The following is a 57,671-nucleotide window of genomic DNA, read 5'->3' on the forward strand; positions in this document are numbered from 1 at the left end:
CTGGTCGCAGTCCTCAACGAGTGGCTGTGACCAGCACTTTCGCAACAGGCCCTAGCGCTTGCTGTCTTCGCCGTCGTCCGTGCTCCGGAGAAGGGCTGGACGTCGACCGGCACCGTGCTGCAGCTGGCCGGCGCCGCCGCGCTGCTCGTGCTCTTCTTCGTTATCCAGAAGTCGGTGCGCGAGCCGCTGATGCCGCTCGGCATCTGGCGTGTGCCACGGCTGGGTTCGGCGAACCTCGCGATGGCCCTGCTGGGCGCAGCGTGGATCCCGATGTGGTACTTCCTGAACCTGTACCTGCAGCAGGTGCTCGGTTACGGGGCCTTCGCCTCCGGTGCCGCGCTGCTGCCGATGACCGGCCTGCTGATGATCTTCATGACCGCGATCACGGCGAAGCTGCTGGCGAAGTTCGGGGCCAAGCCGCTGATCGGCGGTGGTCTGCTGGTCCTCGCGGCCGGGCTGCTGTGGCTGTCCGCCGTGGAGCCGACCGGCACCTTCGCCGTCGACGTCCTGCCCGCGTCACTGGTCGCGGCGCTCGGCATGTCGCTGGCCTACATCCCGGCAATGCTGGCCGCGATGTCGGGCGCTCCGCAGGAGCAGGCGGGCCTGGCGTCCGGCATCGTCAACACCACCTACCAGGTGGGGTCGGCCCTGGGCCTCGCGGCCCTGACCGCGGTGGCCACCTCGCAGGGCGCCGGCCAGCTGGGCAACCTGCCCGCACTGACGGACGGCTTCAGCGCCGCGTTCGTCTGGGCAGCCGCGATCGCCGCGGTGGGCGGCCTGATCACCCTGCTGGTGATGCGGGGCGAGAAGACTGCCAACGGATCCGATGCTGACCCGGTCGGGCAGGGCGAGAGGGTCCGCGCATAGCTGCCCAGCCGGTCCGCGGACTGCGGCACAGCGCCGAGAGATCACCAGGAGCCATCCGCTGCACGGTCCCAGACCGGGCAGCGGATGGCTCTGTCCCCAAGCGGCGCAGCTGGTGACGCGGTTCCACGCGGCGCACCAGCGCAGAACCACTCGAAAGGGCGCCCGGGACTACATGGCCCCTCGTCCGCCTCCGGCCGCGGCCAGACGGTAGGTGAACTCCTTCCCGCCCCTCTGGGGTCCGGCAGAACGCTCCCGGTACAAGGCTCCGGCTTCGACCAGGCGCCTGAGTCGGTTGTTGGCATTGGGCAAGGAGATGCCGAGTGCCTCAGCCAGCTCGGCGGCCCGGAAGTCACCCAGCCGACGTGCTTCTTCGTAAGTGCCGGCGAGAATCGATGCGTCACCCAGCAGCTCGTGGGTGTCGCCGTCGACAGCGACCTGCTTACGTCGCTCCAGGCAGACAGTGACTCCCTCGCGGGTCTCCTCGTCCAGGCCGACCAGCCGGACGCCGTCTGCGCTGACGTCTCCGGCAGCCAGCAGGAGATAGAACTTGCCGAGGAACTCGTCCACGAAGCTGTTGGTCATCGCTTCCACGCCGCCGAAGTCGATGGTCAGCAGGGCGACGGGAGCTCCGGCCGTCAGTTGCTCTTCCAGAGCTCGGCGAGCATCGGCACCCTTAACCCTGGTGGCGAGAAACGTGCCGTGCTCTTTCACGGGGTAAGTGAGCAGCGTCTCGCGTTTCTGCGGTTTCATTTCATTCATTGAAGCACAGGTCGGTCAAGGGCGATACGAGACTCTCACTTGACGACCCTGCCGAGGATCCGGTCTTCCGGTACGCGGACACCGCCTCCAGCAGGGCCGGCATCGCAACCGTCTCACGCCGCCTTCAGGGCCTGCGTGTTGCCATCGTGGGGCTGGGAGGAACCGGAAGCTACATCCTCGACCTCGTCGCGAAGACTCCCGTGGCGGAGATCCATCTCTACGACGGTGACAAGTTCCTGCAGCACAACGCCTTCCGCTCGCCTGGCGCGGTCTCACGCGAAGAACTTGAGGCGACCCCGAACAAGGCGGAGCACTTCGCTGCGGTCTACAGCCGGATGCACCCCGGCGTCATCGCCCACCCCCTATACGTGGACGAGGCCAACATCGACACGCTGGGCACAGCGGATTTCGTCTTCTTGTCCCTGGACGACAACACCGCTCGACGCCGGATCGTCGAGGGACTTGAGGGGCACCAGGTGGCGTTCATCGACGTGGGGATGGGCGTATACGAGACCGACGGACAACTGTCCGGCCTGGTAAGGGTCACCACCAGCACCTCGACCAGGCGTCAGCACGTGCACGACCACCAGCGCATCCCCGTGGCAGACGGTGTCGGCCCTAACGACTACCAGCGCAACATCCAGATCGTCGATCTCAACGCGCTCAACGCAACGCTGGCTGTCATCAGGTGGAAGAAGCTGTGCGGGTTCTACCTGGACCTTGAGCAGGAGTTCCACAGTGTGTACCAGATCGATGGCAACGTCCTGACCAACGAGGACACCCCGTGAGAGCGGTACGGCTCACCCACGAGTTCGTCCACTACGTCCCCGAACAGCTCGAACCCGGCGTCCTCTACGTGTCCCCGCCCTTCACGACGGTGGTCCACCTGTGCTGCTGCGGGTGCGGCAACAAGGTCGTCACGCCGCTCAGCCCGACCGACTGGAGCCTCACGTTCGACGGCGCATCCATCAGCCTCAGCCCCTCCATCGGGAACTGGAGCTGCCCCTGCCAATCCCACTACTGGATCCGCGGTAACACCGCCCAGTGGGCCGAACGGTGGACGCCCAGACAGATCGAAGCTGCACGCACCGGCACCGGCCAGTCCGGCCAAGGACATTCCGAACCAAGGCGCCGGTCCCTCGCCGCTCGCTTTCGGCAGCGCGTGCGGCGGTGGCTACGGCAATAGTCCGGGCGCCGGCGGTTGATCCGCCGGCGCCCGGACCTTCGGTGGTCAGGCCCGTACGAGCCGGGCGATGGCCTGGGACGCCTCGCTGACCTTTGCCTGGGCTTGCTCGCCGCCCTCCACGATCGCCTCTGTGACGCAGCCGTTGAGGTGTTCCTCGAGGAGGGCCAGAGCGCAGGACTGGAGCGCGGCGTTTGCGGCGGCGACCTGGGTGAGGACGCTGATGCAGTAGGCGTCCTCCTCGACCATGCGCTGAAGCCCTCGCACCTGGCCCTCGATCCGGCGCAGCCGTCGGACGATGTCTTCCTTCTTGCCTGCGTATCCAACCACGGTGGTCTCCCTCACTCCGTCGGTGGCGGTTCAGCGGTCGGCGGGCTGAAAGCCCCGCAGGCGCAGGCTGTTGCCGACCACGAAGACCGAGGAGAAGGCCATCGCCGCGCCCGCGATCATCGGGTTGAGCAGGCCGGCGGCCGCGAGCGGCAGAGCGGCGACGTTGTAGGCGAACGCCCAGAACAGGTTCGACCTGATGGTGCCCAGCGTCTTGCGGGAAAGGCGGATGGCGTCCGCCGCCACCCTCAAGTCACCCCGCACCAGCGTCAGGTCGCCCGCCTCGATCGCGGCGTCCGTACCCGTTCCCATCGCCAGCCCCAGGTCCGCCTGAGCCAGCGCAGCCGCGTCGTTGACGCCGTCGCCGACCATGGCGACCGACCGGCCTTCGCTCTGCAGGCGCTTGACGACGTCGACCTTGTCCTGCGGCATGACCTCGGCGATCACGTGCTCGGGAGCAATGCCGACCTCCGCGGCGACGGCTTCGGCGACCGCCTTGTTGTCGCCGGTCAGCAGGATGGGTGTCAGGCCCAGGGCGCGCAGCCGCTTGATCGCCTCCGGGCTGGTCGCCTTGATCGCATCGGCGACCTCAAGGACCGCGCGAGCCTCGCCGTCCCAGGCGACCGCGATCGCCGTGCGACCGGCATCCTCGGCCCCGGCCTTGGCGCGCTCCAACTCCACCGAGAGGCCCATCGCCCACTCGGCCAGCAACTTCTCGCGGCCGACGAGGACCGCGTGGCCCTCCACGATGCCCTGGACGCCGAGCCCGGCGATGTTCGCGAAGTCCTCCGGGGCGGGCAGCGTGCCGACACGTGAGGCGGCGCCGGAAGCGACGGCCTGGGCGATGGGGTGCTCGGAGGAGTGCTCCAGGGCTCCCGCGAGGCGCAGGACCTCGTCCTCGTCGGTGCCGTCGGCGGTGTGCACGGCGAGCAGGGTCATCTTGCCGGTGGTGACGGTGCCGGTCTTGTCCAGGACGATAGTGTCCACCTTGCGGGTGGTCTCCAGTACCTCAGGACCCTTGATGAGGATGCCGAGTTGGGCGCCGCGTCCGGTGCCGACCATCAGCGCGGTCGGGGTGGCCAGTCCGAGGGCACAGGGGCAGGCAATGATCAGGACGGCGACCGCCGCGGTGAAGGCGGCGGTGAGGCCGGCGCCGTTGCCGAGCCAGAAGCCCAGGGTGCCGAGGGCGAGCGCGATCACGACGGGCACGAAGACGCCGGAGATCCGGTCCGCGAGCCGCTGGGCGGCGGCCTTGCCGTTCTGGGCGTCCTCCACCAGCTTGGCCATCCGGGCGAGCTGGGTGTCGGCGCCGACCCGCGTGGCCTCCACCACCAGGCGTCCGCCGGCGTTCAGTGTGGCCCCGGTGACCGCGTCGCCGGCGCCGACCTCGACCGGTACGGACTCGCCGGTGAGCATGGAGGCGTCCACGGCGGACGAGCCCTCCACGACCACACCGTCGGTGGCGATCTTCTCGCCGGGCCGCACGAGGAACCGGTCGCCGACCCTCAACTCGCCGACGGGGACAAGTTCCTCCCGGTCGCCGCGCAGGACAGTGACCTCCTTGGCGCCCAGCTCCAGCAATGCCTTGAGCGCCGCCCCCGCCTTCCGCTTGGAGCGGGCCTCGAAGTACCGGCCGGCGAGGATGAACGCCGTTACACCGGCCGCGGCCTCCAGGTAGATGTTCCCGGCGCCGTCAGAGCGGGCGATGGTCAGCTCGAAGGGGTGAGTCATGCCGGGCATGCCGGCGGTGCCGAAGAACAGCGCCCACAGCGACCACAGGAACGCCACCGAAGTGCCGACGGAGATAAGCGTGTCCATGGTCGCGGCACCGTGTTTGGCGTTGGCCCAAGCGGCCTTGTGGAAAGGCCAGGCGGCGTACGTCACCACCGGCGCCGCCAGCGTCAGTGAAAGCCACTGCCAGTAATCGAACTGAAGTGCCGGGACCATGGCCATCGCTATCACGGGCACGGCGAGGACCACGGCTGTCGTCAACCGCTGACGTAGCGGCCGCAGTTCATCACCCTCGGCCGAGTTGGTGCCGCTGCCGACCTCCGGTGCAGTGCGCGCGGGTTCGAACTCTCGGGCGGTGTAGCCGGTGGCCTCGACCGTGGCGATCAGGTCCCCGACGGTGATGTCCTCGCGAAAGGTGACCTTGGCCTTCTCCGTGGCGTAGTTGACGGTGGCCTCGACCCCGTCCATGCGGTTGAGCTTCTTCTCGATCCGGGCAGCGCACGAGGCACAGGTCATGCCGCCGATGGCGAGTTCGACCTCGGCGGCGCCGGGCGTGGTGGTGGTCATGTCTGCTCCTCGCAGCTCACGGACGTGATCTGGATGGGGGCGGGGCCGGCCGGGCATGCCGGCCCCGCCGAGGTCGGTGGATCAGGCGGCCACGCGGCCGGCGAAGTCGTATCCGGCCTCGTCGACGGTCTTGCCGATCAGCGCGTCGAGCGACTCGTCCGGCTCGGCGGCGGTCGTCACCGTGACCAGGCCGGTACCGACCTCGACCTCGACCGCGGCGACCTCCTCCAGGGCACCCACCGCCCTGGCGACAACGCCCTGGCAGTGGGCACTGCCGACACCGTCGACCTTGTAGGTGGTCTTGATCTCCGAGTTGGTGTGGCAGCTTCCGTCGGGGGTGCAGCAGTTCGACATGGGATCGTCCTCTTCAAATGGTGGCGGTGATACCCCCCAGGGGTATCGGCAACGGGTACATGTATACCCCCCACCCGTATCTCGCGCAAGGGTCGACGTCTGCTTGACTTTATACCCCCTGGGGGTATCTTGAGGTGCGTGGTCGCACCTACGAGCGGCCAGGGAAATGAGGAGTGGGTCATGAACACCGGACTGCGGATCACTGTCTTCGCCGCCGCGCTCGCCGCGACCTTCGGCACCGCCTTCGGCGTGGGAGGGTCCGTTGGCGAGCTCTCGCCCGCGCCGAAAAGCGCCGCCCACGACGGCCACGCGGCTGCCGGCCACGAGCAGACGAGCGGCGGGCACGAAGCGGCGGTGTCGCCAGGAGGGCTGCAGGTCTCACAGGCTGGCTACACGCTCGACCTCAAGACCCCGCTCCTGGAGGCCGGCGAGAAGTCCGAGCTGCGCTTCGCCGTCGTACACGACGGGACCGGCCACAGTCTCACGGCGTACCAGCGCGAACACGGCAAGGAACTGCATCTGATCCTGGCCTCGCGCGACCTGACCGTATACCGCCACCTGCATCCCACCCGTGCATCGGACGGCACTTGGTCCACGCCGGTGGAGCTGTCCAAGGCCGGCAGCTACCGCGTCTTCGCCGATTTCAAGCCCGAGGGCGGCGCGGCTGTCACACTCGGTACCGACCTCGCGGCAGCCGGGACGTACAAGCCCGCCGCCCTGCCGGAGCACAACGTGACCGCCGACATTGACGGCTACGAGGTGAAGCTCAAAGGCGACCTGATTCCCGGCAGGGCCCGCGAGCTGACGCTCACGGTGACGAAGGACGGCAAGCCGGTCCAGGACCTTCAGCCGTACCTGGGCGCCTACGGTCACCTGGTCGCCCTGCGCTCAGGTGACCTCGCCTATCTGCACGTCCATCCCAACGGTGAGCCCGGCGACGGCAAGACCCAGTCCGGCCCCGAGGTCTCCTTCACGGCCACGGCGCCCAGCGTCGGCGCGTACCGCCTGTTCCTGGACTTCCAGCACCAGGGCAAGGTGCGTACGGCAGCCTTCACGGTGCACGCGAGCGCCGCTGTGGGCGAGTCCGGCAAGCCTTCGCCTGCCCAGTCCGACACGGAAGAGGCCGGGCACGCGCACTGAGGCTTGCGGGCCTCACCGATCACCGACTGAGGTCGCGCCGCCATCCGCGACCGGGCGCCGATGCTGGTCTGAGCGTGATCGCTGCATCGGCTCGCGCTCTGCTCTGGCTGAATCGAACGTTCTTGACACCCGACCTGTGTCACCGCCAAGAGCCACCGGACGAGCTATTCCATGGTCATGAGAATCGCCGGTTTGGCTAACCGGCGATTCGCTGCTATGTTGCCGCGCCCGTTCGGCACTCGGGATCTTTGATAAACCTTGGCTGCCTGCACCTGCGGGGCGGTATGGAGGCGCTCGGGCCAGCTGACCTAGGGCGGTGCGTGGTCCGGGTCCCGGTCCAGCGCCGCTGGCTCTGGCTGCCGTCCAGACCGCCCGAGTGACGGTCATCACGGATGCCCCTGAGAGGGTGCTGCGTAGGCTCGTGCCGTCGTCGCGGTGGGGGACGGGGAGCGTGCGAAACCCTCGTCCATTCGCCTGACGGTGTGTCAGGAAAGTCAGCAAGTGGTCAGCATGAGTCCTGAAAAACCTGGGGAAAGCTGCCCGAACGTGCGACTCGTTGTAGGGTGTGGAAACAGCCCTTGACCTGCAAAAACGCAGGCAGGGAGCCTACTTGTGGGAGTGCCCCAATGTTGCGTACTATGTTCAAGTCCAAGATCCATCGTGCCACTGTCACCCAGGCCGACCTGCACTACGTGGGATCGGTGACCATCGACGCAGACCTCCTCGACGCCGCCGACCTGCTGCCCGGCGAGCTGGTCCACATCGTCGACATCACCAACGGCGCCCGCCTGGAGACGTACGTCATCGAGGGTGAACGCGGCTCCGGAGTCGTGGGGATCAACGGGGCGGCGGCCCACCTCGTCCACCCGGGCGACCTGGTGATCATCATCAGCTATGCCCAGGTCACCGACGCGGAGGCGCGTGAGCTGCGGCCCCGGGTCGTGCACGTCGACGCCGGCAACAGGATCGTCTCCCTCGGGGCCGACCCGTCGGAGCCGGTGCCCGGCTCGGACCAGCAGCGCAGTCCGCAGGCCGCAGGGGCCTGACCGGGGGACCGGCACCAGGACCAGGAGCGTGCGTGCCCATGACCGAGATCGAGATCCGCGACGACCGGGCGGCGGGCCGGCTGGAGGCTGTCAGCGCCGGTGAAGTCGTCGGCCGCATCGAGTACTTCGTCCTGGAGTCGCCCGCGCGCGCCCTGGTCCCCGTCCACACGATCGTCGAGCCCGCCCACGAGGGGAAGGGCATCGCCGGATCACTCGCCCGCGAGCTGTACGCCATCGCCGAGCGCGAGGGCGTCCCGGTGGCTCCCCTGTGCCCGTACGTCGTCAACTGGGCCGAACGTCACCCCGAGGTCGCCCCTCCGGCCGACCCTGAGCTGCTGTCGGCCGCCGAGGACTGGCTGCGCGCCCACCCGGACCGGTTCTGAGCGGGCCTCGGTTCCGGGTACCGCCGGCCACCCGCCCGGATGCGTCCGGTGACGCCGTCGGGTGAGTGGCCGCGCGGCCGTCGGGTAGGCGGGGCAATAGTCCAGTGGTGACGCCCCGTGACAGCCCGGAGGGCATGATGACGAACCCGTACCCCGACCCGGTCCCGCCCGGTCCGCAACCCGGTCCGGGCCCGACCCCGCCGGATCCCTATCCCAGCCCGGTCCCACCGCCGGAGCCGGCCCCGCAGCCGACTCCGCCCGCCCCGGGACCCGACCCGACCCCGCAACCGGCGCCCCCCGCCCCGGGCCCACCGGAACCGTCCCCGTCCCCGATCCCCCCGGGCCCGGAACCCGTTCCGAACCCGGAGCCGGGCCCGCCCCTCACCTGAGGAGCGGGGGCGCGATACGCCGTCTCCTCAGAAGCACAGGGGCACGCGCCAAGCCCCGCCCCACCGGCACCGCCCCGATCGCCGGACGCCCGACACCGGGGCTTGGCGCAGACCGCCGAGCGGCCACAGCGCGCCCAGCCACGACGCCTCGGCACCGCACGGCCCGTGATGGTGGGCGCCCGCCACCGGGGCTCGGCGGAGACCGCCGGCCGGCCAGAGCGCCCCGCCATGGCACGCGGAACCACCCCCCCCCGCTCAGGCGCGACGCCTCCGTACCCGCGCGGCACCGGGGCCTTCATGGCCGCGCGGGTACGGGGCAGTCCCTGGCCGGCGTGCCGTAACCGGCCCGCGGTCCGCGCCGATGCCGAGGCGCGGGCTCGTGCGCCTGCCGGGGCCACTTTGCCCGGCTCACGCACGAGCAGGCCCAGCCCGGCGGGCGCCCGGACCCCTGCCTCCTCACACACGAGCAAGCCCAGCGCCGCCGGCGCCCGGACTCCTGCCCCCTCACGCACGGGCAGGCCCAGCCACCGCAGCCCCACGAGCCGCAGCCTCCTCACGGACGAGGAAGCACGCCCTCGGCAGGCGTACGAGCACGCCCTCGGCAGGCGTACGAGCACGTCCTCGGCAGGCGTACGGGCCCGCCCTGGGCAGGCGCACGAGCCCCAGCCTCCTCACGGACAAGGAAGCCCGGCCTCGGGAGGCGTACGAGTCCGGCCCGGTCGGCGCGCGGGCGCCTACGCGGAGACCTCGTTCCGGTCGCCGCCCCACAGCGTGTGGAACGCGCCGTCGCGGTCCACCCGCCGGTACGTGTGCGCTCCGAAGAAGTCCCGCTGTGCCTGCGTGAGCGCCGCAGGCAACCGTTCCGCCCTCAGCGCGTCGTAGTACGCCAGCGCCGCCGCGAACCCGGGCGTCGGCACCCCCTGCCGTACCGCCGCCACCAGGACCTCCCGCCAGTCGTCCTGCGCGGCGGCGATCTCCCGGGCGAACGTCTCGTCCGACAGCAGGCTGGGCAGGTCGGGCCGGGCGCCGTACGCGGCGCGGATGCGGTCGAGGAAGGCCGCCCGGATGATGCAGCCACCGCGCCAGATCGCGGAGATCGCGCCGAGGTCGATGTCCCAGCCGTACTCCTCGCTGCCCGCCGCGATCTCGTGGAAGCCCTGCGTGTACGACACGATCTTGGACGCGTACAGCGCCTGTTCCACCCGGTCCGCGAAAGCCGCCGCCTCCGACTCGCTCAGCGCGGACGCCGTCGGCCCGGCGAGGCCGCGCGAGGCCTCGCGCAGTGCCGCGTGGCCGGACAGGGAGCGGGCGAAGACCGCCTCGGCGATGCCGGACACCGGGACACCCAGGTCGAGCGCGATCTGGACGGTCCAGCGGCCGGTGCCCTTCTGTTCGGCCTGGTCCACCACCACGTCCACGAACGGCTTGCCGGTGGCCGCGTCCACGTGGGACAGCACCTCGGCGGTGATCTCGATCAGGTAGGAGTCCAGCCGGCCGGTGTTCCAGGTGCGGAAGATGTCCGCGATCTGCGCCGGCGTGTACCCGGCGACATCGCGCAGCAGCTGGTACGCCTCGCCGATCAGCTGCATGTCGGCGTACTCGATGCCGTTGTGGACCATCTTCACGAAGTGGCCGGCGCCGTCGGGACCGCAGTGCGTGACGCAGGGGGCGCCGTCCGCCGCCTTCGCGGAGATCTTCTCCAGCATGGGGCCGAGCGACTCGTACGACTCCTTCGAGCCGCCCGGCATGATGCTCGGCCCGTGCAGCGCGCCCTCCTCGCCGCCGGAGATACCCGTGCCGACGAAGTGGACGCCGCGTTCGCGCAGGTCCCGCTCCCGGCGCCGGGTGTCCGCGAAGTGCGCGTTGCCCCCGTCGATGATCATGTCGCCGGGCTCCAGCAGCGGGGCGAACTCCTGGATCACCGCGTCGGTCGGCTCGCCCGCCTTGACCATGATGACCAGGCGGCGCGGGCGCTCCAGCGCCGCCACGAACTCCTCGGCGGTCTCGGCCGCGATGAAGTCGCCCTCGTGCCCGAACTCCTCCACCAGGGCCTTCGTCCGGGAGACCGTACGGTTGTGCACGGCGACCGTGTAGCCGTTCCGGGCGAAGTTCCGGGCGAGATTGCGGCCCATGACCGCGAGGCCCGTGACACCGATCTGCGCTGAAGTGCTCATACCGCCTGCTCCCTGGTTGCCTCGGACTACGGCTCCGTCAGTACGGGTCCCTGCCCATCCTGACGTGCCGCTACGGCGAGCGCACATCCGACCCGCCCCACGCATGGGTACGCAGCGGAGCCGCCTCCCGTCTCAGTCGCCGGCCGCTCTCCTCAAGCAGCGGCCGTTTACGGCCACTTGAGGGTGCGAGAGGCCGATTGCCGTCTTGTCATGGTCTGTTCGCGGCGCTTACTTTTGCCGCTCCTGACGCATGCCGAGGGGAATCGGACATGGCCGTACGCGGCCGGCACCGCCGGTACCAGCCGAACAGGATCAACCGCGCCTCACTCACCGTCACGGCGAGCGGCGCCGGCCTCGCGATACCGCTGGTCGCCGCCGGCACCGCGAACGCCGCCGACGCGGCCACCTGGAACAAGGTCGCCGCCTGCGAGTCCAGCGGCAACTGGAGCGTCAACAGCGGCAACGGCTTCTACGGCGGGCTCCAGTTCACCCAGTCCACCTGGGAGGCCTACGGCGGCACCCGCTACGCGCCGCGCGCCGATCTGGCGGGCCGGGCCGAGCAGATGGCCGTCGCCGAGAAGGTCCTGGACGGGCAGGGGCCGGGCGCCTGGCCCGTGTGCTCCGTGCGGGCCGGACTGACCCGGGGCGGAGGCGGCCCCGACGTGCGCACCGACTCCGCGGCCACGCGTCCGGCGCACACCGGCTCCACGAAGCCCGGCACCCGGAAGTCCGCTTCGGTCAAGGACGTACAGCCGCAGACGACCCCGCAGTCCCGTGCGGGCCGGGCCGAGATGTACACCGTGGTGCACGGCGACACCCTCTCCGGCATCGCCGGCGAACACCACGTGACCGGCGGCTGGCACGCGCTGTACGCGGGCAACCGGACCACGATCGGCCCCGATCCCGACCTGATCATGCCAGGGCAGCGGCTCGGCCTGAGCGGCACCCGCACCACGGCCCCGCCCCCCAAGCCCCCGAGGACGAAAGCCCCTTCGGAGCACCACACCGCGCACCCCACCACACACCCCACCACGCACCGTACCCCGGCCCCGACCCGGCACACGCTCGTCGCCCCGGTGACCGCCGCCATCGGCACCGGCTACCGCGTGGCGGGGTCCCACTGGTCGAAGGGCTACCACACGGGCGTCGACTTCCTCGTGGGGACCGGCACCTCCGTGAAGGCGGTTGCGGCCGGGCACGTGGTCGCCGCGGGCTGGGGCGGCTCGTACGGCTACCAGGTGGTGCTCCGGCACGCCGACGGCCGCTACACCCAGTACGCCCACCTGTCCGCCATCTCCGTGCGGGCCGGGCAGAGCGTCACCGCGGCCCAGCGCATCGGCCGCTCCGGCGCCACCGGAAACGTCACGGGTCCGCATCTGCACTTCGAGGTGCGGACGGGGCCCGCCTTCGGCTCGGACATCGACCCGCTCGCCTATCTCCGGGCCGGCGGCGTCAGGATCTGACGCCGGCACGCTGCCGGCCCACGGCCGGCAGCGGCGCGAAGATGCCCGCGCACAGCAGCGTGTACGACAGGGGGAGTGCGTGGTCGGCCGACGGTTCGCCGCCGTCGGTGTCCGCCCCGCCGCTCACCGCCGGGCCCGGCGGGAACTCCCCGCGCAGGACCGGTTCGTCCGGCCCGGCGCCGGTCCCGGCGAGCCCCGCCAGGTCCGCCAGGTCCGCCAGGTCCGCTCCGAGGCGCCCGGCCCCGCGCTGCCGCGGCACACCGGGGCACGGTTCGGCGGCGGCACGCGCCGGTTCGGCGGCGGCCGGCACCTCGTGCGCCGGGGAGCCGCCGTCGGACGCCGACGACAGGACAGCCGTCACCGGTACAGCCGCGACAGCGGCCTCGCCGACCGCCGCGACCGCCGCCTCGCCGACCGCCGCGACCGCCCCGGCCGGAGCTGTTCCCGCAGAGGCGTCCTCCGCCGCAGCACCCGTCACGGGAGCACCCGTCGCCGGAACGCCCGCCCCCACGACAGCCGCCCCCACGACAACCGTCCCCGCGACAGCCGCCCCCGCGACACCGGGTGTCGGCCCCGCCGAGGCGGTGGCCGGGGCCGGCGTGGCAGCCGCCGGGTCCGTCGTGCGCTCCAGCCGCTCCGTCGTCAGCATGATCAGGCCGCCCGCCGCCACCACCCCGCAGCCCAGGGCGAGCACGGTGCCCGTGTCGCCGTAGCGGAACGTCTCGCCGAACATCAGGATGCCGACCGCGGCGGCCAGCATCGGATTGACCACGGTCGCCGTGGCCAGCGGCGCGGCGAGGCCGCCGCCCCGGTAGGAAGCCTGGGACAGCAGGACGCCGGCGACCGTGAACAGGCCGATCACCGCGAGGGAGGGCATCTCGCCCAGGCCGAGGTCGTGGGACCAGTCCACCGCCACGGTCTTGGTGAACACCGACGACATGCCGAACGCGATGCCGGAGGCCACGGCCAGCAGCACGCTGCGCACCGCCGGGTGCCGGTGCGCGGCCAGACCCACGAACACCAGCGCCGCCACCGCCCCGCCGGTGACCAGCGCGACCGCCAGCCGCTGAGCCGGGGCCAGGGAGTGCGCGGAGGAGGAGCCGACCAGGGACAGCAGACCGGCGAGGCCCACCGTGGCCATGAGCGCACCGCGCCAGGCGGTCCGGCCGGCCCGGCGGCCGACGCACAACGCCGCCATGGGCAGCGCGAAGACTATGGTCAGCGCGCCGAGCGGCTGGACCAGGCTGAGCGGCCCGTAGGCCAGCGCCACCACGTGCAGTACGCCACCGAGACCGTTGAGCGCCAGCGCGCCCCACCAGCCCGGCCGGCGCAGCGGCAGGTACGCGCTGTCGGGGGAGGACACCGCGACCTGCTCCTGCGCGATCGCTCCGCCCGCGTAGGCGAGGGCGGAGACGACCGACAGGAGCACGGACAACGCCAGGGCGCTCATCGGTGTCTCCTCGGGGTGCGGCGGCCGTCCTGGGCCCGGCGCGGCGTACGGTCGGCTTCCATGGCCAACACTCTGCCCGGCCGGGGCCGTTCCGTCGTCGTACCTGAGCACGCAATGGGTCCTACTGCCGATGGAGTACACCGGCCGGGTGATCATCCCCAGGGCGGGTGGCCGCGGGCGGACCCCCGCCGGACCGGCGCGGGCACGCGCCTGGTACCAGTACCTGTCGTGGATCTCGACCCCGGTCTCGCCGCACTGCGCCCCCTCGGCGGCTTCTTCGTCCTGCGCACGCCGCCCGGCCCGGCCCCAGCCGCCGACGGGGCCCCTCCGCGGCGGCTGCCGACCCTCGCGCAGGGGTACGAAGGGGCGGCCTCGGACGGTCACCGGGATCCGGTGGCGCTGCGGGTCGCCGCCGTGGGGGACCGGCTGCGGACCGCCGAGGTCCGGGTCGCCGCCTCCATCGCCCAGCAGGGCCTGGCCGCCCGGCTGTGGTCGGCGGCCCTGGGCTGTGCCACGCTGTACGGCCGGGTGCCCGACCTGGACCCGCGGCTGCTGCGCTGGGACGCCCTCGCCGCCGCCCCCGACGACCTGTGGCTCACCGAGCTGCGCGCACTGCCCGGCGACGCGGCCACCCTCACCGGCGTCGTGCTGCACGGTCATCTGGAGCCGCTGGCGGCGGTGCTGCGGGCCCGCTACGGCGTCGCGGCGGGCCTGCTGTGGGGCAACGCGGGCTCCGCGCTCGCCGCGACCGCCCGGGAACTGAGCCGCTGGGCGCGCGCCCACGGCCGTACCGACGTGGCGGCCCGCACCCGCGCCCTCACCGGCGAACTGTTCGCCCACCCTCTGCTGAGCACCGCGGGAGTGCGCACCGGTACGGCGTTCCGGCGCCGCAGCTGCTGCCTGTACTACCGGGTGCCCGGCGGCGGGTTGTGCGGCGACTGCTGCTTCACCCGCCCTCCGCGCTCTTCCCCGGACACCGCATCCGGGTGACCATGGGGAGAACCTGCCGACGAGACCAGGGGGTTGACGGGTGCGAGTGGGACTGCTGACCCGGGAGTACCCCCCGGACGTGTACGGCGGCGCGGGCGTCCATGTGGAGTTCCTCGCCCGCGAGCTGACCTCCCTGGTGGACCTGGAGGTGCACTGCTGGGGCGAGGGGCGCGGCGTCGGCGTCGTACGCCACCGCCCGTGGTCCGCCCTGGACGGCTCCAACGACGCCCTGCGCACCTTCTCCGTGGACCTCGCCGTCGCCGCCGCCCTGGAAGGCCGTGAACTCGTCCACTCCCACACCTGGTACGCCAATCTCGCCGGCCATGTCGCCAAGCTGCTGTACGGCGTGCCGCACGTGGTCACCGCCCACTCGCTGGAGCCGCTGCGCCCCTGGAAGGCCGAGCAGCTCGGCGGCGGGTACGCCCTGTCGAGCTGGGCCGAGCGCACCGCGATCGAGGCCGCCGACGCGGTGATCGCCGTCTCGGGCGCCATGCGGGAGGACGTCCTCGCCTGCTACCCGGCGCTGGACCCGGCCCGCGTCCACGTCGTCCACAACGGCATCGACACCCGGCTCTACCGCCCCGCCCACGGCACCGACGCCCTCACCCGGCACGGCATCGACCCCACGCGGCCGTACGTCCTGTTCGTCGGCCGGATCACCCGGCAGAAGGGCGTGCCCCATCTGCTGCGCGCGGTACGGGACATCGACCCCGGCGCCCAGGTCGTGCTCTGCGCGGGCGCGCCCGACACCCCGGAGATCGACCGGGAGTTCCAGGAGCTGTTCGAGGAGCTGCGCCGGGTCCGGGCGGGCGTGTTCTGGATCCCGCAGATGCTCCCGCGCCCCGAGGTGGTCCAACTCCTCACGCACGCGGCCGTGTTCGTCTGCCCCTCGGTGTACGAGCCGCTCGGCATCGTCAACCTGGAGGCGATGGCCTGCGGCACGCCCGTGGTGGCGTCCCGGGTGGGCGGCATCCCCGAGGTCGTGGCGGACGGCCGTACCGGCCTCCTGGTCGACGCGGACGACGGTTTCGAGGCGGGTCTCGCCCGGGCCCTGGACACCGTCCTCGCCGACCCGGAGGCGGCCCGGCGGATGGGGGAGGCCGGACGGGCGCGTGCGGTGGGCGAGTTCGGCTGGGACGCGGTGGCCCGCCGTACCGCGGGGCTGTACCGGGAGATGCTCGGGCAGGCTTAGTCCGGCCCGCTCGGGGCATCCATGGTGGAACCAGGGGTGAGGGGAGCGGCCATGCGTCGTGGAGGGCCTTCCGTGCTCGGGATCGTGCTGGCGGGCGGGGAGGGCAAACGCCTGATGCCGCTCACCGCGGACCGCGCAAAACCCGCGGTCACCTTCGGCGGGACGTACCGGCTCGTCGACTTCGTCCTGTCCAACCTCGTCAACGCCGACGTGCTGCGCATCTGTGTGCTGACCCAGTACAAGTCGCACTCGCTGGACCGGCACATCACCACCACCTGGCGGATGTCCAGCTTGCTCGGCAACTACGTCACTCCCGTCCCGGCCCAGCAGCGCCTCGGCCCGCGCTGGTACCTGGGCAGCGCCGACGCGATCCTGCAGTCCCTGAACCTCGTGTACGACGAACAGCCCGAGTACGTCGCGGTGTTCGGCGCCGACCACGTCTACCGCATGGATCCCCGGCAGATGCTCGCGCAGCACATCGAGGGCGGCGCGGGCGTGACCGTGGCCGGCATCCGGGTGCCGCGCGCGGAGTCCTCGTCCTTCGGAGTGATCACCCCGGGTTCGGACGGCCGCACCGTCGAGCGCTTCCTGGAGAAGCCCACGCACCCGCCGGGTCTGCCGGACGACCCCGAGTGCGTGTTCGCCTCCATGGGCAACTACGTCTTCACCACGAAGGCCCTCGTGGAGGCGTTGCACCGGGATGCCGAGGACGAGCAGTCCGCGCACGACATGGGTGGCTCGATCCTGCCCCAGCTGACCGCGCGCGGCGAGGCCCAGCTGTACGACTTCAGTGACAACCACGTGCCCGGGGAGACCAGCCGCGACCAGGGCTACTGGCGGGACGTGGGGACCCTGGACGCCTACCACGAGGCACACATGGACCTGATCGCCGAGCGCCCGGCGTTCAACCTCTACAACCGCCAGTGGCCGATCTACACCCACTCGGGCCAGCTCTCCCCGGCCCGCTTCAACGCGGGCGGCATGGCGAGCGAGTCCATCATCAGCGCGGGCTGCCTGATCCGCGGTCAGGTCAGCCGGTCGGTGCTCTCCCCGGGTGTCCGGGTCGACCCGGGCGCGGTCGTCCAGGGTTCGGTCCTGCACGACAACGTCCGCATCGGCCGCGGCGCGGTGGTCCGCGGCGCGGTCCTGGACAAGAACGTGGAGGTGCCGCCGGGCGCCACGATCGGCGTCAACCCGGAGCGGGACGCCGAGCTGTACACCGTCTCCAAGGGCGGCGTGATAGCGCTGGGGAAGGGCCGGCGGGTGTCCTGACCGACGCTTCGTCAGAGGCTCTCCGGCGCGACGCGTCACGCGCCGATTTCGCGGAATGCCCGGGTTCGCGGCGTCCGGCCCTCAGGATGCAGGCAACGATGTCCAACCTGCGGAGGTCATCCGACATGAGAGGGACCCGGCGCACGCGGCTGTGTCTGGCCGGGGTGATGGCAGCGTCGGCGCTGGTCACCGCCCCCGCCGTACGGGCCGCCGAGCGGGCCGACGGCCGACTCACCGACCTGGTCAACCCGTTCATCGGGACCCAGAACGAGGGCAACACCTTCCCCGGCGCGGCCGTGCCCTTCGGCATGGTGCAGTTCTCCCCGGACACCGGGCACAGCACCGGCTACGACTACACACAGAACCGAGTCCGCGGCTTCTCCCTGGTGCATCTCTCGGGCGTCGGCTGCCGTATCGGCGGCGATCTGCCCGTGCTGCCCACCACCGGTGACGTCACCCAGACGGACTACGCCCAGTACGCGGCGGCCTTCTCGCACGACGACGAGGAGGCGAGCCCCGGCTACTACCGGGTCGGCCTCGCCTCCGGCATCCGGGCCGAACTGACCGCGACCACCCGCACCGGAGTGCAGCGCTACACCTTCCCGGCCACCGACAAGGCCAACGTCCTGCTGAACGCGGCCCAGTCGCTGCACAAGGGCGTGAGCAGCACGGTGGAGATCCTGGACGACCGCACCGTGCGCACCGAGATCACGGGCCACGGCTTCTGCCGGGACACCGGCCCCTACACCGTCTACACGATCACCCGCTTCAGCCGCCCCTTCACCGCCCACGGCACCTGGGACGGCCGGACCGTCAGCCCCGGCTCCCGCAGCGGGCCCGGCGGCGCCTACGTCCGCTTCGACACCACCCGGGACCGCACGGTCGAGGCGACCACCGCGCTGTCGTACGTGGACGCGCGCGGCGCCGCGGCCAACCTGCGCGCCGAGGGCGGCCGGTCCTTCGACGCGGTACGCGGCCGGGCCCGCGAGGAGTGGGAGCGCCGGCTCGCCGGGGTCCGGGTGCGAGGGGGCACGCCCACGCTTCGCCGGACCTTCTACTCCTCGCTGTACCGGTCGTACCTCGCGCCCAACGTCGGCGACGACGCCGACGGCCGCTACTTCGGCTGGGACCGCCGGGTCCACCGGGCCAAGGGCTTCACCTACTACCAGAACTGGTCCCTGTGGGACACCTACCGCACCCAGGTCCAGCTGCTCACGCTGCTCGCACCGCGCGAGGCCCGGGACATGGCGCGGTCGGTGGTCGCGGTCGACGAGGACGGCGGGTGGCTGCCCAAGTGGGGCTACGGCCCGGTCGAGACGAACATCATGAGCGGCGACCCGGTCACCCCCTTCCTGACCACCGCCTACCAGGCGGGGCTGCTGAAGGGCTTCGAGGAGCGGGCCTACCGGGCGCTGCGCAAGAACGCCGACGGCGTGCCCCCGGCCGAGTACCCGGGTATCGGCCGGGAGGCCAACGCCGAGTACATCGCCGACGGTTTCGCGCCCTACGTCAAGGGCAGGCCGTACGCCAAGATGGGCGACTCCGACTACCACCACGGCGGCTCCGTCACCCTGGAGTACGCGCTCGCCGACGCGATGCTCGTCCAGATGGCCCGGGGTCTCGGGCACCACGAGGACGCGGCCCGCTATGCCGCCCGCTCGCGGAACTACCGCAACGTCTTCGACCCGGCCACCGGCTTCTTCCGGGCCCGCGACGCCTCCGGTGCCTTCACCGGCCCGGCCGACCCGGCGCGCGGCACCGGCTTCCACGAGGGCACGCCCTGGCAGTACCAGTGGCTCGTCCCGCAGGACGTACCGGGCATGGTCCGTCTGATCGGCGGCGAGCGCGCGGCCGAGGACCGGCTGGACTCCTTCTTCGCCTACGACCGGCTGCTCGCCGACCCGGAGCGGACCGCCCGGGAGGCGTGGGTGCACGGCGACCCGTACGCCTACTACAACGCCGCCACGTACAACCCGATGAACGAGCCGGACCTCATCGCGCCCTACACCTACCTCTCCCTCGGCCGGCCATGGAAGACCACGGACGTGGTGCACGCGGCGCTGAGCCTGTTCACCGACGGTCCCACCGGCATGACCGGCAACGACGACCTCGGCACCATGTCCGCCTGGAACGTGCTGTCGTCGATCGGACTGTTCCCGGTCCAGCCCGGCTACGGCACCTGGGGCCTGACCACGCCGGTCTTCGACCGCGTCGAGCTGACTCTGGACCGCCGCTACTGGCCGGGCGGCCGGCTGACGGTGACCGCGCCCGGCACCTCGGCCGCCGACCGTTACGTCCAGGCGGTGCGCACGGACGGCAGGCCGCACGGCCGGACCTATCTGACGACCGGTGCGCTGCGCTCGCTGCGCTCCCTCGCCTTCACGGTCGGCCCGCGCCCGTCGGAGTGGGGTACGTCACCCGAAGCGGCGCCACCCGTTCTGAGATGACCTCGACCGTCTCCCACGTCCCGCCGCTTTCTGTGGCGGCGGGACTTAACCCGACGTTAACTGTGCGTAGCCTGATCGTACTTGACCGTAATCGCCTGCCGGGGATTGACTGCTGTGCACCCGTCGCCGACGCGTGAGGCAAGCCCTTGACTTCCGACCTGCTCGCTCCCCTCGACCTGGCCTTCTGGAACATGGAGTCCGACCGGCACCCCATGCACCTCGGCGCGCTCGGTGTCTTCGCCGCGCACTCGCCCACCGCCGGGGCGCACGCCGCCGACCTGCTCGCCGCCCGCGCCGCCGCCGTGCCCGGCCTGCGCCTGCGCATCCGCGACCTCTGGCAGCCGCTCGCCTTCGGCGGCGCCGCCCGCGAGAGCGACCCCGACTTCGACCCCCTGAACCACGTCCGGCTGCACGCCCCGACCGACGGCTTCCACGCCGCCGCCGGCCGGCTGATGGAGCGCCCGCTGGAGCGCGGCAGGCCGCCGTGGGAGGCGCATGTGCTGCCCGGCGAGGACGGGGTGTCCTTCGCCGTGCTCTTCAAGTTCCACCACGCCCTCGCCGACGGGCTGCGCGCGCTGAGGCTCGCCGCCGGCGTCCTGGACCCCGTCGACCTGCCCGAGCGCGCGCCCCGCGCCGTCGAGCCGCCGCGCGGCCTGCTGTCCGACGTGCGCCGGCTGCCCGCGCTGGTCCCCGGGCTGGTCAGGGGCGCCCTGGCCGATGCGGGCCGGGCCCTGGACATCGGCGCCTCGCTCGCCCGCTCCACCCTCGGCATGCGCCCGTGCGCCGCGCTCACCTCGGCGCCCAGCGGCACCCGGCGCACCGCCGGCGTCGTCATCGACATCGACGACGTGCACCGGGTGCGCAAGAGCGCCGGCGGCACCGTCAACGACGTCCTCATCGCCGTCGTCGCCGGCGCCCTGCGCCGCTGGCTGGACGAACGCGGCGACGGCAGCAAGGGCGTGGCGCCCCGCGCCCTGATCCCCGTCTCCCGGCGCCGCCCGGGCGCCGCCCACTCACAGGGCAACCGGCTCTCCGGCTATCTGATACGGCTCCCGGTGCACGAGCCGGACCCGCTCGGCCGCCTGCGCACCGTGCGCACCGCGATGGTCCGCAACAAGGACGCCGGCGCCGACCGGGGCGCGGGCGCGGTGGCCCTGCTCGCCGACCACGTCCCGGCCCTCGGCCACCGGCTCGGCGGACCGCTGGTCGGCCAGGCGGCCCGGCTGTGGTTCGACATCCTGGTCACCAGCGTGCCGCTGCCCGGCATCGGGCTCCGGCTCGGCGGCCACGAGCTGACCGAGGTGTTTCCGCTGGCCCCGCTCGCGCCCGGCCAGGCGCTGGCGGTCGCGATCTCGACCTATCGCGGGCACGTGCACTACGGGCTCGTGGCCGACGCCCGGGCCGTGCCGGATCTGGACCGGTTCGCGCAGGCGGTCTCGGCAGAGGTGGAGACGCTGCTGTCGGTGTGCGATCACTGAGGCGCCGCGGGGTGCCTGGCGGGCGCGGGGCTCGGGGAAGCGGTTTGGTCCCCGGGCCCGGCGCTCCGTAAAATCCGCTTTTCGAAGGCGGGCGCGAGTCGGAGCGCTGCGCGGGTGATCAGGGAAGCGGCAGCGCGATGACGGTGACAGAGGACGGCTCGGCGTCCATGGACGAAGTGGTCTACGGGCCGGGGATCGACCCCGAGCGGCTGGCCGTCTGCCTGAGCGTGCTGGAGGAACTCGACCGGATCGAGGTCGACCACCCCGACGCGATCACGGTGCGCCGGGCCACCTCGGCCATCTACCGCACGGTCAAGCAGCGCCGCCGCCAGGAGCGCCGGGCCGCCAAGACCGCGCACGACCGCACGGTCACGGAGGCCACCGCGACCGGCTCCGCCGAGCGCATCGACGACGAGACCGAGGGCATCCTGCCCTCCTCCAAGGTCGACGAGGGCCGGATCGCGGGCATACTCCAGCGCCCGCGCTCCTGCTACGTCTGCAAGCAGCGCTACGTCGAGGTCGACTACTTCTACCACCAGCTGTGCCAGAGGTGCGCCGCCGAGAACCGCGCCAAGCGGGACGCCCGGGCCGACCTCACCGGCAAGCGGGCCCTGCTCACCGGGGGCCGGGCCAAGATCGGCATGTACATCGCGCTGCGCCTGCTGCGCGACGGCGCGCACACGACCGTCACCACGCGGTTCCCCAAGGACGCCATCCGCCGCTTCAAGGCGATGGAGGACTCGGCGGACTGGATGCACCGGCTGGAGGTCGTCGGCATAGACCTGCGCGACCCGGCCCAGGCGGTCGCGCTGGCCGACCAGGTCGCCGAGGCGGGCCCGCTGGACATCCTGATCAACAACGCCACGCAGACCGTACGCCGTCTGCCCTCCGCCTACGCCGCCCTCGTCGAGGGCGAGAGCGCGCCGCTGCCCGCCGGGGAACTGCCCGCCCACCACGTCATCGGCGCCTTCAACTCCGGCGCGGTCGGTGAACTCGGCGGTCCGGCCGCGCTGGCCGTCGGCGCGAGCGGTCTGGACGCCCAGCAGGTCTCCGACCTCGCGCTGGTCGCGGGCAACGCCAGCGTCGCCCGGCACCTCGACGGCACCGCCATCGACGCGGGCGGCCTACTGCCGGACGTCGTCGACACCAACACCTGGGTGCAGACGATCGAACAGATCTCCCCGGTGGAGCTGCTCGAAACCCAGCTGTGCAACTACACCGCGCCGTTCATCCTGATCAGCAAGCTCCGCCCGGCCATGGCCGACGCCGCCGGGAAGGCGGCGAGCGGACGGGCGTACGTCGTGAACGTCTCGGCGATGGAGGGCGTCTTCAGCCGCGGTTACAAGGGCGCGGGCCACCCGAACACCAACGCCGCCAAGGCCGCGATGAACATGGTGACGCGGACCAGCGGCGAGGAGATGTTCGAGACCGACCGCATCCTCATGACCTCGGTCGACACCGGCTGGATCACCGACGAGCGCCCCCACTACGACAAGCTGCGCCTCGCCGAGGCCGGTTTCCACGCCCCCCTGGACCTGGTCGACGGCGCCGCCCGCGTCTACGACCCGATCGTGCGCGGCGAGGCGGGCGAAGACCTGTACGGCGTCTTCCTGAAGGACTACGCGCCCGGCAAGTGGTGACGCCCCGGCGGGGCAGGGCGGCGGCCGGCGCTCGCTCGACCGCGGGGCAGGGCGAGGGCCGGCGCTCAGTCGACCGCGCCGAGCCGTGCGTGGCGGGCCGCCACCAGCTCCAGCACCGTGCGCCAGTCCTCCAGCACGCCCGCGTCGACTCCGGCCGTACGGCCCTCCTCGTCGGCCTGACGCAGTCGTAGCAGATCGTCGTCCGCCGGGTCCGGCTCCCCGCGCACCAGCCGGAACACCCGCTCCCCCAGCAGGGAGCGCACCGCCTCGGCCGCGCTCCGCGCCCGGGCCGCCTCGTCGCCCGGGCGGAGCACCGGTCCGATGCCCCGCACCAGGGCCGCGACCTGCAGCTCCTTGTCAGCGGGGCGGCTTCGGCGCAGCAGCGCCGCGGTCCGCAGCGCGTGCTGGTGACGCCCCGCGTACAGCAGATCCATCAGCTCCTCGACGCTGCGCAGCTCCATGCGTCAGTCCTTCCGCGAGACAGCCGTTGCCGCGTCAGCAGATCATGGCGAGCTTGCCACCCGGCCAACGGCACCTGAACTGAGCCGGGTCCGGCCGGCGGTTGCCGACCGGCTCGAAGGGATGTTCGCTCCAGTAGGCCGAGTGGGTGATTCCGTATGTCGGCCGAGTAAGCATCTTGTTGCAAAAAGCCCCATATTGGGGGGTATTGAGGAGCCGCTCGAAGCGCAGGGCTTACGGGTTGTTTGCATTCCCTATCGAGCGGATGCCTGCTCATTTGGTTAATCTGGAGCGGACGGACAACAGTACGGGGTCCCACCCACACCCATCGTCCGTCCTGGGGCGAGCCGACCACGGCATGCTCTGACAGAGGTACCGGCGCCACCGCGTCCGAACTGGCTTTCCATCCAGACCCCAGCGGGCGTCCAGCGCCGAAGCGCAGACTGTTCGGTACGCCCCGAGGGTGACCCGACACATAAGGAGTGCGCGGTGACACCGGAGAAGACGAATCGCGAGCAGCGCCCCGCGGAATACGCGGAGCGCGTGGGCCGGCGGCCCGGGGAACTCGGCAGCCTCGACGTGTGGGCCCGGTCCGCCCCGATCCGCCTCGCGGGATACGAGGACGACCTGGCCGAGCCCCACATCCTGCCGAGCGTGGACTGACCCCCGGGCCGGATCCCCTCGCGATCGCCCCACGCATGGGCGTGGCAGACTCACGCCCATGCTGATCAGAGAAGCCGCGGCCGGGGACTGGCCGCGGATCTGGCCTTTCTGGCACCGGATCGTCGCCGCCGCCGAAACCTACGCATGGGACCCGGAGACCACCGAGGAGGCGGCCCGCGACCTGTGGATGAACCCGGCCAAGCGGGTCTACGTCGCCGAGGACGAGAGCGGAACGGTCGTCGGCTCGGCCTACCTCACCCCCAACTACGGCGGACCCGCCGCCCGCGTGGCCAACGCCGGCTTCATGGTCGACCCCGACTGCGCCGGACGCGGCATCGGCCGCGCCCTCGCCGAACACGTCCTGTCCGAGGGCAGGGCGCACGGCTACCGCGCGATGGTCTTCAACGCCGTGGTCGAGACGAACCCCGCCGTCGGCCTCTGGACAGCCCTCGGCTTCACGATCCTCGCCACCGTCCCCGAGGCGTTCGAGCACCCCCGGCACGGCCGGGTCGGGCTGCACATCATGTACCGGGCGCTGGACTGACGCCCCACCTCACCGCCAGGCGGTCGAGGACGCCGTCCGCCGCCAGGGGATCAGCTCCTCCAGCTGTGCCGCCAGCTCCAGCAGGACGGACTCCGTGCCCGGCCGGCCCACGAGCTGTACGGCGCAGGGGGCGCCCGAGGGCAGGATGCCGGCCGGGACGGACATCGCCGGCCAGCCGGTCAGGTTCCACGGCGGAGTGAAGGGCGAATAGGCGGAGTTGGCGAGGACGTTGCGCAGCCAGCCGCGTTCGTGCCATGGGCCGGCCTGCGGGGAGCGGCGGGCCAGGGCCGGGGTGAGCAGCACGTCGTGCTCGGTGAGGAACGGCGTCAGCCGGGCGCGCAGCCGGTCCCGGGCGGCGCCGGTACGGACCGCGCCGTCGAAGCGCCGGCCCAGGGCCGCGTGCACCCGGGTCCGGCGGGCCAGCCGCGCCCGGTCCAGGCCCTCGGCGTCCCTCGCCGTCCCGGCCGTCCAGTGCTGGAGCGCGGTCACCCCGAGGGAGAGCGGATACGGCGGTTCGGCCCGCCGCACCTGGTGCCCGGAGCGCGCCAGCGCCCCGGCCGCCTGTCGCACCGCGGTCGTATACGGCCGGCTCACACTCACCCCGGCGAGCGGGCTGCGCAGCGCGACGGCGATCTTCCGGGGGCCGCGCTCCGCCGGGCGTGCGAACTCCGCGTCGGCGAGGACGCCCAGCATCAGGCGCGCGTCCTCGACGGTCGTGGCCAGCGGGCCGTTCTCCGCCATGCCGAACCAGTCGCCGTTGCCGATCCCCGCCGGCACCACCGCGTGCCCCGGCTTCAGCGTGACCAGCCCGCAGTTCGCGGCCGGAATACGCAGCGAGCCCATCCCGTCGTTGCCGAGCGCCAGCGGCACCAGCCCGGCGGCCACCGCCGCCGCGCTGCCACCGGAGGAGCCGCCCGCCGTACGGGACATGTCCCACGGGTTGCGGACGATGCCGTACGGGCCCTCCGTGGTGGCGAAGACGCACAGCTCGGGCACGTTCGTCAGGCCCACGACCACCGCACCGGCCGCGCGCAGCCGGGCCACCGTCACATGGTCCTCGGCGGCCGGGGTGCGCGGGGTAGCGGCCGAGCCGTTGCGGCACGACTCGCCGCGTACCGCCAGGTTGTCCTTGACCGCCACCGGCACGCCGGCCAGCGGCAGTTCGGCCAGAGCCGCACGGGAGCCCACCTCGTCGGCCTCGGCGAGCGCCGCCTCGGTCCGGACCTTCCGGAACGCCCCGATCCGGCCGTCGAGCCGCTCGATCCGCGCGAGGTGCTCGGCCACCACCTCCCTGGGCGTCACCCGCTTCTCGCGGACGGCGGCGGCGATCTCGGCGGCACTCCGGCCGGCCCAGCTGCTCACAGGCGCTCCTCGGCTAAGTCGTCGGCTCCGCGCCCGCCGACACCGGCTACCGGCCGGTACGAAGGCGCGTAGGGAGAACTGTGCACGGCCGCGCCGGGTACGTCGAGAGGCAGTGCGCTGCCGAGGGCCGAGTCCGTCAGCCTCCGTGCCCGCCGTGGCCGGACGGGGCCCGGTGCGTGGACCCGTCCGCGGCTTCGGCGCAGGCCCGCAGGTCCGCCGGGAGGAGGTCCAGGACCCGGTCCCGCGAGGCCTCGGCGGGGCCCGGCTCCCGGGCGAGGCGGAACAGGCCGAGGTGCGCCTCGGCGGTCGCCCGCAGGCCGAGCAGGGCTTCGGCGGCCTCGACGCGCGCCGGCCTGGGAGCGGCCCCGTCGGCGAGCGCGTCCTTCAGGGCGCGCAGGGCGATGTGCCGCACCGGGCGGTAGCGCCCCAGTGTCCTGGCGGCCCGCACCCGGTACCCGGCCGCCGTGCCGTCGGTGTCCAGGACCCGTCGGCAGGCGGCCACCACCTCGTTGCCCACGTCCAGTCGCTCCCAGGCGGCCGCCACGGCGAGGTGCGCCTCCGGGTCCGTGGTGTCCGGGTGGGAGAGGGCGCGCAGAAGGGTCCGGCCCTCCTCCCCGAGGTCCTGGGCGAGGAGCGCGGCGGCCCGGGCCCTGGCGGACGGCGGCGCGGCCGGGTCGGCGGCCAGGGCGCGGGCGAGCGGGACGCGGCTGCGGGCGCCACTGGTGGGCAGCGACCCGAAGATGCGGACGCGCAGGTCCGGCGGGGTGGCGGGGTCGGCGGCGAGCGCGGACCAGCGTTCCGTCGGCGCGATGGTTCCGGTCTCCGCTGCGGCGATCCGTTCCGCCAGAGGGGCCCGGGCGTCCTCGGCCCAGGCGAGCAGGAGGGAGTCCGCGTCACCTTGTGATCGCTCGTGGTAGGCCAGCTGATACAGGTTCCGGAGACCGGTCACGGCCGACACGTCACGCTGTCGCAGCAGTTCGATCCACTGGGCCCGGGCCGTTCCTGGATCGATGCCGGCGACAACACCGGTCGGGATCTCGACACTGTCCACCCCGTGGCCGAAGTTCATGAACTCCCAGACTCCGGGCGCGGGGACGTAAGTGCTGAAGTGGGCCTCGTCGATCTGCCTCGCGAGGCGCAGCAGGGGATCGGTGCCCTGCTCGGCCATGAGCTGCCGCCACCGTGGGTAGGGGGTCCGGCCGGCGGACCGTGAGAGGGCCCGGTACCGGGTATCAGGGGCCACACCGGGGTCGTCCGCGAGCCGGGCGAGCGCGCGACGGGACACCGGGACCATCTCCGTGCCGTACCGGGAGTGGTGGCTGTCGATGTGTATCACTGCGGCTGCCGGGACGGTCTCGTCGTCGAGCAGCGCGTGAAGGCGGCCGCGGAGCGGGGCGTCCGGCAGACAGGCGTCGGCGAGTTCCAGAAGACGCCACAGATCCTCGTCCGGGATTCCCGGCTCGTCCAGCACCCGGTGAAGGGTCTCGGAGGCCGCACGGAGATCGATCTCCGCCAGGGAGGTCAGGGCGACGATGCGGTCGTCCATGCCGGACAGGACGTCGGCGGCCAGGGTGCGCAGCGCGCCTGCGGCACCGTCCCGACGGCCTGCGGCCAGGAGATCCTGCGCGGCCTCGTGGCGTACCGAGGCCGGCAGGGCGATGTCGGAGGCCATCGCGGCGCTGCTGTTCTCGTGTTCTTCCGTGCCCTTGTGCAGAAGCCTGAGGGCTGACCGGCGGTCGGCGGGTGTCACATCGGGGTCGGCGATCAGCACCGCCAGCGTGTCGCGCACCACCGCGGCGTCCTCCGTGTCGATCAGCTGTGCGGCACACTCGAGCCGGTCGCTCACGGGCAGGTCCGGCGCGGTCAACGCCGAGAGCGTCAGTTCTCTGTGTCGGGCAGTCCGTCCCAGTTCGCGCAACACGTCGTAGACGCTGAGGACGGCGGAGTCGTCCGACGCGGCTGAGAGCAACTCGTCGACGCAGGACTCCGCGGTGTCGGGCTGGTCGAGTTCCACCAGACGACGGACGGCGTCGGTGCGCGTGTACATGTCGAGCCTGCCGTCGCGGGCGGCCTTCGCCACGAGGAGAGGATCACCGCACAGCTTGAGGACGGGCCGGACGAGTCCGTCGGCCCCTGTCGGATCAACGAGCAGTTCAGCCAGTACCGACTGTGCGGCGGGGCCGGGAGGGGAGAGGTGCCCGAGTGCCCTGATGCGGAGGTGGAGGGGCGCGGACTGGTCGTCGGCCAGGCCCTCCAGCACATCGGGGGCCGCGGTCCGGAGCAGGGAACCGAGGGCGTAGCGAAGCTGGTGCGGACTCATGCGGTCACGCGCCGGGTTGGCCGCGAGCGCTTCGCCCAGGCTGGTCGCCGTGTCCTTCTCCGCTCTGAGACCGACCACCATCAGCCCCCCGACCAGGTCGGTTTCCCCGAGGTCCGGGGCCGTCCGCAGCACCTGGGCGAGCAGCCGCGTCCCTGCGACGGTGTCGATACGCAGAGCCGCCCCGGCAGCCGCGAGCCGGTCACCGGGCCACAGCAGGGGATCGACGGCCAGGGCGGTGAGCCGGGCGCACGCGGCGGACGTCTCTCCCGCCTCGGCCATGAGGCCGGCCGCGGTGACGCGCCGGCGGACGGGGAGATCCGGCTCCTGCGCCAGCTCGGCGGCCAGGGCGGCCGCCTGGCGGCCCTCGCGCCGCACGTAGCTCTCCAGGGCGGCGAAGCGCGGCGCGTGCGGGAGGGTCCGGTCACGGACGATGTCCCGCAGGTCCGGTTCGTGCAGGACCGCGTAGAGCCGGGCCAGCACAGTGCTGTCGTGGAGGTCGCCGCCGGCCCCGATCCCCCGCCCGTCCAGCTTGATCACGGCCCGGGCGAACCAGGTCATCAGCTCCCGGTCGGTGCTCGCCTCGTCGCTCAGGACGGTCGCGCACAGCAGCAACTCCCGCCAGCCGCCCGCCCGCACGGCGGTGCGCAGGAACTCGTCCAGCGGGTGGCCCTGGGCTCGCCAGGCCGCGGCCATGAACAGGATCACGTTCGGCCGTTCGGTGGCGATCGCCTCGCGCAGGGCGTTCAGTGCCGCCGGATCGCCCGGGCTCAGCCGTTCGGCGATGGCACGGCCCGCAAGGTACTCCTGGATCGTGTGGTGGAGGAAGGACAGACCGCCCGCCCGTTGCGTGATCAGTCCGGTGAAGGTGAGCGCGCGCAGCACGGCGTCCCGCTCGGGCGGCTCGTGGCGGCCGTCGGCGGCCAGCAGGTCGAGCACCTGGTCCAGGAGGGGACGGACGTCGCCGGCCTGACGCCGTTCGGCCACGGGACTCAGCACGTCGTGCACGCGGGACAGCAGCGCGGGGGTGATCCCGTTGCCGCCGGCTCCGTCGTGCGCGAGGTGCTGGGCGCCCTTCTGCCGCAGCAGCCTGATGAAACGTGCGTACAAGTCGGCGGGGTTGCGCGGCAGTTCGTCCGTGGCGGTGACGATGCAGATCATGGTGAGGTACAGCGGGTTCTTCGCGACCTCGCTGAGCCTGCCGTGGCGGAGATCGGCGATCAGCCATTCCGCTCGCCGTGGCGCGTCGGCGACTTCCAGCGCCTCGAACCAGGCCCGTGCGACCTCCTCGATCTCCTCGTCCCCGAAGTCGAGCAGGGCGTACCGGCGCAGCGCCTTGAGCTTGTGCATCTCCGAGGTGACCAGCGAACGGCTGGCCACCACGAACCGCATGTGCGGCTCGCGCGCCGCCCAGAGCTGTATCAGCTGGATGACCTTGTTCCGCCTGCCCGAGTCCAGCACCTCGTCCAGGCTGTCGACGCAGACCAGCCAGTCGACGCCGGGCAGGGGAGCCGAACCGAACAACGCGGCGGGCAGTGACCGGCGCAGGCCCGTGAGGTCCCGGCGTACCGCCTCGGCGAGCGCCTCCGGGAGGGGGCGGTCCCCGAGCTGGTCGGCAGCCACACGCACCGGTATGTAGGAAGGTGCTCCCGCCGGGTCCTCGATCCAGGCGTCGGCGGCCGTGTACGTCAGCCGGCGCAGCAGGCTCGATTTCCCCGCCCCGGCGCCACCGGTGAACAGCACATGCCGCTCGGTGCCGAGAACGCTCTCGGCGGCGGGCGGCCGCCGCTCGCCCGGCTGCCGGTCCGTCGCGTCCTCGACGTCGGCGGCGTCCTGCTGGACGTACACCGTGGACAGCGGAATGTCCCTGGTGTCGCTCAGCAGCATCGCGTAGGGGTGCTCGTCCGCTTCGGCCCGGGCCGCCTCCAGGTAGTCCAGGAGGTCGGGGCCCGGATGGCGGAAGCCGCCCGCGCGCAGCTGGGCGTCCGTCAGGGTCCGCAGCCAGGCGACGGGCGGCTCCGGCGCCGTACACCGCGCCAGGATCTCCGCGACGGGCACCAGATGGGTGCTGCCCGCCAGGTCGGAGCGGGCGAGCATGCCGCAGACCGCGCCGGTGCGCTCGTTGACCACGGGGCTGCCGCTGTAGCCCTCGCCGACCGGTGTGCCGTAGCCGCGCGGCATGGGCATCGGGTCGTCGAAGGTGAGCCGGGAATCGCCGAGGTACTCCAACACGGCCCACTGGCCCGGCCGGTAGTGCCCCTGCGGGTGACCGTGGGTCCGCATGCGGTCACCGGGGGACAGGGCCGGTGCCGTGAGCACCACGCCGGTGCGGGAGGCCGCCGGGTCGAACCGCAGGAACGCCAGGTCCAGTCCGTTGGCCGCCCTGTGCTGTTCGTCGTCCGACAGCGTGACCGCGAGGTCGAGCCCGGACCTGACGATCCGCGCCCGCACGCCTCGCGCGCCGGCCACGACATGGGCGCAGGTCACCACCAGCCCGGGGGCGATGACGAAGCCGGTCCCGAAGCCGTCGCCGTCCGGCAGGTCCAGCGCGACGGTCGCCGCCTCCAGGTGCTCTGTCCAGCCGTGCATCCCTCAGGCTCCCGGTACCTCCGGGGCGGTCCATTCCAGGGTGACCTTCCATGTGGACCGGGACGACGCCTTGCCCACCACGGCCAGGAACTGACCCGTGTCGAAGGAGACGTCGCAGCCGAACTCGACCGTCGCCCTGGACGCCCCGGTCTGCTGCAACCGGGTACCCATGGCGCGCGCGACCGCCGTCAGGCCGTCGAGTACGGGCTCCAGCCGGGGCCTGCGCCAGCCGATCTCCTGTTCCTCGCCGAGCGCCGGAGCCGCCTTGCCGCCCGGCCCGATCGCCAGCAGCACCTTCTGGCCGTCGATCTCGACCGGGACGACCGTCTCGTCGTCCGCGCCCCGTTCCTCGTCCACGCCCGCTCCCCTCTTCCCCGGCTTCCCGCCACGCCCGTCGCAGAGCCGGCCGGAGGGCTCATCCTAGGGCCTGAGATCCGTCAAGTCGCTTGCCCGGCAACCTGATCGGCCGGTCCGGTGCCCGTGCTGCCCCGCACCGTCAGACGCGGTGTCGGCACGCGTACCGCTCGTGCCGAGCCGCCGTCCAGCAGGGCCGTCAGTTCCCGTGCCGCCGTGCGGCCGAACTCGGCGCTGTCCCGGGACAGCGCGGACAGCCACGGCTTGACCATGCGGCACAGGGCGGAGTCCTCCCAGGAGACGACGGAGACGTCCTCCGGCACGCGGCGGCCCAGTTCGGCCGCCGCGGCGGCCCCGGCCACCGCCATCACGTCGTTGTCGTAGATCACGGCGGTCGGGGGAGCGGCGGCGCCCAGGACGCGGCGGGTGACCGCGGCGCCCTCGGCGTCCGAGTAGTCGGTGGTCACCGAGCGGACCTCGGCCAGCCCCCGCCGCCCGGCCTCGGCCGCCAGGGCCCGGATGCGGCGCTGGGTGTGCGCGAGGTCGGGCAGGCCGGCGATGTGCACGATCCGGCGGTGGCCGAGGGCGGTCAGCTCGTCCACGACCGAGGCCATCGCGCCCGCGTCGTCCGCCCAGACCGTGGACAGCCCGGGGTGGCGCTCGTCCGGTGCGCCACCGATCACCACGGCGGGCAGGCCGAGTTCGTCCAGCAGGTCCGGGCGCGGGTCGTCGGCGCGCGGGTCGACGACCAGCACGCCGTCCACCCGGTGCTCGGCCCACCAGCGCCGGTACACCGCGCACTCGTCGGCCACGTCCCGCGCCATCTGGAAGAGCAGGCCCAGGTGCCGCTCGGCCAGCACCTCCTGGATACCGGAGACGAGCTGGAGGAAGAAGGAGTCGACGCCCAGCGTCTGCGCGGGGCGGGCCAGCACGAAGCCGACCGTGGCGGCACCCTCCCCGGACAGGGCGCGGGCCGCCGTGCTGGGCCGCCAGCCCAGCTGATCGGCGACCCGGCGCACCCGGGCCCGGGTGGCCTCGGAGACACCGGGGCGGTCGTTCAGAGCGAAGGACACCGCGCTCTCGGAGACTCCGGCCCGCCGCGCGATGTCCTTCATCGTGGGACGGCGGGCGGGTGACCGTCTGGTCGGCACGCTTCTTCCCCCTTCCGGGAGGCTGCTCGCTAATGCGCTTGAGTGTCAAGACCCTAAAGCGCATTAGTACTTTGGGGCAACTACTCGGCCGGACCGCCCCCACCTGCACTAATGAAATTCCTCCCGCTTTAGCTCGGGCGAACTCATTGACTTTCCCGGAAGGCCGCGGGCAAGGTCCCTGGCGTCACCGACAGCCCGACACAGCAAGGGAGCCGTGTCCGTGCCCATGTCCCGCAGAGCCCTCGCCGCCGCCGTCGTCGCCCTCGTCCTGCCGCTGAGCGCCTGCGGCTCGGGCGGTGACGGCGGCGGCACGACCGACGCCTCCGGAAAGGTCGAGGGCGACATCACCTTCCAGACCTGGAACCTGCGCGCCAACTTCAAGTCGTACTTCGAGGGTCTGATCGCCGACTTCGAGGCGAAGTACCCCGGAACGCACGTGAAGTGGGTCGACCAGCCCGCCGAGGGCTACGCCGACAAACTCAGCGCGGAAGCCGGCGGCGGCACCCTGCCCGACGTCGTCAACGTCTCCCCGGACCTGGTCGCCCCGCTCGCCCAGGCCGGCCTCGCCCTCGACCTCGACAAGGCCGCCGCTTCCTACAGGTCCGAGTACCTGCCCGGTGCCTGGGCCGGACACCGGGTGCCGGGCATGAGCGGCACGTACGCCTTCCCCTGGTACCTGAACACCGGCCCGCTCTTCTACAACAAGGCCCTGTTCGAGAAGGCCGGACTCGACCCCGACCGGCCTCCGAGGACCTACGACGAACTCTTCGCCGACGCCCGGCGGATGGCCGAGAAGACCGGCGGCAAGGTCGCCACCCTCGCCAACGTCCCCACCATCGAGGACTTCGGCCGCTACGGCGTCCCGCTCATGAACGCGCAGGGCACGGCCTTCGCCTTCAACGACGCCAAGGGCGTCGAACTCCTCACCAGGTACAAGCAGTTGTACGACGCCAAGGCCCTCGACCCGCAGGCGCTGACCGCCACCGGGGAGTCCGCCGGGAAGAAGTTCCTCACCGGTGCCGTCGCCATGAACCCCGGCAGCGCCCTGGACCTCGGCAACTTCAGGAAGAACGCGCCGAGCCTGTACGAGAACATCGGCATCACCGACCAGATCACCAGCACCGGGCACGTCAACATGTACGTGATGGGCGTCATGGTCAACTCCCGCACCAGGCACACCCCGGCCGCCGTCGCCTTCGCCCACTTCGTCACCGACGCGCGCAATCAGATGTCCTTCGCCAAGAAGGTCGCCATCTTCCCGAGCACCGCCGGCTCCCTCGACGACCCGTACTTCACCAAGGAGGACGGCACCGACGAGACCCGGGTGCGGATCGCCGCGGCCAAGTCGCTGAAGAACGCCGTCAACTACACACCCGTGCTGTTCAGCGAGCAGATGAAGACCGCCCTGCGCAACGAGGTCGCCAAGGCGCTCCAGGGCAAGGAGAGCCCCGGGGAAGCCCTCGACAACGCTGTCAAGGCCGCCGACCGGCTGCTCCAGCAGAGCTGACCCGCCATGGCCACGCCCCTGCGCATCAGGCGCCAGCTCCCCTCCAGCCCCTGGCTGTTCGCCGCCCCCGGACTGCTGATCACCGGCGCGTTCGTGCTCTACCCCTTCGTCTCCACCCTGGCGAACTCCTTCACCGACCGCCGCACCCTGGTCCCCGGCCGCTTCGTGGGCCTCGCCAACTTCCGCGAGATGGTCCACGACGAGATGTTCTGGACCGGCCTGCGCAACAGTGCCCTGTACATCCTGGGTGTCGTCCCCGCGCTGGTCGTGCTGCCGCTGCTGCTCGCCCTGCTGGTGCGGAAGAACATCCCGGGGATCACCTTCTTCCGCTCCGCCTTCTACACCCCGGTCGTCGCCTCGATCGTCGTGGTCGGACTGATCTGGGTGTGGCTGCTGGACGAGCGCGGCCTGGTCAACTCGCTGCTGGAGGCCGTGGGGATCGGCCGGATCGGGTTCCTCAGCGACCAGTGGCTGCTGCTGCTCAGCGCCATGGCGGTCACGGTGTGGAAGGGCCTCGGCTACTACATGATCATCTACCTGGCCGCCCTCGCCGACGTCCCGCGCGAACTGCACGAGGCCGCGGCCGTGGACGGCGCCGGACCGGTGCGCCGCTTCGTCTCCGTCACCGTGCCCGCCGTGCGGTCCACGATGGTCCTGGTCGCCGCGCTCTCCTCCGTCGCCGCCTTCAAGGTGTTCTCCGAGGTGTACCTGATGGCGGGCCCCGGCGGCGGACCGGCCGGCGAGGACACGACCCTCGTCATGCTCGTGCAGCGCACCGGCACCGGACTGACCGGCCGGGTCGGCTACGCCTCCGCCCTCTCCGTCGTCGTCTTCGTCGTCACGGTCGCCCTGATGCTGCTCGTCCTGCGCGCCGACCGGACGGAGGAGTCATGAGCGTCCCGCAGAAGGTACGGCCCCGTCGGCCGGACACCGCGGCACCGGAGCCGCGCGTCACCGACGAGCACGGCCGCCGCGTCCGGGCCGGCGAACTGGTCTGGCGCTACCTGCTGCTCACCGCCGTCCTCGCCCTGACCGTCGGCCCGTTCCTGTGGCAGCTGTCCACCTCCCTCAAGGGACCCACCGAGGACATCTACGGCTCGCCGCCCGTGTTCCTGCCCAGCCACCCCACCCTGCACAACTACGCACGGGTCGCCGACACCATCCCGGTCTGGGACTACGCCCTGAACTCCCTGAAGGTCGCCACCGCCGGCGTCGTGACCAACTGCGTCGGTTCGGCCCTCGCCGGATACGCCCTGGCCCGGCTGCGCTACCGCGGCCGGCGCGTGACCACGGTCGTCTTCGTCCTGGCGATGCTCGTCCCCGTGGAGGGCATCGTCATCGCCCAGTTCACCACCATGCGCGAACTGGGCCTGAACAACACGCTGACCGGGGTGGTCCTGCCCGGTGCCGTCGGCGCGATGAACGTGCTGCTGATGCGCAACGCCTTCCGCAACCTGCCCTACGAGATCGAGGAGGCGGCCTACGTCGACGGCGCCAACGTGTGGCAGCGGTTCCTGCGCGTCGCGCTGCCGTCGGTCAAGGGCACCCTCGCCGTCGTGGCGATCTTCGCCTTCATGGGGGCCTGGGACGACTTCCTGTGGCCGCTGATCGTCCTCAGCGACCCGTCCCGGTTCACCCTGACCATCGGCCTCAACTACCTGCACGGCACCTTCGCCAACGACGAACGCCTCGTCGCCGCCGGCACCGTGATCGCCGTCGCGCCGCTCATCGTCCTCTTCGCCTGCCTCCAGCGGTACTTCTTCCGCGGGGTCGGCGAAGGCGCGGTCAAGGGCTGAACGACGTCAACCCCCGAGGACAGCAAGGACACCCATGTCTCCTGCCGTGCGCTTCGGCGTCAACTACACGCCCAGCGAGGGCTGGTTCCACCACTGGCTCGACTTCGACCTCGACTCCGTGCGCGCCGACCTGGACTCGATCGCCGCGCTCGGCCTGGACCACATCCGGGTCTTCCCGCTGTGGCCGTACTTCCAGCCCAACCGCACCCTGATCCGGCCGCGTGCCCTGGACCAGCTCGTGGCCCTGGCCGACGCCGCCGCCGAGCGCGGCCTGGACGTCAACGTGGACGGGCTGCAGGGCCACTTGAGCAGCTTCGACTTCCTGCCCGCCTGGACCCGCACCTGGCACCGCCGCAACCTCTTCACCGACCCGGACGTGACCGACGGCCAGGCCGCCTACCTGCGGACCCTCGCCGCCGCCCTCGCCGGCCGCCCCAACTTCATCGGCATGACCGTCGGCAACGAGGTCAACCAGTTCGCCGCCGGCCCCCACCCCGACCCCGACCGGATCACCACCGAGGAGGCCGAACGCTGGCTCACCCGGATGCTGGCCGCCTGTGCCGAGGGAGCGCCGGGCCGCCTCCATCTGCACGCCTCCTACGACGCCGCCTGGTACCAGGACGACCAGCCCTTCACCCCCGGCCACTCGGCCCGGCTCGGCGCCGTCACCGCCGTGCACTCCTGGGTGTTCAACGGCACCGCCCAGCGCCACGGCCGCACCTCCGTCCCGGCCGAGCACCACGCCGAGTACCTGGTCGAGCTGAGCAAGGCATGGGCCGACGCGCCGCACCGGCCGGTGTGGCTCCAGGAGGTCGGCGCCCCCGCACCCCTGGTACCCGCCGAGCACGCCGCCGCCTTCGCCGAGGCGACGGTCGAGAACGTCCTGGACTGCCCCGACCTGTGGGGCGTCACCTGGTGGTGCTCCCACGACGTCTCGCGCACCCTCGGCGACTTCCCCGAACTGGAGTACTCCCTCGGCCTGTTGACCGGGGAACGGCGGCCGAAGGACATCGCCCGGGCTCTCTCCGGCGCGACTCGCCGGCCCCGCCGCACCCCGCCGGTGCGCGGCACGGCCCTCGTCGTGCCCGCGGACCCGGCCCACCGCTCCCGCTGCGCCCCCGGCGGAGAGGTCTTCGACACCTTCTTCCGGCTCGTCGCCGACGGCGCCCGCCCCACCACCGTGCTCGACACGCGCGCCGACGACAAGGAGCACCTCGCCGCGCGCGGCATCACCGACGTCGTCACTCCCGACCAGGTACTCCCCACCCCCCAAGGAGGCACCCGCTCGTGAACCCCACCAGACGCACCGTGCTGATCGCCGCCACCGCCACGGCGACCGCCGGCCTGGCCCCCTCGCCGCCGTCGGCGGCGGCCTCGCGGGCCGCCGCGGCGACCCCGCCGTACGCCTCGTACTGGTACCCGGACTCGCTTCCCGCCGGCAGCCCCGGCCCCGGCATCACCTGGCGCGCCCTGAAGAACTGGCGCGCGGCCGACGATCCCGACCTCGCCTGCAACGCCGCCTCCGTACCGCTGGCCTCCCGTTTCACCCCCACCCCGGCGAACCCCACCGCCCGCTCCGGGCAGGCCCGCATCCAGGCGCTCGTCTCCTTCGGACCGACGTCGGCCAACCCCTCCCAGGGCTCGGCCACCGCCGACTACTACGCCCTCACCCACTGGGCGTACCTCGACGAGCTGGTGTTCTGGGGCGGCTCGGCCGGCGAGGGCCTGATCCTCGCGCCCAACGCGCCCGTGGTGGACGCCGCCCACCGGCACGGTGTCCCCGTCCTCGGGAACGTCTTCCTGCCCCCGGTGGCATACGGCGGGCAGCTGCAGTGGACCCGGGACCTGGTGCAGAAGGACGCCACCGGGCACTACCCGCTCGCGGCCCGACTCGTCGCGGTGGCGGCGGCGTACGGCTTCGACGGCTGGTTCGTGAACGCCGAGACGGGCGGCGGGAACACCGCGCTCGGCACGGCCGTGCTGGGCTTCATGAAGGAGCTGAAGGCGCTCGCGGCGGCCAGGGGACAGCGGGTCACCTGGTACGACGCGATGACCGTGAACGGCACCGTCAGCTGGCAAGGGGCCCTGAACAGCCAGAACCAGCCGTTCTTCCAGGCCGCCGACGACATGTTCGTGGACTTCCGGTGGAGCGCCGCTACGCTCGCCTCGTCCGGCACGAAGGCGCAGCAACTGGGCCGCGGGCGCTACGAGCTGTGGGCCGGCGTCGACGTCGAGTCCAACGGCTCCGGTTCCTCCGTGGACTGGGACGCGATCGTGCCGGCCGGGAAGCCGCACGTCACCTCGGTCGGCCTCTACCGGCCCGAGTGGACCCGCAACCACCTGCCCCCCGACCGGCGTGCGCCCGGGGACTTCCACGCGGCGGACGACCGGTTCTGGACCGGGCGGTCACTGGACCCGTCGCGGCCCGACGCGAGCGATCCGTGGCGGGCGCCGGCGGTCTTCGTGGCGGACCGGTCGACGGTGACCTCGGTGCCGTTCGCGAGCGTGTTCAACACGGGACACGGGCTGCGGTGGTACGAGGAGGGGGCCGTCACCTCGGACGTGCCCTGGAACCACCTCGGGCTCCAGGACCGGCTGCCGTCGCGGCGGTGGGTGGTCCGCACGGCGGGGGAGCGGCCGGCGGTCTCGCTCGACTTCGCCGATGCCTGGCGGGGCGGGAGCAGTGTGCTGGTGGCGGGTGAACTGGATCAACCGGCGGTGCTGGATCTGTACGCGACCCGGCTGCCGATCGGTGTGAACACGGTTGTCGACCTGGCATGCCGGAGCGAGCCCGGGGATGTGAACGTCGAGCTGGCCGTGGCGACGGCCGAACCCGGTACGGCGGGGGCCGCACCGCCGTACACGTATCTCAGCGCCACCGCGGGTGTCCGTGTGAACTCGGTCAACGGCTGGCAGCGCGTGACCGTTCCGCTCACAGGGCTGTCCGGCACCGTCCACGCCCTCGGTGTCCGGCTCACCGCCACCGCGGGCCCGGTGCGCTGGCGGCTGGGCGGCCTCGCCGTCCGTCCCGCCGGCACCCCGACCGCCCCCGCCGCACCCTCCGGCGCCCGCGTCACCGCCGCGAACGGCGGCGACCTCCGCCTCGCCTGGAACGCCGCCCCCGGCACCGTGCGCCACTACACCCTCCACCGCCTCCTCCCCGACGGCACCCGCCGCTTCCTCGGCGCCACCGGCCAGCGCTCCTACCACCTCGCCGGCCTGCGCCCCGAGCCGGGAGAGAGCGCGGCACGGTTCGAACTGCGCGCCGTGGGGGAGCTCTACAACGCCTCGACTCCCGTGACCGTCACCCACCCCTGGTAATCACCCGGAACCCCGCAGGGAGCACCCCGCATGCATGACGACCGCACTCTGGTGGAAGCCCGCCTCAGGCGCGTCCTCGACGAACGTATCCGCCCCGCCGTGTATCCGGAGTCCGTACCGCTCCGCGTCGCGGTGTGGCACGCGCCCGGCGAGCCCGTGCCGGTCGCGCAGGGGCTCGCCGCCGAGCCCGAGCCGATCGAGGTGGGCGCCCGGTGGGGTGCTCCCTGGGGCACCAGCTGGTTCCGGGTGACCGGGACCGTGCCCGCGGCGTGGGCCGGGAAGACCGTCGAGGCCGTACTGGACCTGGGCTTCGACGAGAACATGCCGGGCTTCCAGTGCGAGGGCCTGGTCTACCGGCCCGACGGCACGCCCGTGAAGGGCCTCAACCCGCGCAACCAGTGGGTACGGATCGGCGCGCCCGTCGCGGGCGGTGAGGAGGTGCGCCTGCACATCGAGGCCGCCTCCAACCCCGTCATCCTGGACTACCACCCCTTCCGGCCCACCCGGCTCGGCGACAAGGACACCGCCGGACAGGAGCCGCAGTACACACTCGCCCGCATGGACCTCGCCGTCCTCGACGAGACCGTGTGGCAGCTGGTGCTGGACCTGGAGGTGCTCGGCGAGCTGATGGCCGAGCTGCCCGCCGACTCCCCGCGCCGCTGGGACATCCTGCGCGCGGTCGAGCGCGCCCTGGACGCCGTCGACCTGCAGGACGTGAACGGCACGGCGGACCGGGCCCGGGAGCGCCTCACCGGCGTGCTGTCGGCCCCCGCCGTGCCGTCCGCGCACCGGATCAGCGCCGTCGGGCACGCGCACATCGACTCGGCGTGGCTGTGGCCGCTGCGCGAGACCGTGCGCAAGGTGGCCCGTACGACGGCCAACATGACCGCGCTGATCGAGGACGAGCCGGAGTTCGTGTTCGCCATGTCCCAGGCGCAGCAGTGGGCGTGGGTGAAGGAGCACCGGCCCGAGGTGTGGGCCCGGGTGAAGAAGGCCGTGGCGGAGGGGCGGTTCGTGCCGGCCGGCGGGATGTGGGTGGAGTCGGACACCAACATGCCCGGCTCGGAGGCGATGGCCCGGCAGTTCGTGCACGGCAAGCGGTTCTTCCTCGACGAGTTCGGCATCGAGAACGAGGAGGCGTGGCTGCCGGACACCTTCGGTTTCGCCGCGGGTCTCCCGCAGATCATCAAGGCGGCCGGCTCGAAGTGGCTGCTGACACAGAAGATCTCCTGGTCCCGGACGAACAGGTTCCCGCACCACACCTTCCACTGGGAGGGCATCGACGGCACCCGCGTCTTCACGCACTTCCCGCCCGTCGACACCTACAACTGCTCGATGAAGGGCAGCGAGATCGCCCACGCGGTCCGCAACTTCAGGGACATGGGCAGGGCCCGGCACTCCCTCGCGCCCACCGGCTGGGGTGACGGAGGCGGTGGTACGACGCGGGAGATGGTCGGCAAGGCGGCCCGGCTGCGCGACCTGGAGGGCTCGGCCACCGTCGTGTGGGAGACCCCGCGCGCGTTCTTCGAAAGGGCCGAGGCCGAGTACGCGGCACCGCCCGTGTGGGTGGGCGAGCTGTACCTCGAACTGCACCGCGCCACCCTCACCAGCCAGGCGAAGACCAAGCAGGGCAACCGGCGCAGCGAACACCTGCTGCGGGAGGCCGAACTGTGGGCGGCCACCGCGGCCGTGCGCGCCGGGTTCCCCTACCCCTACGCGGAGTTGGACCGCATCTGGAAGACGGTCCTGCTGCACCAGTTCCACGACATCCTGCCCGGCTCGTCCATCGCCTGGGTGCACCGGGAGGCCCGGGCGACGTACGAGCGGCTGGCCGCCGAGCTGACCACGATCATCGAGGACGCCCAGCGCGCGCTCGCCGGCGAGGGCACCACCCCGCTGGTCTTCAACGCCGCCCCGCACGCCCGCCACGGCGTCCCGGCGGGCGGCGCCGCCGCCCCGGCCCCGCCTGCCCGGGCCGCGGCGGGCGGCACCCTGCTCGCGCCCCGCGAGGACGGCGGGTTCACGCTGGACAACGGCCTGTTGCGGATCGCCGTCGACGCCCGCGGCCTGGTCGTCTCGGCCTACGATCCCGCCGCCGACCGCGAGACCGTGGCCCCCGGCGAGGCCGCGAACCTGCTCCAGCTCCACCCGGACTTCCCCAACATGTGGGACGCCTGGGACGTCGACTCCTTCTACCGCAACACCGTCACCGATCTCACCGACGCCGAGTCGGTCACGGCCGGCGAGGACGGCGCCTCGGTGCGGGTCGTGCGGGCCTTCGGCGCCTCCCGGGTCACCCAGCTGCTGTCGCTGCCGCCGGACGAGCGCCGTCTCGTCATCGACACCGAGGTCGACTGGCACGAGACGGAGAAGTTCCTGAAACTGGCCTTCCCGTTCGACCTGCACGCCGAACGCTACGCCTCCGAGACCCAGTTCGGGCACGTCCACCGCCCCACCCACACCAACACCTCCTGGGAGGCCGCCAAGTTCGAGGCGTGCAACCACCGGTTCGTGCAGCTGGAGGAGCCCGGCTGGGGAGTGGCCGTCGTCAACGACTCGACGTACGGCCACGACGTGACCCGCACGGTACGCGGTGCGGGCCGCCCCGGTACGACCACCACGGTCCGGGTGTCGTTGCTGCGCGCGCCGCGCTTCCCCGACCCGGAGACGGACCAGGGCGTCCACCGCTTCCGGCACGCCCTCATCCCCGGCGCGTCGGTCGCCGACGCGGTCCGCGAGGGCTGGCGGATCAACCTGCCGGAACGGTCCGCGACCGGTGCGCGCGAGGTCGCCCCGCTGGTCACGGTGGACAACGACGCGGTGGTGGTGACGGCGGTGAAGCTCGCCGACGACGGCAGCGGTGACGTGGTCGTCCGCTTCCACGAGGCCCACGGCGGCCGGGCGCGGGCGACACTGACGGCCGGTTTCCCGGTCGCCGAGGTCACCGCCACCGACCTGCTGGAGCGGCCGGTCGAGGACGGGGAACCGCCGGCACACGAGGCCGAGCGGATCGCCCTGCGTCTGCGGCCGTTCGAGCTGATGACACTCCGGCTGCGCAGGCACTGACCCCACGCCTGCCGGGCCGGCACCCGGACGGGCTGCCCCCGGGGCCCGTCCCGTCTCCCGGCCCCGTGGGCTCCCCGGTCGACGCGCGGACACCCCCGGCTTAGGCTGGTCGGGTGAAGGGGGCGGTCGTACGGCCGCCCGACCAGGCCATTTCGCCGGCGGTTGCTTTCCCGGCCACCGCGGGAGCAGGGCCCTGGTCCGGCCGTCCCACGGGCCGGCCACGGGGCCGCTCCGGGGCGGGTGATGCCCGTCGGCAGGCTCTGCCATCCACTCTGCGACCAGGGGGTCGCCATGAACAAGCCCACTTGGGTTCGCCATCAGGCCGTGGCCGTCATAGCGGCGGGGCTGATGGGCGCAAGCGCGATGTTCGCGACGAGTGCTTCCGCGGCTGTCTCCGACATCAGCGGCGGCGATCAGCAGAACATCGTCGACGAGACCAACTCCGTGCGAAGGGACGCCGGCGCACCGCCGTTGACGTGGGACGACAGTGTCGCCAAGGACGCACAGGCCTGGGCCGACAACCCGCAGTCCACGGCGAACGGCCTCCAGCACTCCCCGTCGTTCAACGGTGCCGAGAACATTTCGTCCGCCGGGCCGACCCAGGCCACCGGGCAGTGGGCCGCCGAGAAGAGCAAGTACGACGCCGACTCCAACAAGGATCCACAGAGCCCGGGTTACCGGCAGTGGGGCCACTACTGGAACATGATCCAGAGCCGCTTCACCAAGATCGGCTGTGGCGCGCGGTCCGGCGTGACGGTCTGCTGGTACAAGCCCTGACCCGCCCTGCCGGCCGAAGACGCGGTGCTAGCCGGTGAGTTGCGCCCGCAGCCACTCCTCCACCTCGCCCACATGCGCCGCTGCCGCCGCCCGCGCCGCCTCCGGGTCGCGGGCGGTGAGGGCGCGGTGGATGGCGGTGTGCTCGCGGCGGGTGCGGGCGAAGGCGCCCTCCTCCTGGTAGCCGCGCCAGACACGGGCGCGGAAGGTGCGCGAGGACAGGCCGTCCAGGATGGCGGCCATGGTCTCGTTGCCCGCGGCCGACGCGATCTCGCGGTGGAAGGCGAGGTCGTGGGCGATGATCTCCTCGGGGTCGTCGGTGGCGTTCATCGCCGCCAAGTGCTCCCCCACGGCGGCGAGTTGCTCGTCCGTGATGCGCGCGGCGGCCAGCGCGGTCGCCGTCGACTCCAGGATCCGGCGCACCTCCAGCAGCTCCACCAGCCGCGGCCCGCGGGACAGGTCGGCGACCACCCCGAACGTCTCCAGCAGGTCGCCGGCCTCCAGGGCGGTGACGTAGATCCCGGAGCCGTGCCGGGCCTCCAGGACACCCAGGACCGTCAGCGCGCGGATCGCCTCCCGCATCGAACTGCGCGAGATGCCGAGCCGCACGGCGAGTTCCCGTTCGGTGGGCAGCCGCTGCCCCGGCTCCAGCCGGCCCTCGGCGATCATCGCCTTGACCTCCTCGATCGCGCGCTGGGTCACCGTGCCCTTCTGCGGGGCCGCCTCGTCCACGCCACTCCTCCAGTCACCGGGTGCGTCGCAGTGTAACCAGCCAAGTGGTCCGACCACTGCACTCTGGATCCCCGAATTCTCGCCGCACAAGGGTGTTGTGGGCTCTCATTGGTCTGATAAGTATGCGGGCGTCTGCTCGAACACCCTCGACGAGGAGCCACGAGATGCCCGCCAGCACAGTGAGGAAACGCAGCAGGTCCCGGATCACCGGCGTGGCGGCTCTGGCCGTCGGCGCCTCGCTCCTGCTCGCCGCCTGCGGCAGCACCGAGGACACGGCGGGCGCCGGCAGCGGCGGCACCGGCAAGGTGGGTGTGATCCTGCCGCTGCTGACCTCGCCGTTCTGGCAGTCGTACAACGACTACGTGCCCAGGATGGCCACCGCACAGGGCGTCGAGGCACTGAAGACGGTCAACTCCAACAGCGACCCCGCACAGCAGATCACCGACATCGACAACGAACTGAACCAGGGCGTGAAGGGCCTCGTCGTCGCCCCGCTCGACAGCGCCGCCATCGAGGCGGGCCTGGGCCAGGCCGAACGCAAGGGCGTACCGGTCGTCGCCGTCGACGTGGCACCGGACAAGGGCAAGGTCGCGATGGTCGTACGGGCGGACAACGCCGCGTACGGCGAGAAGGCCTGCGACTACCTCGGGCAGCACGTCACCGGCGGCAAGGTCGTGCAGATCATGGGCGACCTCGCCTCGGTCAACGGCCGCGACCGGTCGGAGGCGTTCCGGTCCTGCGTCACGAAGAAGTACCCCGGCCTGAAGATCCTGGAGATCCCCGCCAAGTGGGAGTCGGACACCGCGGCCTCCCGGCTCGACACACTCCTCAACGCCCACCCCGACATCAAGGGAATCTACCTGCAGGCCGGCGGCGTCTACCTCGCCCCCACCCTGCAGACCCTCAAGGCGAAGAACATGCTCACCACGGCGGGACACGAGGGCCACATCGTCATCGTCTCCAACGACGGCATCCCGCAGGAGCTCGACGCCATCCGCACGGGCCGCATCGACGCCACCGTCTCCCAGCCCGCCGACGCCTACGCCAAGTACGGCATGTACTACATCAAGGCCGCGATGCGGGGGAGGACGTTCAAGCCCGGCCCCACCGACCACGACTCCACGATCGTCGAGCTGCCCGGCGGAATCCTCGAGGACCAGCTCCCCGCGCCCCTCGTCACCAAGGACAACGTCGACGACCCGAAGCTGTGGGGCAACACCCTGCGATGAGCACCCCACTCGCGGAAGCACAGGGGATCGTCAAGCGGTACGGCCCCACACTCGCCCTCGCAGACGGCCGGCTGACCGTGCTGCCCGGCCAGTCCCACGCCCTCGTCGGCCGCAACGGCGCGGGCAAGTCCACCCTGGTCGACATCCTCACCGGACTGCGGGCCCCGGACGCGGGCACCGTCCGCTTCGACGGCGAGCCCGCGCCGCCGCTCGCCGACCGGGACGCCTGGCGCCGCCGAGTCGCCTGCGTCTACCAGAAGCCCACCCTCGTACCGGAACTGACGGTCGCCGAGAACCTCTTCATGTCGCAGATCCATGCCGCCGGGCCGGCCGGCCCGGGACTCCGGGGCGGCCGAGGGCCCGGGGGACGGCCCAGGGAGGAGCACGGCGTCGCCCCGCGGCCGGTGCGCCGAGGGTTCATCGCCTGGCGCCGGCTGCGCGGCCGGGCCGCCGAACTCCTCGACACCTGGGACATCCGCGTCGACCCCGAGGCCCGGACCGCCGACCTCACCGTCGAGGACCGGCAGATGGTGGAGATCGCCCGGTCACTCAGCTTCGGCGCCCGGTTCATCGTCCTGGACGAGCCGACCGCCCAGCTCGACAACCGCGAGATCGAGCGGCTGTTCGGCCGCATGCGGGCACTGCAGGACTCAGGGGTGACCTTCCTGTTCATCTCGCACCATCTGCAGGAGGTCTACGAGGTCTGCCACACCGTCACCGTGCTGCGCGACGCCCGCTGGATCATCACCGCTCCCGTCGCCGACCTGCCCAGGGCGGCTCTGGTGGAGGCCATGGCGGGAGAGGCGGTCACCGCGCACGCGCACACGCGCGACGCGGTGCCCACCGCGTCCCCCGTCGTCCTCGACGTCCGCGGGCTCACCTCCACCGCGTACCGGGACATCGGCCTCACCGTCCGCCGCGGTGAGGTCGTCGGACTCGCCGGAAGCAGCGGCAGCGGCAAGGTGGAACTCGCCGAGACCCTCGCCGGACTGCGCACCCCCACCGGCGGATCGGCCCGGATAGAAGGAAGGAGGCTCCCGTTCGGCGATGTGCGGGCCGCACTGGACGCGGGCGTCGGCTGCGTGCCCCGCGACCGGCACGAGCAGGGCCTGATCCCCGGCATGACCGTCGGCGACAACGTCACCCTGAGCGTCCTGGACCGGCTCGGCCGCTTCGGCTTCGTCGGCACCGACCGCAGACGCGGCTTCGCCGCCGAGCTGATCGACCGCCTCGACATCCACACCGAGGGCCCCGCACAGCCCGTCTCCGACCTGTCCGGCGGCAACGCGCAGAAGGTCGTCATGGCCCGCGCCCTCGCCTCCGACCCACGCCTGCTCGTCCTGATCAACCCCACCGCGGGCGTCGACGTGAAGTCCAAGGAGTCCCTGCTGGCCCGCATGGACAGCGCGGGAGAGGACGGCACCGCCGTGCTCGTCGTCTCCGACGAACTCGACGACCTGCGCCGCTGCGACCGTGTCCTCGTGCTCTTCCACGGCCGGATCGCCGCCGAGCACCCGGCGGGCTGGCGCGACCACGAGCTGATCGCCTCCATCGAAGGAGTGGACCATGGCTGACACCAAGGCCACACCGCTGACCCCGCCCCGCGTCACCGACCGGCGGCCGGCACGGGCGGTACTGGTCCGCCGGGCCCGCGAACTCGCCCTGCTGCCCGCCCTGTTGCTGCTGATGGTGCTGGGCGCGGTGGTCAACGACTCGTTCCTGACCGAGCGGAACCTCATCTCGATCCTGGGCGCCTCCGCCGCCCTGGCCATGGTCGTGCTCGCCGAGTCGCTGGTGCTCATCACCGGCAAGTTCGACCTGTCCCTGGAGTCGGTCGTCGGCATCGCACCCGCCGTCGGTGCGCTCCTCGTCCTGCCCACGGGACAGTCCGGCTGGGGCTCCGGGTTCCCGGCGCCCCTCGCCCTGCTCGCGATCCCCGCCACCGGCGCGGCCGTCGGCGCCCTCAACGGCGTCCTGGTCGTGAAGTTCCGGCTCAACGCGTTCATCGTGACGCTGGCCATGCTGATCGTGCTGCGCGGGCTGCTGGTCGGCGCGACCAAGGGCAAGACGCTGTTCGGCATGCCGGACAGCTTCTCCTCGCCGGCCACCACCACCTTCCTCGCCGTCCCGCTGTCGGTGTGGCTCGCCGCCGGTGCCTTCGCCGTCGCCGGGGGCGTGCTCCGGTACCACCGTGTCGGCCGTGCCCTGTACGCCATCGGCGGCAACCCGGACGCCGCCCGCGCCGCCGGGATCCGGGTGGAACGGGTGATGCTCGGGGTGTTCGTGGTGGCGGGTGTCCTCGCCTCCGTGGGCGGACTGATGCAGACCGGGTACGTCGGCGCGATCAGCGCCAACCAGGGCCAGAACATGATCTTCACGGTGTTCGCCGCGGCGGTGATCGGCGGCATCAGCCTGGACGGCGGCAAGGGCACCATGTCCGGTGCCCTGACCGGCGTCCTCCTCCTGGGCGTCGTACAGAACCTGCTCACCCTCGCCCAGGTGCCGTCGTTCTGGATCCAGGCGATCTACGGCGGCATCATCCTCGTCGCCCTCATGATCGCGCGGGTCACGACGGGCCGCGCCCAGGACTGACACGAGCCACCGACCGCCCCATGACGGAAAGGACTTCCGTGTCCCAGGCCACCGCCCGCATCACCGCGCTGGACACCCACGACATCCGCTTCCCCACCTCGCGCGAGCTGGACGGCTCCGACGCGATGAACCCGGACCCCGACTACTCGGCGGCTTACGCCGTGCTGCGCAGCGACGCCGCCGACGGGCTGGAGGGACACGGATTCACCTTCACCATCGGACGGGGCAACGACGTCCAGGTCGCCGCGATCGAGGCACTGCGGGGCCATGTGCTGGGCCGCGACGTCGAGGAACTCTGCGCCGACCCCGGCTCGCTCTCCCGGGACCTGGTCGCCGACAGTCAGCTGCGCTGGCTCGGCCCGGAGAAGGGCGTGATGCACATGGCGATCGGGGCCGTCGTCAACGCCGTCTGGGACCTCGCCGCCCGGCGGGCCGGCAAGCCGCTGTGGCAGCTGCTCGCCGACGCCGAACCCGAATGGCTGGTGGGGCAGATCGACTTCCGGTACCTCACCGACGCGCTCACCCCCGAGGAGGCCCTCGGCCTGCTGAGACGGGGCAGGGAAGGCGCCGGGGACCGCCGTGCCCGGCTGCTGGAGCGGGGCTTCCCCGCCTACACCACCTCCCCGGGCTGGCTCGGCTACGACGACGACAAGCTCCGCCGGCTCGCCGCCCAGGCCGTCACCGACGGCTTCCGGCAGATCAAGCTGAAGGTCGGCGCCGACCTCGCGGACGACGTCCGCCGCTGCCGGGCGGCCCGCGCGGCCGTCGGTCCCGACGTACGCCTGGCGATCGACGCCAACCAGCGCTGGAACGTGGACGAGGCGATCCGCTGGACGCGGGCCCTGGCCGAGTTCGGCCCCTACTGGATCGAGGAGCCCACCAGCCCGGACGACGTCCTCGGCCACGCCAGGATCCGCCACGCGGTCGGCCCCGTGAAGGTCGCCGCCGGCGAACACCTCCACAACCGCGTCATGTTCAAGCAGATGCTCCAGGCCGGCGCCCTCGACATCGTGCAGATCGACGCCGCCCGCGTCGGCGGGGTCAACGAGAACCTCGCCATCCTGCTGCTCGCCGCCCGGTTCGGCGTCCCTGTCTGCCCGCACGCGGGCGGAGTCGGCCTCTGCGAACTCGTCCAGCACCTGGCGATGTTCGACTACCTGGCCGTCTCCGGCAGCACCGAAGACCGGGTCATCGAGTACGTCGACCACCTCCACGAACACTTCCTCACCCCGGTCGTCATCCGCGACGGCCACTACTCGGCACCCACCGCACCCGGTTTCTCCGCGGCCATGCGCCCGGAGTCCGTCGCGCGGTACACCTTCCCCGGCGGCACCTACTGGGCCGCCTGCCCCGACCCCCGGAAAGGACGGGCGGCATGAGCGACTTCGCGGGCCTGAGGGCCCTGGTCACGGGCGGCGCCTCCGGCATCGGCCGGGCCACCGCCGGCCTTCTCGCCGCCCGCGGCGCCCACGTCGCCGTACTCGACCTGGACCCGTCCGCGGTGCGGCAGCCGCTCCTCGCGCTGCGCGCCGACGTCACCGACGACGCCTCGGTGCGCACGGCCGTACAGGAGGCCGCGGGGGCCCTCGGCGGGCTGGACATCCTGGTGAACAACGCGGGCATCGGTGCCCAGGGCACCGTCGAGGACAACGACGACGCCGAATGGCGGCACGTCTTCGACGTCAACGTCCTCGGCATGGTCCGCACGGCCCGGGCCGCCCTGCCGTACCTGCGTCGCTCCGACCACGCGGCGATCGTCAACACCTGCTCCGTCGCGGCCACCGCGGGCCTGCCGCAGCGCGCCCTGTACAGCGCCACCAAGGGCGCCGTGTACTCCCTGACCCTCGCCATGGCCGCCGACCACGTCCGCGAGGGCATCCGCGTCAACTGCGTCAACCCCGGTACGGCGGACACCCCCTGGATCGGCCGGCTGCTGGACGCGGCCCCGGACCCGGCCGCCGAACGCGCCGCCCTGGAGGCCCGCCAGCCCACCGGACGGCTCGTCTCCGCCGCCGAGGTGGCGGGCGCCATCGCCTACCTGGCCGGCCCCCTCTCCGGCGCCACCACCGGCACCGCGCTCGCCGTCGACGGCGGTATGCAGGGCCTGCGGCTGCGCCCGGCGGCGGACCGGTGAGCCCGCTGGGCCGCAGCGGCGTCGAGGTCACCCCGCTCGGCTTCGGCGCCGCGGCCCTCGGCAACCTGTACACCCCGGTGACCGACGAGCAGGCGCGGGCCGCGGTCCGGGCCGCCTGGGAGTGCGGCATCCGCTATTTCGACACCGCCCCCCACTACGGCCTCGGCCTGTCCGAACGGCGTCTGGGCGCGGCCCTGCGCGAGTACGACCGCTCCCGCTACACGGTCTCCACCAAGGTCGGCCGCCGCCTGGTCCCGGCCGACGGCACCGGCGACGACCTCGCCGACGGGTTCGCCGTACCGGCCACCCACCGCCGTGTCCGGGACTTCACGGCCGACGGCATCCGCCGCACCCTGGAAGCGAGCCTGGACCGCCTCGGCCTCGACCGCGTCGACGTCGTCTACCTCCACGACCCCGACGACCACGTCGAACAGGCCTTGCGCGAGGGCTACCCGGCGCTGGAGAGACTCCGTGCCGAGGGTGTGGTGGGCGCGATCGGCGTCGGCATGAACCAGGCCGGAACGCTCACCCGGTTCGTCCGCGACACGGACGTCGACGTGGTCCTCTGCGCGGGCCGGTACACCCTGCTCGACGGGAGCGCGGCGACCGGGCTGCTGCCCGAGGCGCTGAGGCGCGGCGTGTCGGTCGTCGTCGGCGGCGCCTTCAACTCCGGTCTGCTGGCCGACCCGACACCACGCTCGACGTACGACTACGTCCCGGCACCACGGGAGTTGCTGGACCGGGCCTTGCGCATCAAGGAGGTCACCGAGCGCCACGGCACCACCCTGCGCGCGGCCGCCCTGGCCTTCGCCTCCGCCCACCCGGCCGTGGTGAGCGTCCTGGCCGGCGCCCGGTCCGAGGCCGAGATCCGTGACTGCGCACAGCAGTTCGCCACCCCGGTGCCGGACGCCTGCTGGCGGGAGCTGCGCGACACCGGCCTGCTGCCCCCGGCCGGAGCCGGCACGCGCGTCGCCCCGCACACCGGCGTCCGCGCCGCAGGGGAGCTGCCATGACCGTCGACGCCCATCACCACCTCTGGGACCTCGACGTCCGCGACCAGGACTGGATCCGGGGCCCCGCACTCGGCCCGCTGCGGCGGAATTTCACCCTGGCCGACCTCGAACCCCAGGCCCGGGCCGCCGGGGTCGACCGCACGGTCCTCGTCCAGACGGTCACGGTGGCGCAGGAGACCCCGGAGTTCCTCGCCCTGGCCGCCGCCCACGAGCTGATCGCGGGGGTGGTCGGCTGGACCGACCTGACCCGCCCCGACATCGCCGACGAGCTGGCCAGGCTGCGCGCGCTCCCCGGCGGCTCCCACCTGAAGGGCGTCCGGCACCAGGTCCAGAGCGAACCCGACCCCGGGTGGCTGCTGCGGCCCGACGTCCGGCGCGGCCTGGCCGCCGTGGCCGACGCCGGCCTGGTCTACGACCTCGTGGTCCTGCCCCACCAGCTGTCGGCCTGCACCGAGGCGGCCCGGGCCCTGCCGCGGCTCACCTTCGTCCTCGACCATCTGGGCAAGCCGCCCATCGCCTCCGGGGACCGCGAACCCTGGGCCGCGGACCTGCGTGCGCTCGCCGCCCTGCCCAACACCGTCGCCAAACTCTCCGGTCTGGTCACGGAGGCCGGCCCGGCCGCCCGGACCCCCGCCGGCCTGCGCCCGTACGTCGACACGGCCCTGGACGCCTTCGGCCCCGGCCGGCTGATGGCCGGCTCCGACTGGCCGGTGTGCACCCTGGCCATGCCGTACGCCGAAGTCCACGCCCTCAACCGTGAGTTGACGGCGGGGCTCGGCGAGGCGGAGCGCGCCGCCGTGTTCGAGACCACCGCGACGCGCGTCTACGACCTCTGAGCCGCCCCCGCCAGCCGCGTCGGCGGCAGGTACTCCCGCACGTACGTCCGCTCCCAGCACGCCCCCGTCTCCCGCCACTCCCGCCGGCTCGTGTACCGGTACCGGAACAGCCGGGCCCGGACGTAGCGGGGCGGGGTGTCCGGCGGGAACGGGGAGCGGCGGAGCAGCCGGAGGGTGTCCCGGTCGTTGTCCAGCAGGCGTTCCACCAGGGCGCCGAACCACTCCCCGGCGTACCCGGGCGACAGCGCGGCGAACCACATCAGCCAGTCCAGGCGCAGATGGTAGGGGGCGAACTGGCGCGGCCAGCGCCGGGGATCGCCGGGCTTGCCCTTGAAGGCGTACTCCCGCCAGTCGGAGTCCTCGCGCGGGGTGTCGTCCAGGGTGCCCTCCACCACCACCTCGTAGCGGACCCGGCTGACGCTGCCGAACGCGCCGTAGGTGTTCACCAGATGCAGCGGGTCGAAGGAGCGGTTCATCACCTGGCGGCGGGAGATCATGTTCACCACCGGGTGGTAGCTGAGGAAGACCAGCAGGGCGGCGACCGCGAGCACCAGCACCTCGTACCACAGCGGGGCCGGCGGCACCGGCGGTGCCGCCGTGGGCAGCCGGAGCGCGGACAGGGCCAGCACGATGGTGATCCAGTTCAGCCAGGCGAAGTTACCGGAGAGCACCAGCCACAGCTGGGTGACGATCATCAGTGCGGCGGCGGCCGAGGCGACCGGCTGAGGGGTGAACAACAGGAACGGCACGACCAGCTGGGTGACATGGTTGGCGGCCACCTCCACCCGGTGCAGCGGCCTGGGCAGATGATGGAAGAACCAGCTCAGCGGGCCCGGCATCGGCTGCGTCTCGTGGTGGTAGTCCAGACAGGTCAGCTTCCGCCAGCAGGCGTCGCCCCGCAGCTTGATCAGCCCGGCGCCGAACTCGACCCGGAACAGGATCCAGCGCAGCAGGAACAGGACGACGACCGGTGGCGCCACCTCGTCGTTGCCGAGGAACGCGGCGAGGAAACCGGTCTCCAGCAGCAGCGACTCCCAGCCGAACGCGTACCACGTCTGGCCCACGTTGACGATCGACAGGTACAGCGCCCACGGCACCAGCCACAGCAGGATGCCGGCCCACAGCGGGAGCGCGGAGTCCGCCCCGGCCAGCAGGGCCGCCGAGACCGCGCAGCCCGCCCAGGCCGAGCCCGCGAAGAAGCGGTCGGAGTAATGCAGCTGGAACAGGCTCGGGGCGCGCCGGAACCGCACCCGAGCCGTGAAGCGGGGGACCGGCAGCATCCCGCGTTCACCCAGCAGGGCCCGGAACTGCAGGGCCGCCGTCAGGAAGGCGACCAGGTACACGGCGGCCAAGGCCCGCTGGAAGACCAGCCGGCTCAGCCAGTCGCCCGGTGCGGTGAACCAGTCCACGGCTGTGCACGCCCTCCTGTGCGGCTACACCGGCGCCGCGCTACCACCACGGCGTTCCCCGAGTTGCCAGCCAATCCGGTGCGATGCCAACAATAGGGCGTAATCACCCAAAGTGATGTGGAGTGTGCGGTGCGGATACCCACCGGAACCATCGTCACGGTCTGCGTCCTGTCTGCGGTGCTCCCCACCGCCGGCTGCGCGGGCTCCGGCGTCAAGGAGGCCCGGCTGGGCGAGTCGGTCTACCTGCTGGCCGCCACCGACCGGGGACCCGAGCCCTTCACCGCGTCCACGGCCACCGGCGTCCCCGGGTCGGCACCGCCCCGCGGCACCGCCCCCGTGTCGGCCGCCGAACTCGCGGCACCGCTGCGCGCCACCCGCACCCTGTCCGGCGCCACACCCGGTCTGTACCACGGCAGCCCGCACGTCGCCGACTGTGACGTCGAGCGGCACATCGGCTATCTCGCGGCGGACCGGGCCCGGGCCGACGCCTTCGCCCGCGTGGCCGGCGTCACCCGGCCGGCGCTCCCGGCCTATCTGCGCGGCCTGACGCCGGTCGTACTCGGCACCGACACCCGCGTCACGAACCACTCCTACCGCAACCGCAGGGCGGACGGCTATCAGGCCGTGCTCCAGGCCGGCACCGCCGTCCTCGTCGACGACCGGGGCGTGCCCCGGGTGCGCTGCGCCTGCGGCAACCCGCTCGAACCGCCCGCGCCGACCCGCGGCGGGGCCGGTGCCCGCGGCACCCCCTGGTACGGCTACCGGCCGAACAAGGTCATCGTGGTGGCCCCGGCGCCGCACGCAGTCGCCGGCATCACGATCGTCGACGACGGGAACCGTACCTGGACCGAGCGCCGGGTCGGCCACGACGTCCGCCGCGACCACGTCGTCTCCCCGCCCGTCCGGGCCGGCACCGCCCCGTCCCCGCCCGCCCCGCCCGACACGAAGCCACAGGCCGGCACCGGAGGTCAGTGACGACACCCCGCCCTCCCCGGCCCGGCCCCCCGGCACCGGACGGCGGGACCGGCGCCCCGTCTTGCCCGACCTGGCCCCCTGGGCACCGTCCGGCCGTGACGGCACTCCGCCCTCCCCGGCCCGGCCCCCCGGGTATCGGACGGCCGGGAGGGCACCCCGCCCACCCCGGCCCCCCGGCATCGGACGGCCGTGACGGCGCCCCGTCTTTCCTGGCCCGGCCTCCCGGCACCAGAGGGCAGTGATGGCACTCCGTCCTCCCCGGCCCGCCCGGGGACGGGCCCGGCGGCTGAGTACGGAGCCGGTGCCGGTGCCGGGCGGCGGTCCCGCACCGGGGGCCGCCGATCAGGTCGAAGAATCGGCCGGATGCTGGCATGGTGGGCCCATGGCCGATCGGGGAGCGAGCGCCCTGTCCCTTCCGGAGGACTGGCCCGCACATCCGGACCCGATCCTCGCGCTCAACCACATGGGCAGCTTCGACTGGGACCTGGACGCCGGTCTGATGGACATGGACGCCCAGGCCTTCGAGGTGTTCGACCTGCTCCCCGAGGAGTACGACGGGCGCCCGGAGACCCTCTCCGTGCGCGTGCCGCCGCCCGAGGCCGCCCGGCTCGACGCGGTGGTCGCACGGGCGATCAAGGACGGCAGCGAGAACTACGGCGCCTACTTCCGCATCCGCTGCCGTGACGGCACCCTGCGCTGGACGCACACCCAGGGCTACATCCGCCGCGACGATTCCGGCCGCCCCCGCCGGGTCGTCGGCATCGTCCGCGACGCCACCCAGGAACTCGCCGACAGCGCCGCCCGCAGCCTCCGGGCCGCCCAGGACGAGGCGTTCCGCCAGCAGACCAGCGTCGTCCAGGTCATCTCCGCCGCCCTGGCGCACGCCCGCAGCGTCCAGGACGTCATCGACGTCATCAAGGACGCCCACGGCATCCGCCATCTGGGCGCGGCCAGCCTGGTGATGGGTCTGGTGGAGGCGGGCCGGATCCGGCTGGTCGCCGAGGGCCCCGCGGGCAGCTTCGTCCCCGGCACCCGCGTCACCCGGATCGACGAGCCGTACCCGATGAGCGAGGTCGTCCGCACGCTCAGCCCCCGCTTCATCGAGTCGGCGGAGGAGTTCGCGTCGGACTACCCGATCCTCTGGCCGCACATCACCGATCTGCGCATCACCTCGGCCGCCTACCTCCCGCTGATCGCCCAGGCCCGCCCGATCGGGGCGATGGGCCTGCTCTACGACGACCGGCACGGCTTCTCCGACGAGGAACGCGCCGTCCTGGTCGCGCTGGGCAGCAGCATCGCGCAGAGCCTCATGCGGGCCATGCTCTACGAACAGGAGAAGGACCTCGCCGAGGGCCTCCAGCAGGCCATGCTGCCCCGCACCATCCCGAGCGTCCGCGGCGCCGACATCGCGGTCCGCTACCGCTCGGCCGCCCTGGGCCGGGACATCGGCGGCGACTGGTACGACCTGATCCCGCTGCCCGGGGGCACCCCCTCCGGGGGAGGCCGGGTCGGCGCGGTCATCGGGGACGTCCAGGGCCACGACACGCACGCCGCCGCCGTCATGGGCCAGCTGCGGATCGTCCTGCGCGCCTACGCCGCCGAAGGCCACACCCCGGCCACCGTCATGGCCCGCGCCTCCGTCTTCCTCCACGAGCTGGACACCGACCGGTTCGCCACCTGTCTGTACGCCGAGGCCGACCTGTCCACCGGAGTCGTGCAGATGGTGCGCGCCGGGCACATCGACCCGCTGATCCGGCGCGCCGACGGCAGCTGCCACCGGGTCGCCGTCCAGGGCGGGCTGCCGCTCGGCCTGTCCGCCGAGTTCGGCCGGCTGGAGTACCCCGTCGCCTCCCTCGAACTCGACCCGGGCGACACCCTGCTGCTGTGCACCGACGGGCTGGTCGAACTGCCCGGCGCCGACCTGGACGACGGCATGGGAGCCCTGGCCGCGCTCATCTGCGAGGGCCCCGACGAGGTGCGCGACCTCGCCGACCGGCTGATCAAGGTGGCCGAGGAACGGGGCGGTGACGACGACGTGGCCCTGCTGCTGATGCGCCGCCGCGCGCGCGAGAGCACGCGGCCCGGCGGCCGGCTCCAGCAGCATGTGGCGTCCGGTGACCCGGAGGCGCTCACCCAGGCCCGGCAGATGGTCCGCGCGGCGGTCCGCGCCTGGGGCGCGGGCGACCAGGCCGACGAGATCGAGCTGGTGACCGACGAGCTGATCACCAACGCCCTGATCCACACCGAGGGCTCCGCGGTCGTCACCCTGCGGGTCCTGGACGGCGCCGGCCACCGGCTGCGCATCGAGGTCGAGGACTGTTCCAGCGCCCTGCCACGGCGCCGCGACGCGGGCGAGGACGGCGTCTCCGGCCGCGGCCTGCTCCTCGTGGAGCGGCTCGCCGACAGCTGGGGCGTGGAGGCGCGGGGCAGCGGCAAGGCGGTGTGGTGCGAGTTCGAGCTGCCGTAGGCGCCGTCCGCCCCCGGCGGGACCGCGCGGCGTCGTCGGTGCCGGATGGCACTCTGGACGTATGCCGGAACTGCCCGAGGTACAAGCGCTGACGGACTTCCTCACCGAGCACCTGGTCGGACTCCGGGTGGTGCGGGTGCTGCCGGTGGCCATCAGCGTCCTGAAGACGTACGACCCGCCGGTCGGCGCCGTCGAGGGCGCGGAGGTGACGACCGTGCGCCGGCACGGCAAGTTCCTGGACATCGGGACGGACGGCGGGCTGCACCTGGTGACCCACCTGGCCCGGGCGGGCTGGCTGCAGTGGCGGGACCGGCTGCCGGACGGCCCGCCGAAGCCCGGCAAGGGCCCGCTCGCGCTGCGGGTGGCCCTGGAGACCGGCGAGGGCTTCGACCTGACCGAGGCCGGCACCCAGAAACGCCTCGCCGTGTACGTGGTCCGCGACCCGGAGGAGGTGCCGGGCATCGCCCGGCTCGGCCCCGATCCGCTCGCCGACGACTTCGACGAGGAGCGCTTCGCCGCCCTGCTGAAGAACGAACGCCGACAGCTGAAGGGTGCCCTGCGCGACCAGTCGCTGATCGCGGGCGTCGGCAACGCCTACAGCGACGAGATCCTGCACGCCGCGAAGATGTCCCCGTTCAAGCTCGCCGCCTCCCTCACCCCGGACGAGACCCGCCGCCTGTACGCGGCGCTGCGCGACACGCTCACCGAGGCGGTCGAACGGTCCCGGGGCGTGGCGGCCGGCCGGCTGAAGGCGGAGAAGAAGAGCGGCCTGCGCGTCCACGGCCGCACCGGTGAGCCCTGCCCGGTGTGCGGCGACACCGTCCGGGAGGTCTCCTTCGCCGACTCCTCGCTGCAGTACTGCCCGACCTGCCAGACGGGCGGCAAGCCGCTGGCCGACCGACGCCTGTCCCGGCTGCTGAAGTGAGCCCGTTCCGCCCTGAGCCCCTTACTCCAGGGTGACCAGCCGCTTTCCCTCGTCCGTGCGGACCTCGTAGCGCAGGATCTGGTCCGGGTGCAGCGCGGTCGCGCCCATCGCGGTGGTGGGCCGCCTGCCGTCACCGCGCCCGGACCAGCCGGCGACGACCTGCTCCGTGCCGTCACGGCCGACCGCGACCAGGCGGCAGGCGTGCCGCCCGGAACCGTCCTTGACCTCCAGCCGCAGATCGCTGCCCCACTCCGCGTCCGCGGAGGTGACCCGCGCCCACACCCCGGTGTGCGGATCGGTCGCCGCGGTGACCCGTGCGGCCGGCTCCGTGTCACCGGCGAAGGCCACGATCCCGGGGCCGGCCACGGCCAGCACCACCGAGGCGGCCAGGCCGTACAGCAGCCTGCGGCGCCGCGCCCGTCGCCGGTGCGCCAGCTCGCCGAGCAGCCGATCCAGCAGCCGGGGACCGGGCTGGGCCATGGCGGGCACGAAGCGCGGCGTGGCCCGGCGGTACAGCATCAGCTGCCGGGTGGCGGGCCCGAACTCGGTCACGTGTGCCGCGCACCGGGGGCACTCCATGAGGTGGTCCTCGAAGCGGAAGGCC

Annotated in this window: 45 protein-coding genes and 1 pseudogene (1 of these 46 running past the window's edge); 32 read left to right on the top strand and 14 right to left on the bottom strand. The window is 72.6% G+C overall.

What is annotated here, in order from left to right; translation table 11 throughout:
• Nucleotides 1-51 precede the first annotated feature (51 nt).
• Nucleotides 52-867: pseudogene (locus AB0B40_RS29915) on the top strand (MFS transporter); the annotation flags it as partial.
• A gap of 168 nt (nucleotides 868-1,035) precedes the next feature.
• Here the strand turns inward: AB0B40_RS29915 and AB0B40_RS29920 are convergent.
• Nucleotides 1,036-1,617, bottom strand: coding sequence for a MarR family transcriptional regulator (locus AB0B40_RS29920; protein WP_362266603.1), 582 nt, complete (start codon nucleotides 1,615-1,617; stop codon nucleotides 1,036-1,038).
• An 8-nt stretch (nucleotides 1,618-1,625) separates the two neighbouring features.
• On the opposite strand from AB0B40_RS29920, the gene AB0B40_RS29925 reads away from it, so the two are divergent.
• Both AB0B40_RS29925 and AB0B40_RS29930 read left to right on the top strand, forming a co-directional pair.
• Nucleotides 1,626-2,414 (top strand): ThiF family adenylyltransferase, encoded by a 789-nt coding sequence (locus tag AB0B40_RS29925; protein WP_345057248.1) that lies wholly within the window; start codon nucleotides 1,626-1,628, stop codon nucleotides 2,412-2,414.
• On the top strand, nucleotides 2,411-2,812 hold the full coding sequence (locus AB0B40_RS29930; RefSeq protein ID WP_345057246.1) for a DUF6527 family protein: 402 nt from the start codon (nucleotides 2,411-2,413) through the stop codon (nucleotides 2,810-2,812). Before AB0B40_RS29925 ends, AB0B40_RS29930 begins: the two co-directional genes overlap by 4 nt.
• Before the next feature lie 45 nt (nucleotides 2,813-2,857).
• Here AB0B40_RS29930 and AB0B40_RS29935 read toward each other — a convergent pair whose 3' ends face one another.
• The 3 genes from AB0B40_RS29935 to AB0B40_RS29945 form a co-directional block, all read right to left on the bottom strand.
• Nucleotides 2,858-3,139 carry a metal-sensitive transcriptional regulator gene (locus tag AB0B40_RS29935; RefSeq protein ID WP_345057244.1) on the bottom strand — a complete coding sequence of 94 codons (282 nt, stop codon included), beginning with the start codon at nucleotides 3,137-3,139 and terminating at the stop codon, nucleotides 2,858-2,860.
• Nucleotides 3,140-3,169: 30 nt separating this feature from the next.
• Entirely contained in the window at nucleotides 3,170-5,434 is a 2,265-nt protein-coding gene (locus AB0B40_RS29940) for a heavy metal translocating P-type ATPase (RefSeq protein ID WP_362266608.1), read from the bottom strand.
• An 81-nt stretch (nucleotides 5,435-5,515) separates the two neighbouring features.
• Nucleotides 5,516-5,788, bottom strand: a complete 273-nt coding sequence (locus tag AB0B40_RS29945; RefSeq protein ID WP_345057240.1) for a cation transporter — start codon at nucleotides 5,786-5,788, stop codon at nucleotides 5,516-5,518.
• Between the two features lie 180 nt (nucleotides 5,789-5,968).
• On the opposite strand from AB0B40_RS29945, the gene AB0B40_RS29950 reads away from it, so the two are divergent.
• From AB0B40_RS29950 to AB0B40_RS29960, 3 genes are all read left to right on the top strand, one after another.
• Nucleotides 5,969-6,928, top strand: a complete 960-nt coding sequence (locus AB0B40_RS29950) for a hypothetical protein (protein ID WP_345057238.1) — start codon at nucleotides 5,969-5,971, stop codon at nucleotides 6,926-6,928.
• A 626-nt stretch (nucleotides 6,929-7,554) separates the two neighbouring features.
• Nucleotides 7,555-7,974: an aspartate 1-decarboxylase gene (panD, locus tag AB0B40_RS29955; RefSeq protein WP_345057236.1), complete on the top strand. Its 420-nt coding sequence runs from the start codon at nucleotides 7,555-7,557 to the stop codon at nucleotides 7,972-7,974.
• Between the two features lie 38 nt (nucleotides 7,975-8,012).
• Nucleotides 8,013-8,357 (top strand): GNAT family N-acetyltransferase, encoded by a 345-nt coding sequence (locus AB0B40_RS29960; RefSeq protein WP_345057234.1) that lies wholly within the window; start codon nucleotides 8,013-8,015, stop codon nucleotides 8,355-8,357.
• Between the two features lie 1,123 nt (nucleotides 8,358-9,480).
• Here AB0B40_RS29960 and gndA read toward each other — a convergent pair.
• The gene (gene gndA / locus AB0B40_RS29965) at nucleotides 9,481-10,920 is read right to left on the bottom strand and encodes an NADP-dependent phosphogluconate dehydrogenase (RefSeq protein ID WP_362266613.1); all 1,440 of its coding nucleotides are present in this window, start codon (nucleotides 10,918-10,920) and stop codon (nucleotides 9,481-9,483) included.
• 269 nt (nucleotides 10,921-11,189) lie between these two features.
• Here gndA and AB0B40_RS29970 point away from each other — a divergent pair, with 269 nt between their 5' ends.
• The gene (locus tag AB0B40_RS29970) at nucleotides 11,190-12,383 is read left to right on the top strand and encodes a transglycosylase family protein (protein ID WP_345057230.1); all 1,194 of its coding nucleotides are present in this window, start codon (nucleotides 11,190-11,192) and stop codon (nucleotides 12,381-12,383) included.
• Here AB0B40_RS29970 and AB0B40_RS29975 read toward each other — a convergent pair.
• A complete protein-coding gene (locus AB0B40_RS29975; RefSeq protein ID WP_362266616.1) occupies nucleotides 12,373-13,833 on the bottom strand; it encodes a DMT family transporter in 1,461 nt (486 codons plus the stop codon). The two genes, AB0B40_RS29970 and AB0B40_RS29975, sit on opposite strands and share 11 nt — an antisense overlap.
• Before the next feature lie 228 nt (nucleotides 13,834-14,061).
• Here AB0B40_RS29975 and AB0B40_RS29980 point away from each other — a divergent pair, with 228 nt between their 5' ends.
• The 6 genes from AB0B40_RS29980 to AB0B40_RS30005 all read left to right on the top strand — a co-directional run bounded on the left by AB0B40_RS29980 (nucleotide 14,062) and on the right by AB0B40_RS30005 (nucleotide 22,852).
• Nucleotides 14,062-14,823, top strand: a complete 762-nt coding sequence (locus AB0B40_RS29980; protein WP_362266619.1) for a (2Fe-2S)-binding protein — start codon at nucleotides 14,062-14,064, stop codon at nucleotides 14,821-14,823.
• 46 nt (nucleotides 14,824-14,869) lie between these two features.
• Nucleotides 14,870-16,015: a glycogen synthase gene (gene glgA / locus AB0B40_RS29985; protein WP_362266672.1), complete on the top strand. Its 1,146-nt coding sequence runs from the start codon at nucleotides 14,870-14,872 to the stop codon at nucleotides 16,013-16,015.
• A gap of 51 nt (nucleotides 16,016-16,066) precedes the next feature.
• Nucleotides 16,067-17,287 (top strand): glucose-1-phosphate adenylyltransferase, encoded by a 1,221-nt coding sequence (gene glgC / locus AB0B40_RS29990; RefSeq protein ID WP_161298331.1) that lies wholly within the window; start codon nucleotides 16,067-16,069, stop codon nucleotides 17,285-17,287.
• Between the two features lie 125 nt (nucleotides 17,288-17,412).
• Nucleotides 17,413-19,734 (top strand): GH92 family glycosyl hydrolase, encoded by a 2,322-nt coding sequence (locus AB0B40_RS29995; protein WP_362266622.1) that lies wholly within the window; start codon nucleotides 17,413-17,415, stop codon nucleotides 19,732-19,734.
• Between the two features lie 146 nt (nucleotides 19,735-19,880).
• Complete coding sequence (locus AB0B40_RS30000; RefSeq protein ID WP_362266624.1) at nucleotides 19,881-21,212, top strand: wax ester/triacylglycerol synthase family O-acyltransferase; 1,332 nt, start codon at nucleotides 19,881-19,883, stop codon at nucleotides 21,210-21,212.
• A gap of 137 nt (nucleotides 21,213-21,349) precedes the next feature.
• Nucleotides 21,350-22,852 carry an SDR family NAD(P)-dependent oxidoreductase gene (locus AB0B40_RS30005; protein WP_345057220.1) on the top strand — a complete coding sequence of 501 codons (1,503 nt, stop codon included), beginning with the start codon at nucleotides 21,350-21,352 and terminating at the stop codon, nucleotides 22,850-22,852.
• 65 nt (nucleotides 22,853-22,917) lie between these two features.
• Here AB0B40_RS30005 and AB0B40_RS30010 read toward each other — a convergent pair whose 3' ends face one another.
• Nucleotides 22,918-23,313, bottom strand: a complete 396-nt coding sequence (locus AB0B40_RS30010; protein WP_345057218.1) for a hypothetical protein — start codon at nucleotides 23,311-23,313, stop codon at nucleotides 22,918-22,920.
• A 487-nt stretch (nucleotides 23,314-23,800) separates the two neighbouring features.
• Here AB0B40_RS30010 and AB0B40_RS30015 point away from each other — a divergent pair, with 487 nt between their 5' ends.
• Nucleotides 23,801-23,974 (top strand): hypothetical protein, encoded by a 174-nt coding sequence (locus AB0B40_RS30015; protein WP_345057216.1) that lies wholly within the window; start codon nucleotides 23,801-23,803, stop codon nucleotides 23,972-23,974.
• 58 nt (nucleotides 23,975-24,032) lie between these two features.
• On the top strand, nucleotides 24,033-24,518 hold the full coding sequence (locus tag AB0B40_RS30020) for a GNAT family N-acetyltransferase (protein WP_362266628.1): 486 nt from the start codon (nucleotides 24,033-24,035) through the stop codon (nucleotides 24,516-24,518).
• A 9-nt stretch (nucleotides 24,519-24,527) separates the two neighbouring features.
• Here the strand turns inward: AB0B40_RS30020 and AB0B40_RS30025 are convergent, their stop codons facing one another.
• The 4 genes from AB0B40_RS30025 to AB0B40_RS30040 all read right to left on the bottom strand — a co-directional run bounded on the left by AB0B40_RS30025 (nucleotide 24,528) and on the right by AB0B40_RS30040 (nucleotide 32,291).
• Nucleotides 24,528-25,880 carry an amidase family protein gene (locus AB0B40_RS30025; protein WP_362266631.1) on the bottom strand — a complete coding sequence of 451 codons (1,353 nt, stop codon included), beginning with the start codon at nucleotides 25,878-25,880 and terminating at the stop codon, nucleotides 24,528-24,530.
• A 136-nt stretch (nucleotides 25,881-26,016) separates the two neighbouring features.
• Nucleotides 26,017-30,786 (bottom strand): trypsin-like peptidase domain-containing protein, encoded by a 4,770-nt coding sequence (locus AB0B40_RS30030; RefSeq protein WP_362266634.1) that lies wholly within the window; start codon nucleotides 30,784-30,786, stop codon nucleotides 26,017-26,019.
• A gap of 3 nt (nucleotides 30,787-30,789) precedes the next feature.
• On the bottom strand, nucleotides 30,790-31,143 hold the full coding sequence (locus AB0B40_RS30035; RefSeq protein ID WP_345057208.1) for a CU044_2847 family protein: 354 nt from the start codon (nucleotides 31,141-31,143) through the stop codon (nucleotides 30,790-30,792).
• 80 nt (nucleotides 31,144-31,223) lie between these two features.
• On the bottom strand, nucleotides 31,224-32,291 hold the full coding sequence (locus AB0B40_RS30040; protein WP_362266638.1) for a LacI family DNA-binding transcriptional regulator: 1,068 nt from the start codon (nucleotides 32,289-32,291) through the stop codon (nucleotides 31,224-31,226).
• Between the two features lie 220 nt (nucleotides 32,292-32,511).
• On the opposite strand from AB0B40_RS30040, the gene AB0B40_RS30045 reads away from it, so the two are divergent.
• The 7 genes from AB0B40_RS30045 to AB0B40_RS30075 all read left to right on the top strand — a co-directional run bounded on the left by AB0B40_RS30045 (nucleotide 32,512) and on the right by AB0B40_RS30075 (nucleotide 42,758).
• Nucleotides 32,512-33,798, top strand: a complete 1,287-nt coding sequence (locus AB0B40_RS30045) for a sugar ABC transporter substrate-binding protein (protein WP_362266674.1) — start codon at nucleotides 32,512-32,514, stop codon at nucleotides 33,796-33,798.
• Nucleotides 33,799-33,804: 6 nt separating this feature from the next.
• On the top strand, nucleotides 33,805-34,692 hold the full coding sequence (locus AB0B40_RS30050) for a sugar ABC transporter permease (RefSeq protein ID WP_362266641.1): 888 nt from the start codon (nucleotides 33,805-33,807) through the stop codon (nucleotides 34,690-34,692).
• A complete protein-coding gene (locus tag AB0B40_RS30055; RefSeq protein ID WP_362266644.1) occupies nucleotides 34,689-35,594 on the top strand; it encodes a carbohydrate ABC transporter permease in 906 nt (301 codons plus the stop codon). The genes AB0B40_RS30050 and AB0B40_RS30055 overlap by 4 nt, the downstream gene beginning before the upstream one ends.
• A gap of 34 nt (nucleotides 35,595-35,628) precedes the next feature.
• Nucleotides 35,629-36,885, top strand: a complete 1,257-nt coding sequence (locus AB0B40_RS30060) for a glycosyl hydrolase (RefSeq protein ID WP_345057202.1) — start codon at nucleotides 35,629-35,631, stop codon at nucleotides 36,883-36,885.
• Entirely contained in the window at nucleotides 36,882-38,915 is a 2,034-nt protein-coding gene (locus AB0B40_RS30065) for an endo-beta-N-acetylglucosaminidase (RefSeq protein ID WP_362266646.1), read from the top strand. The genes AB0B40_RS30060 and AB0B40_RS30065 overlap by 4 nt, the downstream gene beginning before the upstream one ends.
• Before the next feature lie 30 nt (nucleotides 38,916-38,945).
• A complete protein-coding gene (locus AB0B40_RS30070) occupies nucleotides 38,946-41,981 on the top strand; it encodes a glycoside hydrolase family 38 C-terminal domain-containing protein (protein WP_362266648.1) in 3,036 nt (1,011 codons plus the stop codon).
• Between the two features lie 291 nt (nucleotides 41,982-42,272).
• On the top strand, nucleotides 42,273-42,758 hold the full coding sequence (locus AB0B40_RS30075) for a CAP domain-containing protein (protein ID WP_345057196.1): 486 nt from the start codon (nucleotides 42,273-42,275) through the stop codon (nucleotides 42,756-42,758).
• A 27-nt stretch (nucleotides 42,759-42,785) separates the two neighbouring features.
• Here AB0B40_RS30075 and AB0B40_RS30080 read toward each other — a convergent pair whose 3' ends face one another.
• A complete protein-coding gene (locus tag AB0B40_RS30080; RefSeq protein ID WP_345057194.1) occupies nucleotides 42,786-43,487 on the bottom strand; it encodes a FadR/GntR family transcriptional regulator in 702 nt (233 codons plus the stop codon).
• 164 nt (nucleotides 43,488-43,651) lie between these two features.
• Here AB0B40_RS30080 and AB0B40_RS30085 point away from each other — a divergent pair, with 164 nt between their 5' ends.
• Genes AB0B40_RS30085 through AB0B40_RS30115 form a run of 7 tightly spaced genes read left to right on the top strand, consistent with a single transcriptional unit; the run spans nucleotide 43,652 to nucleotide 51,291 of the window.
• Nucleotides 43,652-44,716, top strand: a complete 1,065-nt coding sequence (locus AB0B40_RS30085) for a sugar ABC transporter substrate-binding protein (protein WP_362266650.1) — start codon at nucleotides 43,652-43,654, stop codon at nucleotides 44,714-44,716.
• On the top strand, nucleotides 44,713-46,290 hold the full coding sequence (locus AB0B40_RS30090; RefSeq protein ID WP_362266652.1) for a sugar ABC transporter ATP-binding protein: 1,578 nt from the start codon (nucleotides 44,713-44,715) through the stop codon (nucleotides 46,288-46,290). Before AB0B40_RS30085 ends, AB0B40_RS30090 begins: the two co-directional genes overlap by 4 nt.
• Nucleotides 46,283-47,308: an ABC transporter permease gene (locus AB0B40_RS30095; RefSeq protein WP_362266654.1), complete on the top strand. Its 1,026-nt coding sequence runs from the start codon at nucleotides 46,283-46,285 to the stop codon at nucleotides 47,306-47,308. Before AB0B40_RS30090 ends, AB0B40_RS30095 begins: the two co-directional genes overlap by 8 nt.
• A 38-nt stretch (nucleotides 47,309-47,346) precedes the next feature.
• Complete coding sequence (locus tag AB0B40_RS30100; RefSeq protein WP_345057250.1) at nucleotides 47,347-48,687, top strand: enolase C-terminal domain-like protein; 1,341 nt, start codon at nucleotides 47,347-47,349, stop codon at nucleotides 48,685-48,687.
• Nucleotides 48,684-49,442 carry an SDR family oxidoreductase gene (locus AB0B40_RS30105; protein ID WP_345057187.1) on the top strand — a complete coding sequence of 253 codons (759 nt, stop codon included), beginning with the start codon at nucleotides 48,684-48,686 and terminating at the stop codon, nucleotides 49,440-49,442. Before AB0B40_RS30100 ends, AB0B40_RS30105 begins: the two co-directional genes overlap by 4 nt.
• Nucleotides 49,439-50,455 carry an aldo/keto reductase gene (locus AB0B40_RS30110; RefSeq protein ID WP_362266656.1) on the top strand — a complete coding sequence of 339 codons (1,017 nt, stop codon included), beginning with the start codon at nucleotides 49,439-49,441 and terminating at the stop codon, nucleotides 50,453-50,455. Before AB0B40_RS30105 ends, AB0B40_RS30110 begins: the two co-directional genes overlap by 4 nt.
• Nucleotides 50,452-51,291, top strand: coding sequence for an amidohydrolase family protein (locus tag AB0B40_RS30115; protein ID WP_362266658.1), 840 nt, complete (start codon nucleotides 50,452-50,454; stop codon nucleotides 51,289-51,291). The genes AB0B40_RS30110 and AB0B40_RS30115 overlap by 4 nt, the downstream gene beginning before the upstream one ends.
• Here the strand turns inward: AB0B40_RS30115 and AB0B40_RS30120 are convergent.
• Nucleotides 51,279-52,700 (bottom strand): lipase maturation factor family protein, encoded by a 1,422-nt coding sequence (locus AB0B40_RS30120; protein WP_345057181.1) that lies wholly within the window; start codon nucleotides 52,698-52,700, stop codon nucleotides 51,279-51,281. The two genes, AB0B40_RS30115 and AB0B40_RS30120, sit on opposite strands and share 13 nt — an antisense overlap.
• A 129-nt stretch (nucleotides 52,701-52,829) precedes the next feature.
• Here AB0B40_RS30120 and AB0B40_RS30125 point away from each other — a divergent pair, with 129 nt between their 5' ends.
• The 3 genes from AB0B40_RS30125 to AB0B40_RS30135 all read left to right on the top strand — a co-directional run bounded on the left by AB0B40_RS30125 (nucleotide 52,830) and on the right by AB0B40_RS30135 (nucleotide 57,067).
• Entirely contained in the window at nucleotides 52,830-53,675 is an 846-nt protein-coding gene (locus tag AB0B40_RS30125) for a DUF6777 domain-containing protein (RefSeq protein ID WP_362266660.1), read from the top strand.
• A gap of 382 nt (nucleotides 53,676-54,057) precedes the next feature.
• Nucleotides 54,058-56,142: a SpoIIE family protein phosphatase gene (locus AB0B40_RS30130; protein WP_362266662.1), complete on the top strand. Its 2,085-nt coding sequence runs from the start codon at nucleotides 54,058-54,060 to the stop codon at nucleotides 56,140-56,142.
• A 61-nt stretch (nucleotides 56,143-56,203) separates the two neighbouring features.
• The gene (locus tag AB0B40_RS30135; RefSeq protein WP_362266664.1) at nucleotides 56,204-57,067 is read left to right on the top strand and encodes a DNA-formamidopyrimidine glycosylase family protein; all 864 of its coding nucleotides are present in this window, start codon (nucleotides 56,204-56,206) and stop codon (nucleotides 57,065-57,067) included.
• A gap of 21 nt (nucleotides 57,068-57,088) precedes the next feature.
• On the opposite strand, the gene AB0B40_RS30140 is transcribed toward AB0B40_RS30135, so the two are convergent.
• A protein-coding gene (locus AB0B40_RS30140) for a zf-HC2 domain-containing protein (RefSeq protein ID WP_362266666.1) crosses the window boundary here: on the bottom strand, nucleotides 57,089-57,671 show its 3' portion. It continues 65 nt past the right edge of the window; only the last 583 of its 648 coding nucleotides appear in the window; its start codon lies beyond the right edge, outside the window; the stop codon is at nucleotides 57,089-57,091.

Origin of the sequence: Streptomyces sp. NPDC042638, from assembly GCF_040647235.1 — a bacterium.
Lineage (GTDB): Bacteria > Actinomycetota > Actinomycetes > Streptomycetales > Streptomycetaceae > Streptomyces > Streptomyces rameus.

What these genes read in the sequence shown, in the direction of transcription:
- AB0B40_RS29920 (WP_362266603.1), bottom strand. Translation starts at nt 1,617, where the DNA reads ATGAAACCGCAGAAACGCGAGACGCTGCTCACTTACCCCGTGAAAGAG.
- AB0B40_RS29940 (WP_362266608.1), bottom strand. Translation starts at nt 5,434, where the DNA reads ATGACCACCACCACGCCCGGCGCCGCCGAGGTCGAACTCGCCATCGGC.
- AB0B40_RS29945 (WP_345057240.1), bottom strand. Translation starts at nt 5,788, where the DNA reads ATGTCGAACTGCTGCACCCCCGACGGAAGCTGCCACACCAACTCGGAG.
- AB0B40_RS29950 (WP_345057238.1), top strand. Translation starts at nt 5,969, where the DNA reads ATGAACACCGGACTGCGGATCACTGTCTTCGCCGCCGCGCTCGCCGCG.
- panD (WP_345057236.1), top strand. Translation starts at nt 7,555, where the DNA reads ATGTTGCGTACTATGTTCAAGTCCAAGATCCATCGTGCCACTGTCACC.
- AB0B40_RS29960 (WP_345057234.1), top strand. Translation starts at nt 8,013, where the DNA reads ATGACCGAGATCGAGATCCGCGACGACCGGGCGGCGGGCCGGCTGGAG.
- gndA (WP_362266613.1), bottom strand. Translation starts at nt 10,920, where the DNA reads ATGAGCACTTCAGCGCAGATCGGTGTCACGGGCCTCGCGGTCATGGGC.
- AB0B40_RS29970 (WP_345057230.1), top strand. Translation starts at nt 11,190, where the DNA reads ATGGCCGTACGCGGCCGGCACCGCCGGTACCAGCCGAACAGGATCAAC.
- AB0B40_RS29975 (WP_362266616.1), bottom strand. Translation starts at nt 13,833, where the DNA reads ATGAGCGCCCTGGCGTTGTCCGTGCTCCTGTCGGTCGTCTCCGCCCTC.
- glgC (WP_161298331.1), top strand. Translation starts at nt 16,067, where the DNA reads ATGCGTCGTGGAGGGCCTTCCGTGCTCGGGATCGTGCTGGCGGGCGGG.
- AB0B40_RS29995 (WP_362266622.1), top strand. Translation starts at nt 17,413, where the DNA reads ATGAGAGGGACCCGGCGCACGCGGCTGTGTCTGGCCGGGGTGATGGCA.
- AB0B40_RS30005 (WP_345057220.1), top strand. Translation starts at nt 21,350, where the DNA reads ATGACGGTGACAGAGGACGGCTCGGCGTCCATGGACGAAGTGGTCTAC.
- AB0B40_RS30010 (WP_345057218.1), bottom strand. Translation starts at nt 23,313, where the DNA reads ATGGAGCTGCGCAGCGTCGAGGAGCTGATGGATCTGCTGTACGCGGGG.
- AB0B40_RS30020 (WP_362266628.1), top strand. Translation starts at nt 24,033, where the DNA reads ATGCTGATCAGAGAAGCCGCGGCCGGGGACTGGCCGCGGATCTGGCCT.
- AB0B40_RS30030 (WP_362266634.1), bottom strand. Translation starts at nt 30,786, where the DNA reads ATGCACGGCTGGACAGAGCACCTGGAGGCGGCGACCGTCGCGCTGGAC.
- AB0B40_RS30050 (WP_362266641.1), top strand. Translation starts at nt 33,805, where the DNA reads ATGGCCACGCCCCTGCGCATCAGGCGCCAGCTCCCCTCCAGCCCCTGG.
- AB0B40_RS30055 (WP_362266644.1), top strand. Translation starts at nt 34,689, where the DNA reads ATGAGCGTCCCGCAGAAGGTACGGCCCCGTCGGCCGGACACCGCGGCA.
- AB0B40_RS30060 (WP_345057202.1), top strand. Translation starts at nt 35,629, where the DNA reads ATGTCTCCTGCCGTGCGCTTCGGCGTCAACTACACGCCCAGCGAGGGC.
- AB0B40_RS30070 (WP_362266648.1), top strand. Translation starts at nt 38,946, where the DNA reads ATGCATGACGACCGCACTCTGGTGGAAGCCCGCCTCAGGCGCGTCCTC.
- AB0B40_RS30075 (WP_345057196.1), top strand. Translation starts at nt 42,273, where the DNA reads ATGAACAAGCCCACTTGGGTTCGCCATCAGGCCGTGGCCGTCATAGCG.
- AB0B40_RS30085 (WP_362266650.1), top strand. Translation starts at nt 43,652, where the DNA reads ATGCCCGCCAGCACAGTGAGGAAACGCAGCAGGTCCCGGATCACCGGC.
- AB0B40_RS30090 (WP_362266652.1), top strand. Translation starts at nt 44,713, where the DNA reads ATGAGCACCCCACTCGCGGAAGCACAGGGGATCGTCAAGCGGTACGGC.
- AB0B40_RS30095 (WP_362266654.1), top strand. Translation starts at nt 46,283, where the DNA reads ATGGCTGACACCAAGGCCACACCGCTGACCCCGCCCCGCGTCACCGAC.
- AB0B40_RS30105 (WP_345057187.1), top strand. Translation starts at nt 48,684, where the DNA reads ATGAGCGACTTCGCGGGCCTGAGGGCCCTGGTCACGGGCGGCGCCTCC.
- AB0B40_RS30115 (WP_362266658.1), top strand. Translation starts at nt 50,452, where the DNA reads ATGACCGTCGACGCCCATCACCACCTCTGGGACCTCGACGTCCGCGAC.
- AB0B40_RS30130 (WP_362266662.1), top strand. Translation starts at nt 54,058, where the DNA reads ATGGCCGATCGGGGAGCGAGCGCCCTGTCCCTTCCGGAGGACTGGCCC.
- AB0B40_RS30135 (WP_362266664.1), top strand. Translation starts at nt 56,204, where the DNA reads ATGCCGGAACTGCCCGAGGTACAAGCGCTGACGGACTTCCTCACCGAG.